52 protein-coding genes (1 of these 52 running past the window's edge) are annotated in these 57671 nt (G+C 39.8%); 51 read left to right on the top strand and 1 reads right to left on the bottom strand.

What is annotated here, in order from left to right; all coding sequences use genetic code 11:
• The 3 genes from J6O61_RS18395 to J6O61_RS18385 form a co-directional block, all read left to right on the top strand.
• Positions 1-550, top strand: the 3' portion of a protein-coding gene (locus tag J6O61_RS18395) for a hypothetical protein (RefSeq protein ID WP_292215765.1). It extends 452 nt beyond the left edge of the window; only the last 550 of its 1002 coding nucleotides appear in the window; its start codon lies beyond the left edge, outside the window; the stop codon is at positions 548-550.
• 152 nt (positions 551-702) lie between these two features.
• The gene (locus J6O61_RS18390) at positions 703-1542 is read left to right on the top strand and encodes a hypothetical protein (protein WP_292215764.1); all 840 of its coding nucleotides are present in this window, start codon (positions 703-705) and stop codon (positions 1540-1542) included.
• A 373-nt stretch (positions 1543-1915) separates the two neighbouring features.
• On the top strand, positions 1916-3604 hold the full coding sequence (locus tag J6O61_RS18385) for a CehA/McbA family metallohydrolase (RefSeq protein ID WP_292215763.1): 1689 nt from the start codon (positions 1916-1918) through the stop codon (positions 3602-3604).
• A 24-nt stretch (positions 3605-3628) separates the two neighbouring features.
• Here J6O61_RS18385 and J6O61_RS18380 read toward each other — a convergent pair whose 3' ends face one another.
• Positions 3629-4531 carry a helix-turn-helix domain-containing protein gene (locus J6O61_RS18380; protein ID WP_292146454.1) on the bottom strand — a complete coding sequence of 301 codons (903 nt, stop codon included), beginning with the start codon at positions 4529-4531 and terminating at the stop codon, positions 3629-3631.
• 35 nt (positions 4532-4566) lie between these two features.
• Here J6O61_RS18380 and bglB point away from each other — a divergent pair, with 35 nt between their 5' ends.
• The 48 genes from bglB (at position 4567) to J6O61_RS18140 (ending at position 57535) form a co-directional block, all read left to right on the top strand.
• Entirely contained in the window at positions 4567-5658 is a 1092-nt protein-coding gene (gene bglB / locus J6O61_RS18375) for a beta-galactosidase BglB (RefSeq protein WP_292215762.1), read from the top strand.
• A 512-nt stretch (positions 5659-6170) separates the two neighbouring features.
• Positions 6171-7142, top strand: a complete 972-nt coding sequence (locus tag J6O61_RS18370; RefSeq protein WP_292215761.1) for an ROK family protein — start codon at positions 6171-6173, stop codon at positions 7140-7142.
• Between the two features lie 136 nt (positions 7143-7278).
• Positions 7279-8973 (top strand): hypothetical protein, encoded by a 1695-nt coding sequence (locus J6O61_RS18365; RefSeq protein ID WP_292215760.1) that lies wholly within the window; start codon positions 7279-7281, stop codon positions 8971-8973.
• A 116-nt stretch (positions 8974-9089) separates the two neighbouring features.
• Positions 9090-10106 carry a 5-dehydro-2-deoxygluconokinase gene (iolC, locus tag J6O61_RS18360; RefSeq protein WP_292215759.1) on the top strand — a complete coding sequence of 339 codons (1017 nt, stop codon included), beginning with the start codon at positions 9090-9092 and terminating at the stop codon, positions 10104-10106.
• A 288-nt stretch (positions 10107-10394) separates the two neighbouring features.
• Complete coding sequence (locus J6O61_RS18355) at positions 10395-11663, top strand: helix-turn-helix domain-containing protein (protein WP_292215758.1); 1269 nt, start codon at positions 10395-10397, stop codon at positions 11661-11663.
• A 121-nt stretch (positions 11664-11784) separates the two neighbouring features.
• Positions 11785-12699, top strand: a complete 915-nt coding sequence (locus J6O61_RS18350; RefSeq protein WP_292193599.1) for a LysR family transcriptional regulator — start codon at positions 11785-11787, stop codon at positions 12697-12699.
• 173 nt (positions 12700-12872) lie between these two features.
• Positions 12873-14096 (top strand): ABC transporter substrate-binding protein, encoded by a 1224-nt coding sequence (locus J6O61_RS18345; protein WP_292215757.1) that lies wholly within the window; start codon positions 12873-12875, stop codon positions 14094-14096.
• A gap of 36 nt (positions 14097-14132) precedes the next feature.
• Positions 14133-14996, top strand: a complete 864-nt coding sequence (locus J6O61_RS18340; RefSeq protein WP_292193602.1) for a branched-chain amino acid ABC transporter permease — start codon at positions 14133-14135, stop codon at positions 14994-14996.
• A gap of 1 nt (position 14997) precedes the next feature.
• The gene (locus J6O61_RS18335) at positions 14998-16017 is read left to right on the top strand and encodes a branched-chain amino acid ABC transporter permease (RefSeq protein ID WP_292215756.1); all 1020 of its coding nucleotides are present in this window, start codon (positions 14998-15000) and stop codon (positions 16015-16017) included.
• Between the two features lie 3 nt (positions 16018-16020).
• A complete protein-coding gene (locus J6O61_RS18330; RefSeq protein WP_292215755.1) occupies positions 16021-16755 on the top strand; it encodes an ABC transporter ATP-binding protein in 735 nt (244 codons plus the stop codon).
• Positions 16752-18092 carry an MmgE/PrpD family protein gene (locus J6O61_RS18325; RefSeq protein WP_292215754.1) on the top strand — a complete coding sequence of 447 codons (1341 nt, stop codon included), beginning with the start codon at positions 16752-16754 and terminating at the stop codon, positions 18090-18092. The genes J6O61_RS18330 and J6O61_RS18325 overlap by 4 nt, the downstream gene beginning before the upstream one ends.
• A gap of 12 nt (positions 18093-18104) precedes the next feature.
• Positions 18105-18809, top strand: coding sequence for an ABC transporter ATP-binding protein (locus J6O61_RS18320; RefSeq protein WP_292215753.1), 705 nt, complete (start codon positions 18105-18107; stop codon positions 18807-18809).
• A 23-nt stretch (positions 18810-18832) separates the two neighbouring features.
• The gene (locus J6O61_RS18315) at positions 18833-20215 is read left to right on the top strand and encodes a dihydroorotase (RefSeq protein ID WP_292215752.1); all 1383 of its coding nucleotides are present in this window, start codon (positions 18833-18835) and stop codon (positions 20213-20215) included.
• Positions 20216-20237: 22 nt separating this feature from the next.
• Positions 20238-20942: an isochorismatase family protein gene (locus J6O61_RS18310; RefSeq protein WP_292215751.1), complete on the top strand. Its 705-nt coding sequence runs from the start codon at positions 20238-20240 to the stop codon at positions 20940-20942.
• A 13-nt stretch (positions 20943-20955) separates the two neighbouring features.
• Positions 20956-22356 carry a dihydroorotase gene (locus J6O61_RS18305; protein WP_292215750.1) on the top strand — a complete coding sequence of 467 codons (1401 nt, stop codon included), beginning with the start codon at positions 20956-20958 and terminating at the stop codon, positions 22354-22356.
• Positions 22356-23312, top strand: coding sequence for an oxidoreductase (locus J6O61_RS18300; protein WP_292215749.1), 957 nt, complete (start codon positions 22356-22358; stop codon positions 23310-23312). Before J6O61_RS18305 ends, J6O61_RS18300 begins: the two co-directional genes overlap by 1 nt.
• A 15-nt stretch (positions 23313-23327) precedes the next feature.
• Positions 23328-24245 (top strand): carbon-nitrogen hydrolase family protein, encoded by a 918-nt coding sequence (locus J6O61_RS18295; protein ID WP_292215748.1) that lies wholly within the window; start codon positions 23328-23330, stop codon positions 24243-24245.
• 3 nt (positions 24246-24248) lie between these two features.
• Positions 24249-25670: an SLC13 family permease gene (locus J6O61_RS18290; RefSeq protein ID WP_292215747.1), complete on the top strand. Its 1422-nt coding sequence runs from the start codon at positions 24249-24251 to the stop codon at positions 25668-25670.
• Between the two features lie 15 nt (positions 25671-25685).
• Positions 25686-26327 (top strand): AAA family ATPase, encoded by a 642-nt coding sequence (locus J6O61_RS18285; RefSeq protein ID WP_292215746.1) that lies wholly within the window; start codon positions 25686-25688, stop codon positions 26325-26327.
• A gap of 238 nt (positions 26328-26565) precedes the next feature.
• Complete coding sequence (locus J6O61_RS18280; protein WP_330613827.1) at positions 26566-27294, top strand: amino acid ABC transporter ATP-binding protein; 729 nt, start codon at positions 26566-26568, stop codon at positions 27292-27294.
• A gap of 64 nt (positions 27295-27358) precedes the next feature.
• Positions 27359-28300 (top strand): transporter substrate-binding domain-containing protein, encoded by a 942-nt coding sequence (locus J6O61_RS18275; RefSeq protein ID WP_292215745.1) that lies wholly within the window; start codon positions 27359-27361, stop codon positions 28298-28300.
• Positions 28301-28319: 19 nt separating this feature from the next.
• A complete protein-coding gene (locus tag J6O61_RS18270) occupies positions 28320-29036 on the top strand; it encodes an amino acid ABC transporter permease (RefSeq protein WP_292215744.1) in 717 nt (238 codons plus the stop codon).
• A gap of 1 nt (position 29037) precedes the next feature.
• Complete coding sequence (locus J6O61_RS18265; RefSeq protein WP_292215743.1) at positions 29038-29847, top strand: amino acid ABC transporter permease; 810 nt, start codon at positions 29038-29040, stop codon at positions 29845-29847.
• Between the two features lie 86 nt (positions 29848-29933).
• Positions 29934-30911, top strand: a complete 978-nt coding sequence (locus J6O61_RS18260) for an FUSC family protein (RefSeq protein ID WP_292215742.1) — start codon at positions 29934-29936, stop codon at positions 30909-30911.
• A complete protein-coding gene (locus tag J6O61_RS18255; RefSeq protein ID WP_292215741.1) occupies positions 30905-31240 on the top strand; it encodes an ATP-binding cassette domain-containing protein in 336 nt (111 codons plus the stop codon). Before J6O61_RS18260 ends, J6O61_RS18255 begins: the two co-directional genes overlap by 7 nt.
• 212 nt (positions 31241-31452) lie before the next feature.
• Entirely contained in the window at positions 31453-31857 is a 405-nt protein-coding gene (locus tag J6O61_RS18250) for a helix-turn-helix domain-containing protein (RefSeq protein ID WP_074888619.1), read from the top strand.
• A gap of 3 nt (positions 31858-31860) precedes the next feature.
• A complete protein-coding gene (locus tag J6O61_RS18245; RefSeq protein WP_292215740.1) occupies positions 31861-33051 on the top strand; it encodes a HipA domain-containing protein in 1191 nt (396 codons plus the stop codon).
• Positions 33036-33203 carry a DUF4214 domain-containing protein gene (locus tag J6O61_RS18240; protein ID WP_292215739.1) on the top strand — a complete coding sequence of 56 codons (168 nt, stop codon included), beginning with the start codon at positions 33036-33038 and terminating at the stop codon, positions 33201-33203. Before J6O61_RS18245 ends, J6O61_RS18240 begins: the two co-directional genes overlap by 16 nt.
• 542 nt (positions 33204-33745) lie before the next feature.
• Complete coding sequence (gene iolD, locus J6O61_RS18235; RefSeq protein ID WP_292215738.1) at positions 33746-35677, top strand: 3D-(3,5/4)-trihydroxycyclohexane-1,2-dione acylhydrolase (decyclizing); 1932 nt, start codon at positions 33746-33748, stop codon at positions 35675-35677.
• Positions 35678-35762: 85 nt separating this feature from the next.
• Positions 35763-36539, top strand: coding sequence for a 5-deoxy-glucuronate isomerase (locus tag J6O61_RS18230; RefSeq protein ID WP_292215737.1), 777 nt, complete (start codon positions 35763-35765; stop codon positions 36537-36539).
• A gap of 116 nt (positions 36540-36655) precedes the next feature.
• Positions 36656-37552, top strand: a complete 897-nt coding sequence (gene iolE, locus J6O61_RS18225; RefSeq protein WP_292215736.1) for a myo-inosose-2 dehydratase — start codon at positions 36656-36658, stop codon at positions 37550-37552.
• 19 nt (positions 37553-37571) lie between these two features.
• Positions 37572-38582 carry an inositol 2-dehydrogenase gene (gene iolG / locus J6O61_RS18220; protein WP_103869783.1) on the top strand — a complete coding sequence of 337 codons (1011 nt, stop codon included), beginning with the start codon at positions 37572-37574 and terminating at the stop codon, positions 38580-38582.
• A gap of 14 nt (positions 38583-38596) precedes the next feature.
• Positions 38597-39751 (top strand): iron-containing alcohol dehydrogenase, encoded by a 1155-nt coding sequence (locus J6O61_RS18215; protein WP_292215735.1) that lies wholly within the window; start codon positions 38597-38599, stop codon positions 39749-39751.
• A 144-nt stretch (positions 39752-39895) separates the two neighbouring features.
• On the top strand, positions 39896-41980 hold the full coding sequence (locus tag J6O61_RS18210; RefSeq protein ID WP_292215734.1) for an ABC transporter substrate-binding protein: 2085 nt from the start codon (positions 39896-39898) through the stop codon (positions 41978-41980).
• Positions 41981-42085: 105 nt separating this feature from the next.
• Positions 42086-43174 (top strand): ABC transporter permease, encoded by a 1089-nt coding sequence (locus J6O61_RS18205; RefSeq protein WP_292215733.1) that lies wholly within the window; start codon positions 42086-42088, stop codon positions 43172-43174.
• On the top strand, positions 43174-44292 hold the full coding sequence (locus J6O61_RS18200; RefSeq protein WP_292215732.1) for an ABC transporter permease: 1119 nt from the start codon (positions 43174-43176) through the stop codon (positions 44290-44292). Before J6O61_RS18205 ends, J6O61_RS18200 begins: the two co-directional genes overlap by 1 nt.
• 13 nt (positions 44293-44305) lie before the next feature.
• The gene (locus tag J6O61_RS18195; RefSeq protein ID WP_292145079.1) at positions 44306-45403 is read left to right on the top strand and encodes an ABC transporter ATP-binding protein; all 1098 of its coding nucleotides are present in this window, start codon (positions 44306-44308) and stop codon (positions 45401-45403) included.
• Positions 45390-46397, top strand: a complete 1008-nt coding sequence (locus J6O61_RS18190) for an ABC transporter ATP-binding protein (RefSeq protein WP_292215731.1) — start codon at positions 45390-45392, stop codon at positions 46395-46397. Before J6O61_RS18195 ends, J6O61_RS18190 begins: the two co-directional genes overlap by 14 nt.
• Before the next feature lie 226 nt (positions 46398-46623).
• On the top strand, positions 46624-47541 hold the full coding sequence (locus J6O61_RS18185) for an ABC transporter permease (protein ID WP_292215730.1): 918 nt from the start codon (positions 46624-46626) through the stop codon (positions 47539-47541).
• The gene (locus J6O61_RS18180) at positions 47541-48407 is read left to right on the top strand and encodes a carbohydrate ABC transporter permease (protein WP_292215729.1); all 867 of its coding nucleotides are present in this window, start codon (positions 47541-47543) and stop codon (positions 48405-48407) included. Before J6O61_RS18185 ends, J6O61_RS18180 begins: the two co-directional genes overlap by 1 nt.
• 141 nt (positions 48408-48548) lie before the next feature.
• Entirely contained in the window at positions 48549-50195 is a 1647-nt protein-coding gene (locus J6O61_RS18175) for an extracellular solute-binding protein (RefSeq protein WP_292215728.1), read from the top strand.
• A gap of 210 nt (positions 50196-50405) precedes the next feature.
• Positions 50406-51131, top strand: a complete 726-nt coding sequence (gene nagB / locus J6O61_RS18170) for a glucosamine-6-phosphate deaminase (RefSeq protein ID WP_292215727.1) — start codon at positions 50406-50408, stop codon at positions 51129-51131.
• Between the two features lie 15 nt (positions 51132-51146).
• Positions 51147-51995 (top strand): MurR/RpiR family transcriptional regulator, encoded by an 849-nt coding sequence (locus J6O61_RS18165; RefSeq protein ID WP_292215726.1) that lies wholly within the window; start codon positions 51147-51149, stop codon positions 51993-51995.
• A 141-nt stretch (positions 51996-52136) separates the two neighbouring features.
• The gene (locus J6O61_RS18160) at positions 52137-53597 is read left to right on the top strand and encodes an ABC transporter substrate-binding protein (RefSeq protein ID WP_292215725.1); all 1461 of its coding nucleotides are present in this window, start codon (positions 52137-52139) and stop codon (positions 53595-53597) included.
• 79 nt (positions 53598-53676) lie between these two features.
• Positions 53677-54591 carry a carbohydrate ABC transporter permease gene (locus tag J6O61_RS18155; protein ID WP_292215724.1) on the top strand — a complete coding sequence of 305 codons (915 nt, stop codon included), beginning with the start codon at positions 53677-53679 and terminating at the stop codon, positions 54589-54591.
• Between the two features lie 20 nt (positions 54592-54611).
• A complete protein-coding gene (locus tag J6O61_RS18150) occupies positions 54612-55478 on the top strand; it encodes a carbohydrate ABC transporter permease (protein WP_103869773.1) in 867 nt (288 codons plus the stop codon).
• Between the two features lie 19 nt (positions 55479-55497).
• Positions 55498-56391 carry an N-acetylmuramic acid 6-phosphate etherase gene (murQ, locus tag J6O61_RS18145; RefSeq protein WP_292215723.1) on the top strand — a complete coding sequence of 298 codons (894 nt, stop codon included), beginning with the start codon at positions 55498-55500 and terminating at the stop codon, positions 56389-56391.
• On the top strand, positions 56375-57535 hold the full coding sequence (locus tag J6O61_RS18140) for an anhydro-N-acetylmuramic acid kinase (protein WP_292215722.1): 1161 nt from the start codon (positions 56375-56377) through the stop codon (positions 57533-57535). The genes murQ and J6O61_RS18140 overlap by 17 nt, the downstream gene beginning before the upstream one ends.
• The last annotated feature ends 136 nt before the right edge of the window (positions 57536-57671 follow it).

The raw sequence follows: 57671 nt of genomic DNA, 5'->3' as shown, positions 1-57671 counted from the left end.
GCTTGTTGAGGCCCAGCTTGGCGCCGGATTTGGTCTTGATATGATAATCAAAAGAATAAATGATGAATTAGTTATCTGCTATGACCAGAGCGCTACTGAAAGATCATATGTAACAGTTAATGCAGATGGAACGATTGAGAGCGGTGGAGCATCAGCTGCCAATATTCATGATGTGGATTATGCTTATGTAGATGCAAGCGGAGAATACAAATTCTTTTATGGGGTATCAGAAACACTTTCTTTGATGGAAACATATGACATTTATAAGGGTGATTCAGTAACTTCGATTTCCACAGAAGGAATAGATGCCGAGCACATGGCTGTTCTCGAGTATTATTTTGAGCAGAATTATGAGGAAAGAAATTCTTTCTATTCTTTCTATACATTTGATGATAGTTATAGCGAAGTAGAAACTGAAGCTGGAAAAGCCGATATAGCTGAACTGGGAGTCAGATTCAAGGACGAGGGATTTTTAATATATGATTCGGACGGAATAAATGCGGTTCTTAACGAAAGAGCGCAGGAAATCGGATATCCCGGCAGTTTCTAAATAGGGTAATTGAAATACATTATCAGCAAAAAAATATTGTTTCAAAATACAAATAATATATATTCAAAAAAATGATTATTAACTATATAATGTAATCAAAGAAACGGTGAATATTAAAAACTTTTTGTGAGGTATTTTAGGGGAGAAAAAGCATGGCACTGAGTATTTCAGGGATTGTAAGTGCGGTAAATAATTATTTGTATTCTATTTCGGATGTAGCTAAGGCTACATCTGAAAGTTCTGATACCACAGATCTGAGCGGAATTTCCCTTTTTCAAAAATATCTGAATATTGCTACGCAGAATAGCAGCGATTCTTCAGGAACAGAAGCGGCAGAGAAAGTTACGGCTGTCAATACGGATTCAAACAGCGATGCTTCGGCCGATACTGTAACTGTGGCATCTGATAATGCTTCCGGTGGTGTAGATGATGATGCAGCGGTAACGCAGGATACCCTTTCTGAAGAAATCAATTCAGTATTTAGTGATCTGGATATTGAATCAACAATTCTTAATAACATATCGAATCGCAGCGTTGATATCAGGTCAGAAATAACCAATAATATAGCATCACATACTGTGGATGTTAAGGCAGAAATACTTCAAAACATGGCAGAGCACGGAGCTGAACTTAGTGAGTCCTCCATTTCGGCAGTCGGAGAGCTGGCACCGTCTTCTACTGCAACGGATGGAGATTCGACTGCTAATTCAAATGCTTACAACGGGCTTCTTTCTCAGAATGCGTTAAAAGAGCTTGCTCAGTCAACATACTTTTCTGGAAATCTGCTTCAGAATGCTCTTATAAGCGGCACATCTGAAAACAGCACAAATAGTCAGGATATTTCACTTTCAGATCTTAATTCCAATTCACTTACTGCTAATTCGTTGGGGGCAGCAGATACGACTCTTTCACAAAGCGAATATGCTGCAGCACTTTTAAATGCCTACAAGACAACTCCGATCACCAGCGTTTTCGGAGATTTTCAGTTATAAAGCCAGGGCGAAAAAAGAAATTTATAACAGCAAGAGTTGTTTCTTATGATGAAAGCTACTCATATGATTGACAACAAAAAATGCAATCTTTTTAGTTAGATAACATAAAAACCGCGTAGATAATGCACGATTATGAAAATAAAATGTATGATATGGAGATATGATTATGCTCTATGTCATACATTTTTTAATGGCAGGGGAGAAAGGACATAATACGTTCATGCTAGCATGATAAGTATTATGGCTTTGAAACCCGAAGAATATGAGGAAGAAGCACTATTGTGCGAATTCCGAATGTTCTGGAATTGCGAGAGTTGCGAGCAACGGAGCAATTCGTGCCATTATTTTGCAGTTACAAAAGAGAGGAGCAATCATGAGTAAAGAAACAAAGTTTTTATCAATAGCCATCGGGCTATTGCAGGGGAAATTAAAAGAAGACGGCAAAGAAGATGCGGTAGCATCCAGGATGGATGCAGACAGACTACTTTCATTCACAAAATATGCGCTGGAAAACTACAAACTTAAAGGAAATAAAAGAGTAAATGAAGTAGATTATCCCGGGACAAATGACAGAAACAGATTTCATAATAACGGAATTGTAGATAAAAATGGAGCTCTTGGAAGCATTTATATAGAAACGAAATGCCATGGCCAGGGAACTCCGGCCCAGGTAAAGCTCTTTAAACTACTGCCGGGCGAAACGCCGGAAACCTTCAACAGAGTGAACGGTAAGATAACTATGATCCGCGACATTACCGGTTTTGACGGATGTCTTTCAAGAAAGCTCCCTGTAGGACGATACGTAGTAGAGATTTCCAAGGGAAGTGAGTATGAGATCATCACAGACTCTTTGGAAGTAACAGAAAATAAATATGAAAAAAGACAGTACGAATTAAATCACTTCATTGATCTTTCAGATGATGGATGGATTGCCGGAGATCTGCACCACCACTGTATTTATTCAAGCCCTGTGTTTGGCGGTGATGATGATGTGGTTGAATCTCCAAAGGAAGTTGCTAATTCCATGATGGCCATGGGACTAAGGTACGGAGCGCTTTCTGATCATCATAACGTGCTCAACCATGATTATTGGAGAGCCTGCAAGAGAGATGATTTTACTCCAATAGTGTCAAAAGAAATTTCCACATCTAATGGCCATGTTATGCAGATGGGCGTTGAAAAAGATGTAATATACAAAATTCCTGATGATGAGCACAGGACAGATGAGTATTTAAGGGCTGAGTTTGTTAGGATCACAGATGAGATCAAGGCAAACGGCGGCCTTCCGCAGATAAACCACCCAAGAGATCTTCAGAGATCCATCTCCTGGAATCCGGATTTTGAGGATATGCTGGACATCTTTGAAACCATGGAAATATGGAACGGCTCAGCGCCAATGATGATGGGAAGCACAGACTATGCGGCATATGAGCTGTGGCTAAAATGTCTTAGAAAAGGTCTTTTCCTTCCGGCAACAACAGGAAGTGATACCCACAATATTGCTGCAGACGACTATCACGTGCTCTATGACAATATTCTCGATACGTACGATTTGATAAAAGAAAACAAGTCAGAACTGGAAGAAAAGTATCCTGAAGAAACCCATGTATTTGAGCTTATATGTGAAAGTCTTTTACCAATACTTGAGAAATGGGCTGAGACCTGTCTTACAAGTGGCGGCGTCAGAACTTACATTCATGCGGGAGAAGATAGGGAACAGAAAAATCTTTTGCAGACCCTAAAGAGTGGACACAGCTTCTTAACTAACGGACCGATACTTATTCCGACTGTTAATGGCAAGCTTCCCGGTGAGAAACTCTGCGGTGAAAAAGAGCTCCATATAGACCTAAAGCTTTTATCAAACAGAGAACTTACAAAGTTGGAAGTTCATTCTGAGAATGGCCTGTTACAAGAAATAGAGCTTGATGCAAAAAAAGAAAACGGCTTCTACGATTACAGCCGGAAAATAGAACAGACTATAAAAGAAGACCGTTTTGTATATTTCATTGCAAAGAGTGATTGCACAAACCTTGCTATTTCAAATCCTGTGATTTGTGGATGATTGAAATAAATGTAACACCTGCATTTATTTGTGGGTGATAGCAGTTTGCCTATACTGCCTTGGCGAAGTTCCTGCTACTTTATTGAAGATGCGGTTGAACTGAGAAAACGAAGCGAAACCGCATTCTTCAGAAATAACTGAAATCTTATCGTTTGATGAAACCAGACGATATTGGGCATTTTTAATCCTGGTTAGCTGGATGTAGTTGGATAGATTAAATCCGGTAACCTGTTTAAAAACTCTGGACAGATAACTTGGGCTTACAAAGAACTGATCTGAAAGAGTATTTAGCGAAATATCTTCATTGTAATGAGCGTGTATATAGGATGAGACTTCATACATTTTCTGTTCAATAGAGTTATAACTCTGGTCATTGGTATAAATGTTTTTATCCTTAAGACTGTAAAGAGTGTACAAAAACTCCTGAAACTTAGTATGAATGTAAAATTCATCAGCAGGATTGCCATAGTACTGATGCTCTTTTGAAAAGATAAAAAGTGAGTTGAGAATATCGATAAGTTTCTGTCGGTCTTCAAGATCAAACCTGAAAATAGGAACCTCACTTTTGAAAGGCTGAAGAATTTCAGCGTAGGCATCAGCTGTTTCCGGGCTGTTCAGCTCATACATGAAGTCAATGATGATTCTTTTGCTGGGTTCGCCCTTGTAATAAACAGATTTATGCATGACAGAAGGCGCCAAAAGAACAATGTCACCCATGTGAATATTGTAGGGAACACCTTCAATAAGATGAGTAGCATTCGGCGCAAGAAGGATCAACATCTCATAATATGGATGGAGATGCTGGAATTCCATGTTTATAGAGGCATCTCTTTTATCATAATCAATATAGTAAAAAATATTGTTAGGGATGTTGTTGATAATTATATAGTGGTTGTCTTCGTAATAAACACTGTCATTTATAAGCATGAGAATAGTATATATGAAAAAGAAAGAGGTATCAAATGAAAGTCGATAATGAAAAGATTGAAAGCACATTAAAAATTCTGGCAGACAGTTTCCAGAAATTCCTTTATGAGGATGATGAATACTTTTTGGAAAATATGAAGTCAAAGAATCTGGCAGGAGATGATGTGTCAAGATATCAGCACTGGGAGTGGACTCAGGGCGTCGGACTTTATGGCCTCTTACAGATGTACGAAGAGACAGGAAAAGAGGAGTACCTTGCATTTCTTAACCAGTTTTATGAAAAAGAGATTTCTCTTGGGCTTCCTGCAAAAAACATAAATACTACAGCTCCTCTCCTTCCCTTGTCTTTTATTCTTAAGGAAAAAGAGAACCCTACGTACAGAAATGTATGTCATGAGTGGGCAGAAGCTATAATGAAGGACTTTGTACGGACTAAAGAAGGCGGTTTTACTCACAGGACTTCAGATAGCGAAAATGATCAGGAGCTCTGGGATGATACTCTTTTCATGACAGTAATGTTTCTTGCCAGCATGGGAGAAATAGAAGATAACGACGAATACAGACAGGAGGCCAGATATCAGTTTCTTTTGCATATCAAATATCTGGTAGATCATAAGACAGGTCTTTTGTTCCACGGATGGACCTTTAAAGGAAATCACAACTTCGCAGAAGCCCTCTGGGGCCGCGGAAACTGCTGGTTTACAATGGCAGTGCCTGAGTATCTGTCAATTGCAAAGGTTGAAGGCGCAGACAGAAGATTTTTGATAGAAGCGCTTAATGCTCAGGTAGAGGCACTTGAGAAGTATCAGGATGAAAGCGGAATGTGGCATACACTTGTAGATGATGCAACATCTTATGTGGAGACCAGCGCTACATGCGGATTTGCCTATGGTATATTAAAGGCAGTGAGAATGGGACTTATTGATCCAAGGTACAAAGATGTTGCACTTAAGGCACTTGATCCAGTACTTGCAAATATCGCAGATGACGGCACTGTTAATCAGGTTTCTTACGGAACACCAATGGGACGTGAATCCAAGGATTTTTACAAGCAGATTGAAATCAAACCAATGCCTTATGGACAGGCCCTGGCAATGCTGTTCCTTTTAGAGGTCATGAAAGCCTGACAGCTATTTCAGGGCTTTGGGTAAATTAACAAAAATAGATTTAATTACCCGAATGAAGCAGAGAGCCTTGGGTAAATAATGAAATGTATAAGTTTTTACCCAATGAAAAATGAGAAGACAGGGTAAGAAAGAAAATAATCAATATTTTACCCGAGGAAAAGTAGAAAGACAGGGTAAGAAACGTAATAATCATTATCTTACCCGAGGAAAACCAGAAAGATAGGGTAAGAAATGTAATATATATTTTTTTACCCAAGTTAGATGAAAGCTCGGGCAAAAAGGTTATAAACATATTTTTTATCCTACTAAAATGGAACACTTTGGGTACATGAGAAATAAATATGTACTTGACTTACATGATGCTAAACACACATATTTATCCAAAAAGAAAATCATCTTTTGTACAAAGATAGTATTTTAAAATATTTTAACTATGGGCTAACCCAAGATAGCAACTAAAGAATCAATACAATAAAATGAAGTTGGAAATTATAAATACATAGGGAAAAGATATGTTCAGAATAGGTGTTGATGTTGGTGGAACTAATATAGCAATAGGATTGGTTGATGAGGATTACAACATCATTGTTAAGACTTCTATAAAAACATCTGAGGCAAGTGAGTCGGAGCAGATGATTAGAGCCATAGCCTCAACCATAAAAAAGATTCTGGTTGATAACAATTTATCGGAAGCTGACGTAGAGGCGATTGGTGTCGGTGTTCCCGGAACAGCGGAGCTTACCACAGGCAGGATAATGTATGCCAACAATCTTGGCTTTGAAGAGGTACCTTTTTTACCAAAGTTAAAAGAAGCATTGGGTGATAAGCTTGGAGCAAAGACATCATTTGACAATGATGCTAATGCGGCTGCAATTGGTGAGTACATTACCGGTGGATACGATGTTGATAATTTCGTTATGGTGACTCTTGGCACAGGAATCGGTGGAGGAATCATCATAAATCATAGACTGCTTCGCGGCACTAATTTTGCGGCAGCAGAGTTTGGGCACATGACAATCAACCTTGATGGAGTTGACTGCAACTGTGGAAGAAAGGGGTGCTTTGAGGATTACGCTTCTGCCACAGCACTAATGCAACAGGCAGGGGAAGCCATGGAAAAAGATGTGGATAAGACTTCTGTTTTATGGGCGCTTTGTGGAAATCCAAAAGATATGGATGGAGAAGTCTTTTTTGAAGCGGTAAGAAAGAAAGATACGCTGGCGCTTGAGGTTCTTGATGGATTTACTACCTATCTTTCTGAGGGAATCACTAATCTTATAAATATCCTGCAGCCGGATGTGTTGGTTTTAAGTGGGGGAATCACAAGGGCAGCAGATCTTTTTCTTGATGATTTGAAAAAGAAAGTTGAAAAAGGAATATATTCAAGGAATAGCGAGAAAAATACAGATATTGTTTTGGCACATGGAATCAGTGATGCCGGCGATGTAGGCATTATTGGAGCGGCGCTCATTGATAGGGGCTGACAGGAATAAACTTAGAGAGCTGACATTTCTGAGTTTTTAGATAAAAGATAAAACAAATAAACGAAACATAATTTTATATTGTGAACCTACCGGACAAATTGTTATGTCCGGCGGCTTAGGTTTGGGAGGTCATAAGATGGAAAAACACTATCAGATTATTTTAAAAGATACAGAGGAGCTGGTTTACGAATCAATGCGCCAGCAGATCATGGATGAAGGAAGTCCAAATGTAGGTGCTTTTTTGGATGATAATCATATCCTGGATGCAAAATACACAATTTACAGAACAGCATCTATGATCGCTCTTTATTGCAACAGCGACAGTTCTTTATACAGGGATGAAGCTCTTTTAAAAAGGATTAGATTAGGCCTTGGCTTTGCTAAAAAAATGCAGCATGACACAGGTCTTTATGACTATGTTACATGTAATTTCAACTCTGCACCTGATACAGCTTTTTCTATAAAGAAGCTAATGCCGTTTTTCTTTTACCTGAGAGATGTTGTTGGTGATAAGAAAACAAAAGAAGAGCAGGAAATTTTCGAAACTATTAACGGAATTATCGAGAAGGCTGCAAAGGGCATCGTGACAGGCGGCTTCCACACACCTAACCACAGATGGGCAATCGCATCAACCCTTATGGAGTGTGCAAAGATCTACAATAATGATGATATGGTAAAGCGTGCAAACGAATATCTTGCTGAGGGTATCGACTGCAACGAAGATGGCGAGTTTGCCGAGAAGTCAGCAGGTAATTACAACCGTGTAAATAATGACGCCATGATCACTCTGGCAGAGGCAACAGGCGACACAAAGTACGAGGAGTATGCTGTGAGAAACCTTCACATGATGCTTCATTATTGGGAACCGGACGGATCTGTTTATACTGCTAACTCCACAAGATTTGATAAGGACAGACTTTCATATCCAACAGATTACTACACAGAATACATGCTCATGGGACAGCGACACAACATTCCTGAGTTCTATGAGATGTGCAACACTATCATCGATATTTGTCAAAAGAAAAATATGCTTGCTCCGGACAGTCTCATTTACTTTATGTGGTACCCGGAGTGGAGAAAAATAGAGCATGAGGGACTTTATGGAAATCCTGATTATCATGTCTTTTACAAAAACTCAGGCATTTCCAGAAATAAGTCCGGAAGATACACATACACAGCTATGAGCGGCAAGTCCAACTTCCTTTATTTCCATAATGGATCAATAAAGATGGAGATGAAGGTCGCAGGAAGCTTCTGCGAGCACAGAGCTTTCAAGGCTGACACAATGGAAGAGATAGAGGGCGGTGTTCACCTGCATCAGACAATGCACGGCTGGTATTACCTTCCCTGGACAGATGATAAAAGACCTGCTACCAGCGACTGGTGGGAAATGGATAATTCCAAGAGAGACAAGAAAATGGGTCCAGACATGGACATCGATGTTTGGGTTACAGAGTCAAAAGATAAAGACGGAATTGATGTACGTGTTAAGACAAGCGGCGTAGAGGGGGCACCTTGGAGAATTGAACTTTCATTTACAGGAGCAACATTCCTTGAAAATGGCCACCTTGCAACTCATCTTACAGGAAATGAAGCACTTACTGTAAAAGACGATTACGTAGAACTTTCTAATCACATGGATACTCTTATTGTGGGACCGGCTTTTGGTGCTCACAGATTTATGGAGGGTAAAGAGGATTCTGAGCTTAGAAATGCAGGAGCATCAACAATATACTTTACAGATTACACAGGATTTGACCATACAATTACTGTAAGGAATAAGAGGAGTCAGTTCAAAAATACTTTTGGGAAAAGGTATTATAGATAGGTAACTGGGTTTTGCTGATTTTTTAGAGAAGTATAGGTTATTACAAAAACGAAGTTGAAGAATATTTCAGCATTTTAGTTCAAGAGGAAAATCTTTGTAAAAAAGAGGGTATAGAGATGAGGTATGTAGAGTTTGATCAGAATAGGAACATGGACATAGTTTTCTTGGGGAGAATAGCTATAGACTTTAATCCTGTAGATTATTTTCATCCATTAGAAGAGTGCACTACATTCAAAAAATATCTTGGTGGATCTCCTGCCAACACATCTATTGGTGTAACGAGGCATGGCCTTAAAGCTGGCTTTTTTGCCAAGGTTTCTGATGACCAGTTTGGAGATTTTGTGGTTCATTTCATGGAAAGAGAGGGAATTGATACTTCTCATATCACAAGATGTATAAATGGCGAGAAGCTCGGCCTTACCTTTACAGAGATACTTTCTCCTACAGAGAGCAGCATCCTAATGTATAGAAACGAGATTGCAGATTTGCAACTCTCCGTAGAGGATATAGATGAAGATTATATTGCGAATAGTAAAGCTATTTTGATATCAGGAACAGCACTGGCTGCAAGCCCATCAAGAGAGGCGGCTCTTAAGGCGGTGATGCTTGCGAAAAAAAATGGAACAAGAGTAATCTTCGATATAGACTACAGGGCATACAACTGGAAAAATGATGATGAAATCTCAATCTACTATGCAGCTGTAGCAAAAGAAGCAGATATCATCATGGGCTCCAGGGAAGAGTTTGACTTAACCGAGAAACTTATTGAGCCAGGAAGAAGCGATGAACAGAGCGCCAATGCATGGTTTAATGAGAACGCCAAGATTGTTCTTATTAAGCATGGCAAAGAAGGCTCAACTGCTTATACAAAGGATGGCGAGAAGTATTCAATAAAGCCATTCCCTGTAAAAGCACTGAAGGGCTTTGGGGGCGGTGATGGCTATGCATCAGCTTTCCTATACGGAATCTTCTCAGGCTGGGAAATGATTGACTGCCTTGAGTTTGGCAGTGCAGAAGCTTCAATGATGGTAAAGAGTCACTCCTGTTCCGAGGAACTACCAACAACCGATGAAGTCAGAAAGTTTATTGAGGAAGAAAAGGCTGAGTATGGTGAGATGATTGCCAGAGGATGAAAATAAAGACCTGAAAATGCAAGGAAACTTTCTAAAATAGCTATAAAATGCAAGTTTACATATTTTTTATAAAGGCGAACTACAACATTTTGTTTTGGTGATTCGAAGAACACAACTGATAGAAAGAATCCTGATATAGGCAAAACATAATGCAAGAACATTTTTTATTTTATTAAAAACGGTGACCATCGTGAGGTGGTGCTTGACTCATGAGATTGTAAGAGCTACAATTCGATTAAACGAATCCGACTAATCGAATTGTGGCTTTTTTAGCTTTATGGAGGTTCTATGCAGATAGGAAGCAAGATTTTTGAAATACTTAAGAAGCGAGGTATAACACAAAAAGAGTTTTCGATGAAAACAGGAATAGCAGAGAGCACTATCAGCGATTGGAAGAGAAAAGGCTTTAATCCATCTGCAGCGAAACTTCCGGTTATTTGCAATGTGTTGGGAGTGTCACTAGATGAATTATTGGATGATGATGCAGATTCAAGTAACTCAAAAGAGAACATAGACTATTCTTTTTCATTAAGCAATGATGAGAAGAACCTCATCGAATTGTTTAGAAACGCAGATGCGGGGCAACAGAAGAGGATTTATTCATATGTGCTGGAATTGATGAAAATAAATGGTGAAACAGTTTCGATAGAATTAGAGAGCAACCCCCACGAAAAGCAAGACGATGAATTAGCAAGCAAGAAACTTCTGTGCAAGAGGCTTCGCAGGCTCTCCAGACTGGACAGGATAACGCTTGACGAGTCGGAACACGCTTCTGGTTTTAACAAGCATCTTTTCAAGTATTTTGATTTTATCGGTGTTGATAAATTGGATTATATCAAGAAATATCTGGAACATATCCAGCCTTTTATGATAAAAGAGGTAAAGACTCAGGAGAAATTTGATAATGCAATTTGTGTGCTCGATGAGTACTATAGGATTTCTGTATATATTAAGCTTGATGCGACTAAGGGAGAAGAGGTGATTGTTTCTTTTCATGAAAACAATAAAAATGGAGTTGCAAAAAGAGAACCAATAAAGAGAACTAATCAGGAAGTTTATGTTTTTCCGGAATCCATAAGCTCGCATGTTGTAGGAACTGACAAATATACTATAAATCTTTTTATTACCAGAGGGGCAACAAGTCTTCCGATGACAGTTTCTGCCAGAAAGTGTGATGATGAAGGCTTTTGGGTAAGGATGTCTGACATTAGCAGAAATATGATAGAAACAGCGAACAGTTATTTACAGGATTTATATACAGCGGAGCTTGATTATTCAGAGATTGAGCCATTTTATTCTCTTCAGCAGATATCATTTACTTCCTATGGAACAGATGTTTTTTCCGGAATATCGCTATTGATTGACAGCCTTTTAATGCAGATGAGCCCATTAAGCAAACAAGTGGCAGATTCGGCTTTGTGTATATTCTGTAGTACGATTGAGCTGCCCGATATCACTAAAAAGGAGCTGTTAGATACACTTCGAGAAAGATACAAAGTAAATTCTGTAAAGATACTTCCTGAGATTTTGAGGAGGGTGGAATTGAATCTGTTATAAACTGAGTTGTATTATTGAAATGGCGTAGTAAGATACAATGTGATAGAATAGAGAACTATAGGCAAAGGCGCTTTTTATGAGCCCTTTGTCTTTTTTTAATGAAAAAGAAGGGGTATAAGAAATGAACTCACGTCAATTAAAGTATATAATAACGCTCTCTGAAAGGCAGAGTTTTTCTGAAGCAGCTGATGTGCTTATGATTTCACAGCCCTCGTTATCTCAGTTTGTACAAAAACTTGAAGATGAATTGGGGGTTGCATTATTTGAGAGAACAAATCCGCTGAAAATAACTGCGGCTGGAGATTTGTATGTAAATATGGCAAAAAAAATGCTGTCAGATGAGGCTGAGTTCTATGAAAGATTGGACGATCTAACTGGCACATTATCAGGAGTATTGAGGATAGGTACAGGCTATCTAAATAGTATATCAACTTTACCTGAGCTCATAATGAGATACCAACAAAAATTCCCTAATGTACAAATCGAAATAATTGAAGATACTGAGCCTGAATTAAAAGGTATTGCCGATGATGGAAAATTGGATCTGGTTATGGCAACCAGTAATTTTGCAACAGCTAAATATGAGAGAGTAGTACTGTATGAGGAGGCTTTTTTGATGGCAGTACCAAAGGCCAAAGATAATAATCATCAAAGCAATAATAAAGAAATCAAGATGATTGAAATGAAGAATTTGTCTGATATTCCTGTTATAAGGTTACAAGAAAATACATTTATAAGAGAACTGTTGGATAGCCTATATGAAATTAGTTATAAAAGACCGAAAGGAACAATAGAATGTACAACGGCGACTGCATCATACGCTATGGCTAAATTGGGAATAGGGGCTTGTATGATTCCTTACAGTATGTATAAATCAGATTATTGTGAAGATCTTAATTACTATAGTATTAAAGAACTGGCTGATAAGAGACAAATATCGCTATATTATAACAGAGGCCGATATCTTACCAATGCAGCCAGGGAATTTATTGAGCTTTCAAGGGAAATGTATATTAATGGATTTAATGGGTTATAAGTAAATGGCTATACTTAGTATAATATAATTCGTATTGGAATAATCTGATTTTCGGTGTTAATATCCTTTTTAACAACTACAGATTTTACTATGGCAGATGAACAAGGGCGTTTATACATGTGTATAGACTGCCCTTGTTTTTTTGTATCTGTTGAATGGGAGAGGAGAGCATTATGAAGAAAAGAAGATTATTATCTATTGCAATGTCAGGATTGTTAACAATTCTAGCTGTTACAGGCTGCGGTTCCACAAATTCATCCACTGCCAGTGCATTAGGCGGTGGCAGCGTAATAAAAATCGGATCAGTACATCCGCTAACAGGATCATATGCGTATGAGGCTCAGGCAATCGTAAACGCCCAACAACTTGCTATTGATGAAATAAATGCAGCAGGCGGTATTGCTTCAATGGGAGGAGCAAAACTTGAATTGGAAGTTGGTGATAGTCAGGCAGGTGCTGACACAGGCGCGTCTGAGACTGAGAGACTAATTTCTGAAGGTTGTTCTATCATTACGGGAACATTCCAGTCTGGAGTAACTCTTACATGCATGCAGAAGGCAGAACAAAATCAGGTTCCATTCCTAGTTACAGTAAGCAACAATGTAGCGATGTTTGAAAATGGATTTGAATATTGTTTCAGAATACAGCCAAATGCAGATGTCTTTGCTCATGATTTTATTGAATACATCACTGAAATCAAAACAGATGATATAAAGACTGCAGTTTTGATCCATGAAGATTCATTAACAGGAACAGATTCAGGTGACATTATTGCAGAAAATATGGGTTCAACCGGAATCGAACTTCTTGACAGGATAACATATTCAGCAAGTACAGCAACATTAAGTACAGAGGTTACAAAGATAGCAGACTTAAAACCGGATTTACTTATAACAATCGGATATTTCGCAGATACATCTCTTTTGGTCAAAGAATTAAATGAAAGAGGAGTTGAACTTAAGATGGTATGCGGCGTTGCAAATGGCGGAATATCAGATACTAAGTTCATAGAGGATTTTGGTGACACAGTAGAGAATTATTTGGATCTTAACTATAGATTTAATCCTAACAGTGAGAAGACAGAAGAATTGCTTACATCTTATAAAGAAAAATATGGTGATGATATGTCAGTTCACGCTGTATGGGGATATGAAAGCATTTATGTAATTGCTGATGCACTTGAAAGAGCAGGAAGCTCTGACTCTGAAGCATTAAAGAAAGCTCTGCATGAAACTAATATTGAAGATCATGTTCTTGCCCAGGCGGGCCCAATTACCTTTGATGAAAAGGGAGAAAATGTGAATGCAGCAGGTGTACTGGTTCAAATACAGAATGGAAAACATGTAGTTGTTTATCCTAGGGAATTCGCTGAAGCAGAGTTGATCGTTGGAGAATAAAAGGTCGGGAACTGGCTGTTGTTGGGAGGAATAATTATGAATGCATTTTTTCAAGCGTCCATAGATGGAATACTGATGGGAGGAGTATATGCACTGGCAGCACTTGGAATTTCACTAATATTTGGAGTTATGAGGATTACAAATTTTGCTCATGGTGCACTTATTACAGTTGGGATGTATGTGACCTTTGAACTGTGTATTCTAATTGGAATTACTCCTTATATTGCATTACCTATAGTCATGATAATCATGTTTATTATTGGATTCCTCATCCAGAAGATATTTTTGAATCCTCTTATGGGAGTAGCTGGATACAACCAGCTGCTCCTGACACAAGGACTGGCAATTGTTATTGAGAATTTGATTTTGGTTATTTTTAGTGCCAACTATAAATCCGTAACGATTCCTGGATTTGATTCTGCTATAAGCCTTGGGGCATTAACTATTAACAAACCCAAGCTGGTAGCATTTATATTCGTAGCTGCTATTTCAATAGGAATCTACATCCTTTTGGAAAAAACAGATTTGGGGAGAGCTATCAGAGCTACTTCGGTGCAGCCTGAAGGAGCAACACTGATGGGGATTGAAGTTCCTAAGATAAATCAGATAGCTTTTGGACTCGGAATCATATGTGCGGGCGTAGCTGGAGCACTACTTACACCGACACAGTATATTTATCCTACAAGCGGTAATTCATATTCATTAAAGTGCTTTGTGATTGCAGTATTCGGAGGACTTGGCAATATTTGGGGAGCAATTGTTGCGGGATTGATAATCGGTGTAGTTGAGTCATTTTCATCTCTTTATATGGGCGGTTCCTGGAGTGAACTTGTCGTTTATCTGATCTTTATTATGACACTGATAATTAAGCCGACTGGTTTATTAGGAAAGAAGGGATGATATGATTAGTGATTTTTTAAAAAGGGCGACAAATTCAACAAATAATGGAAGGCTAACAGTCCAACAGATTGTAATCATTTGTGTTTTGAGTTTGGCAGTACTCTTATCACCATTATACGTGAGTAATTATAGATTAAATCTTATTATAGCAATTTTAACCTCAGCATATTTTGCTCAGTGTTGGAATTTGATGAGTGGATACACAGGTCAATTTTCATTCGGGCATGCAGCTTTTTATGGATTAGGGGCATATACCTCAAGTATTTTGTTCGTGGATTTGGGAATAAATCCATGGATCGGTCTTGTGTTAGGAATGATAGTAGCAGGGCTAGTCGCTGCAGGCATCGGTTATCTTTCTTTTCACTATAATCTGAAAGGCGATTATTTTGCACTTGCTACCATGGCTTTTTGTGAAATATTGAGAGTGCTGTTTAAGAATACCAAAGCACTTCACGCATCAAGCGGTGTATCTATTCCTTATAGTAAGAGCATTGCACTAATGCAGTTTGGGAGTAAACAAGGTTTTTTGTATGCAGCATTTGTGATGCTTGCAGCAATAACCTTTGCACTATACAAAATCCGTAGAACTAAGATGGGACTTTATTTTGTAGCTATAAGAGAAAATGAAGATGCGGCAAGAGCACTGGGAATCAATGCTTTTAAGTATAAAATGATAGCACTTATCGCTAGTGCAATGCTTTCGGCAATAGGTGGAAGTTTTTATGCACAGTATTATCTGTACATTGATCCGACAATTGCTTTCTCCAATACAGTATCTGTATCAGCAATCACACCATGTATTATCGGTGGTGCAGGAACAGTGTTTGGTCCAATCATTGGAGCAATGATCCTGGAACCTATTTCGGAGATAACAAACGCAGCACTTTCAAATTATATAGGTATGAATATGGTCGTATATGGACTGATCCTTGTAATAGTAATTATGGTAATGCCTAAAGGAGTTATTGGATTGACAAAGGAATTAGTTAACAAATATGACAAGAAGAAAGCGGAGGAATAGTATATGGCAACTTTGTTAAAAGCTAGAAATGTAACAAAAAAATTTGCCGGACTAACCGCAGTGGATTCAGTAAATTTGGACATTGAAGAAGGCGAGATTGTTGGACTTATCGGACCCAATGGAGCAGGTAAGACTACATTTTTCAATTCAATCACAGGATTTTATCCGGCAACTTTTGGAAGTGTAGAATTTGACAATCATGACATAACCAAACGATCAACATTTCAAAACTGTAAAGCAGGAATGGCCAGAACTTTCCAGATTGTACAGCCTTTCGGTCAATTGACTTCTTTGGAAAATGTTATGGTAGGTGCTTTTAATAGGGAAAGCTCTTATTCTGCAGCTGAGAAAATTGCGAGAGAAATGATCCAATTTGTAGGAATGGAAGACAAGATGAATTCCATAGTAGCAGATTTGACAATAGGAGATCAGAGAAAACTGGAGATGGCCAGAGCGCTGGCAACAAAGCCCAAGCTGCTACTTTTAGATGAAGTAATGGCAGGGTTAACGCCCACTGAAATAGAGGAATGTGTTGAACTGGTTTTAAAGATACGAAATTCAGGAGTAACAATTCTGATGATTGAGCATATAATGGCGGCTCTTATGAAATTGTCTGACCGTGTAGTTGTTCTCGATCACGGTAAGTTGATAGCAGAAGGGACTCCTCAGGATATAACAAAGAATGAAAGAGTAATTGAATCATATCTCGGAAGCGCATATAAGAAGGACATAAAATGATGATTGACAAAGAACTGTTGCAGGAACAATTGGATAGACAGGCAGATTTCATAGCGGGATTAAAGTATGAAGACTTGCCGGATGAAGCAATTGATCAGGCTAAAATGATTTTGCTTGACTCTATAGCGTGCATTGCCATTGGAAATAGTGAGTATATCGAAGATGCATTTCCTGAAGGTGGCTATCCGCTCATAGGAAAAAGACGGATTAGTAAAAGTGATTCCATTTTATTAAACGCTTCTGCAATGGTAAAAAATGAACTTGATGAAGGTAATCAGTTTGCTTTTGGGCATCCTGCGTGCCATATAGTTCCTTCTTTTCTTGCAGAGTGCCAGGATATCAATCCAACTGGTAAAGACGCGATTACAGCACTTGTAGCAGCTTACGAGGTGTCATGTAGGTGGGGAGGTGCAACAAAACTAAAATCACAAATGCATGTGCATGGAACTTCTCAAACTCTTGGTGCAGCTGCAGTTTGTTGCAAACTCAAAAAAAGAGATCGGGGATCAATAGTTAAATCCATAGTATTAGCAAACTCATTGCCGCAGGCTACAACTTGGACTAGTGCATTTCATGGCGATCAGCTTAGAAATATTTATATAGGGATGTCAAATTTAGTTGGTTCTATGGCATCGAATATGATTGATGCAGGCATAGAAAGCAGTGTGGATTCACTGTTATCTGTCTGGCAGGAAGTGCTTGATGGTGAAATTGATTTTGAATTGTTGAGCAAAGACATTGGTAAAAACTATCTGATAACAAAGAACTATTTTAAACTTCATTCAGCATGTAGATATACGCATAGTTTTGTAGATATGGTGAATCAGCTGATGACGGAAGGATTGGAAGTCGGAAATATCGAAAAAATAGAGATTGAGACTTACAGTGCAGCTTCAAAATTAAAAAGCCAAGAGGCAGAAAATGCGTTTGCAGCTAAGTTTTCTATTCCGGTCACGCTCGCAACAAATATTGTAAAGGGAAGTCTTTCGGTAGGAGATATCACAGATGAAAACATAAAAGATCCACAAATAACTGAATTGGCTAAAAAGATTGAAGTAAATGAAAATAAGGATTTTACAAAATTGTTGCCAGATGTTCGAAGAAATCACATGAGAATAGTACAGAAAGATGGGAAGGTAATTGAAAAAGATTCTTCAGTTACAAAAGGAGACTATCTTGATCCATTTGATAACAAAGAGCTGGTGAAAAAGTTCAAAAGTCTCACAAAAAACATATGGGATGAGAAATCACAAGAAGTAATTATTGATTATATCAGTCATTTGGAGGAAAAAGAAAACATTCAAGATCTTATTAAGATGACTGTAAATGATAAATGAGGAGGAAACAGTATGCTGGAGATCAAGGATTTATACGTCAATTATGGAAATCTGCAGATTATTCAGGGAGTTTCAATGACGGTAAAAGATGGAGAAATGATATCACTTGTTGGTTCCAATGGAGCGGGAAAGACAACACTGTTGAAAGCAATATCCGGTCTTAAAAAAATCAATTCAGGAAGTATCGTTTTTGACGGCGTTGATTTAACAAAACTGAATCCTTCTAAAATTGCTGAGCATGGTGTAGTGCAGGTTCCCGAAGGAAGAAAGCTATTTCCAGATATGTCAGTGCAGGAAAATCTTGAACTTGGATCTTATTTGAAAGGCCCCAAGCAAAAGAGAAAAGATACTTTGGAATATGTTTATAACATGATGCCGGATTTGAAAGTTAAGGCTAAGCAGTCTGCAGGATCATTATCAGGCGGGCAGCAACAGATGGTGGCAATAGGACGTGGTCTTATGTGTTGTCCTAAGTTATTGATTTTTGATGAACCTTCAATTGGTTTGTCACCGCTACTTACAGATATCATGTTCGACATCATAGAAAAGGTAAAAAAAGATGGAGTAACCATTATGCTGGTTGAGCAGAATGTTCAAAATGCGTTGAAACTTGCAGACAGAGGTTATGTTTTGGAACAGGGGATTATATCTATGGAAGGCAAGGCTTCGGATCTGTTACAGGATGAAAACTTAAAGAAAGCATATTTGGGAATGTGATCATATTAACAGGAGGCATAGATATGGGTGAAATGCTTATAAAAAATGGGAATGTAGTATTTGAAGAAGACACATATCCTGCAGATATTTTGATAAGAGATGGTAAGATTGCTGCTTTTTTTAAACCAGGAGAGTGCAAAGAGACTGTTGATGAAATTCTGGATGTGAGTGGGCTATATGTTATGCCAGGATCGATTGATCCGCATACTCACTGGGGAATTTATAAGGACTATAAAGAGGATGTTGTTGAAGATTCAAAAAGAGCTGTAATCGGAGGATTAACAACAGTTCTTCAGTTCCATAGACACAACTATGATTACTTTGATACAGTGCCTGACTATATAAAGTTTTGTGATGAGAAATCAATGGTTGATTATACTTTTTCACTGGGGTTGGTAAAGAAGTCTCAGGTAGCTGATATAGAAAGATATATGAAAGAACTTCATGTGACTTCATTTAAGTTCTATCTGGATAAGACAAATCGCTTGGAAGAGCATTATGGACTCACTCCTGGGACAGGACTTTTGGGTAATAAACGAGAGGTAATGGATATTCTTAAAAAGCTTAAGGAATTGAACAAAGATGCAGTTCTTTGTCTTCATTGTGAGGATACAGAGATTTTCTATCCTGAACAGAGATTAACTTTTGATAATCCTGAACTTGATCAGTATAACCTTAGTTCTTATTCTAAGGCAAGGCCAGATTTTGGCGAGGCAAGCGCGGTTTTAAGTGTACTTTGGGTCAATCATGTAGTAGATGGAAATATTTATATCGTGCATAACAGCGCAGGAGATGATGTGCGACTTGCAAGGCAGTTAAAACCCATATTGAAGGGGAAAGTTGGACTTGAGACATGCCCACATTACCTGGTGCTTGATGAAAATGCTCCTGCTAAATTGAATGCGACAGTTGTACCTCCGATTAGAACAGCAGATGATAGCGAAGAACTCTGGAAAGGAATAGAGGACGGGACAATCACATCAATGGGAACAGATAATTGTCCATGTGATCTCTCGACAAAATACAAAAAGGGCAAAGATATTGAGCATGTTATTCCTGGATTTCCCGGAGCTGGAATGATATTACCCACACTCATAAATGACGGATATCATAAACGGGGAATATCCTTAAGCCAGCTATCTAAAGTAAATAGTATTAATTCGGCTCGCAAATTTGGCTTGAAGACAAAGGGTGAGATGAGAGTGGGATATGATGCAGACTTCGCCATTATGGATCTCGATTGGGAGAGAACTATCGATAAAGAGTTGTTTGGTCATTGTGATTTCTCTATATATGATGGAATGACTTTTAAGGGGTGGCCAAGATATACGATGGTAAGAGGGAAAATAGTTCAGAAAGATGGCAAGATAGTTTCTGAACCAACAGGTAAATTTATTCCAAGGTAATGATATGTCAGGAGGAGATATTATGGGAGAACAACATTGCTGGGATGATCTTCTTTCAGAAGTAGACAAAATAGTTATAGAAAAAGGTGGATATGGACAGACACGTGGATTTGGAAAAAAGCCGCTTCTATTAATTATAGATTGTCAGCCCAATTACCTTGGAGCAGACAAACCTATAGAGGAACAGCTTGATGAGTGGCCTTCAGGTGGAGGGGAAAAGGCATGGGCTTCTCTTAGAAGAATCATCTCTTTGAGAGATGTGGCAAGAGAATGCGGAATACCAATTATGTATACCAGGAATGTTCAAAAGCAGACTTTAGCGTTTGATGGTTTTTCATCAAAAACAAAGAGGGATCAGACTAAGTATTTAGATGGAAACCCGGCGAGTGAATTAGTCCCGGATTTAGCCCCGCTGCCAAATGAGCTGGTTATTCCCAAGGCCTATGCAAGTGTATTTTATGGAACGCCATTTGAAAGTTATCTGGTAAAGCTTGGTATAGATACTTTAATAATAGTAGGAAATTCTAGCAGTGGATGCTGTAGAGCAACCGCCATTGATGCGATAACACGAAGCTATAACCTTGGGTATGTAGAAGATTGTATTACAGATAGAATTGAGGCATCACACAAAGTGGCAATGCTTGATATCTGGATGAAATATGGCGATGTGATAAAGAGCGATTATGTTAAAGAATATTTTTATTCATTAAAAGAAAAAGAAGCGTAAGGAGTGAATTGCTATGGGAAAAAGAACGCTGATAAAAAATGGAATGGTTGTTTTAAGGGACGAAGTGAAAAAGGCTGACATTTTGATAGAAGCTGAGAAGATAGCATCAATCAGCGAGCCTGGGGCAATTGACGGAGCTGATTGTGAAGTAATTGATGCCAGCGGGCTGTATGTTATGCCGGGAGCAATTGATCCACACCAGCATTTAGGCCTTTATAACAGCTTTGAAGAATCATATAGATACAGCACTGAAAGAGAAGTTATAGGTGGAACAACGTCGATTGTTGAATACCATAGAGGAAAAGGAAACTATTTCGACACTGTATCCGATGAAATAAAAATAGGTGAGGAGAATTCTTACATTGATTTTGGAATTTCTCTAGGGTTATGTGCAAAGAAGCACATGGGAGAACTCGAAGACTATGTTAGAAATCTGGGAATAACATCCTTTAAATTTTTCTTTGACAAGCAGGACATAGCACATACTTTTTATGGAATACAGAAGGAAGAAGCCCTTACTTTAGATAAGGCAGATCTGTATTACATTATTAAAAAGCTTCACAGTATTGATCCAAAGCTTTTACTTTGCATACATTGTGAAGATCCGGATATGTTTAGAGCCTTTTTAAAAGAGCAACAGGAACTTCATCCCAATGCAACAGGAATCGAAGAGTGGGACGCAGGAAGACCCGATTTTGTGGAATCTAACTGTGTGGCAGGAGCTATGCTCATAAACGGAGAACTGGACGGAAATATTTATATAGTTCATACGTCTGCCAAGAAGTCGTTGGATGTGTATAAGGCGCTCTCAGAAAATATTGAATGTGGAAAAGTTACAATTGAAACCTGCCCACAGTATCTATTACTAGACAAGACGGCCGGAATGGATGCTAAGGTGAATCCTGCATTGCATACCAAAGAAGATAATGAGGCTCTTTGGGAAGGTATCAGAGAAGGGATTGTTAAAACCATAGGAACAGATAATGTTCCTGTTACAAGGGCACAGAAGTACACAAGAAATGGAGCTCATGCAGATAATTTGTGGGATGTCTGGGTTGGTTTTTCCGGACAGGGAATCGCGTTGCCTGCACTTATAAGTGAAGGACATCTGAAAAGAAAAATCCCTCTTACAACAATTGCAAAGGTACTTAGTACGAATGCGGCAGAGGTATTTAACCTGCCGGATAAAGGTTCGATTGAGGTCGGAAAAGATGCAGATCTGGCACTTGTTGATTTGGAGTGGGAGAGAACAATTACTCCGGAATTATACGGATGTTCAGATTTTTCAATCTACGATGGTATGACTTTCAAGGGCTGGCCAAGATACACATTAAGTCGAGGAGAAGTGCTTCAGAAGGACGGCGTAGTGTTAGCAAAGCCAGGTCGTGGTAGATATCTTAAGAGAACAATCTAATGATAAATGAAGTGTATGAGTATCAAAAGCTGGTAGTTCAGAATCGAATAGTCAGAGCAGCTACAAATGATTACTGTGGTGAAGAAGATGGAAGTATATCTGCGAAACAGATAGATCTTTACCGGCACCTGGCTCAAAGCGGAATTGGAATGATAATAACGGGCAATTTCTTTATAGCAGAAGATGGCAGGCTTGATTCCAATCAAAACACGATAGACGAAAGATTTGATCATGATGGAGCAAAACTATTATGTGATACAGTTCACACTTATGGAAGCAAAATTATTTTTCAGATATCTCATGCCGGAAGAAAGACTAAGGTTTCTGAGCTGCTGGCTAAACATTTTGATTCAGCCCAGGAGATAAGAGATGAAGAAATAGATACTATTATCACGGGCTTTGCAGAGGCATCAAGGCGGGCAAAAGAAAGTGGTGCAGATGGAGTACAAATCCATTTTGGACATGGATATTTACTTAGTGAACTTTTAACTGAAAGAAAAGATGGCGTGGAGATTGCTTCGAAATTATTTAAGGCAGTAAGAGAAATAGTGGATATTTATCCGGTTTTAGTAAAGGTTAATACAGATATTCCAGATTATATTAAAAAGAATTTTTACAAATGCTGCGAAAAATATGCAATTTGGGCAATTGAGTTAAGTGGTTCAGATTTTATTCAAAAGACAAAAAAAGAGCACCTTTACTATGTCAAAGATATTCAGATCTGCAAAGATAGTTGTAACGTTCCGGTAATGCTGACAGGAGGATTGCGAAATAAAGAAGATATAGAGAAAGCTTTATCTAAAGGGGCAAATCTTGTAGGAATGAGCAGACCTTTTATATGCCAGCCGGATTTATTGACGAACTTGGATACTGAAGGAAGTAGATGTGTTAGCTGCAATAGATGTTTTCATATTTATAAAGAAAGAAAACAGCACTGTGCTATGCGCAGTGAATGACAGGAGGGAATGACAATGAATGTAAAGGTATTAGGAATCCAGCCGGGGACTGTAACTAATGGTATGACAAATGAAGAATACGTAGATCGCCAGGTCGCTTTTATGGAAGAACTTGTAGAAAAGGAGAAGCCTTACCTTGTGACATTTCCTGAGATGATGACGGGTATTTATTTTGGAATGGTAAGAGAAAAGAAATGGTTTCAGTATGCAGAAGATTTTCTTACGGGACCAACTACAACAAGGATGCTCGAGGAAGCGAAGAAGCTTGATGTACACATTGCCTATTCATTATTTGAGAAGGCAATTGAAGACGGAAAAGAAGTTTATTATAACACCATGGGACTTGTATCTCCGGTAAGAGGAGTTATTGGTAAATACCGCAAGATTCATATCCCCGGAGGTGATATCAGATATAACGCAGTCTATGAAAAATACTATTTCAATTCGGGAGACACACTTCCTGTTTTTGAGCTCGACAATGGAGTTAAAATGGCAATGCTGATCTGTTATGACCGTTCTTTCCCTGAAGTATGGAGATCTTATTATCTTCAGGGCGCACAGATTATTGTAACTGCTACATGTACTATGGGACTTAGGGCAGATATGTTTATTACTGAGCTCCAGACTAGAGCTTTGGAATCGCATTCCTTTGTAATTGCACTTAATAGAGCAGGCGATGAGCAGGTAGATAATGAACCGGTTCCAAGACATCATTTTGGTAAATCATTTATAGCTGATCCGTTGGGAAATATGGTTACCGAGCCTTTGTCAGACGAAGGATGGCAGTATGTGTGTGCTGATCTTGATATGGATGATGTGATTTATGCCAGAGGAAGACTTAATTGGCAGAGAGACAGACATCCTGAAATATATGGAATGATTTCTGACTGTTATTATGCGCCAAAGGGATTAGTTTTTGAAAAGGGTTTTTGAGCTATGGTAAATACAATAAAAAAATCCATTTGCTCGAACCATATATTTAATCTAGCTTTTGCAGCAATTATAGCACTTCTCTTTATTGGAATTCCAGTTGAACTAGGAATAAGCATACAAGCGAAAGAATATATCGGTCTATTGATTGCGATGGTGTTCATGCTGATAACAGGAGTCTTTGACGAACATATCGTAATATTGCTAGTACTATCGGTATGTGTGATTTTGAATATCGCGCCATTTTCAACAGTCTTTTCGGCTTTTTCTGGAACCACTATGTGGATGGTTTTGACGATACTTCCTATAACTGTTGTAATCAAAAAGAGCGGTTTGATGAATAGAATTGCATTATACCTGTTAAAGCTATTTCCATGTTCTTATAAGTGGCAATTATTGGCGCTTTCTTTGTCATCAATGGTACTAAATCCGCTTATTCCGAGTACTACAGCAAAGTCAGGCCTTTTAGCATCATTAACTGCATCTGTAGCAGAAAAAATGTCATTGGAAAAAAAGAGCAAACCACTTACTGGACTGTTTTTGGCGGTATTTATCAATGGACCAAGCTTAGGACACATTTTTTTGAGTGGATCAGTCCAAGCATTGTTGGTAGTAGGTATGATGCCAGAAAAGATTGCGGATAATTTTTCTTGGACGGGGTGGTTTATAGCATCTTTAGTTTGGGCAATAGCGGCATTTATATTGGTATACATAGTCTTATTGATTTTGTATAGCCCTAAAGAGTCTATAGGACTTACCAAGAGTGCTTTAAACTCAATGATAAATGACCTGGGACCTATGTCTCAAACAGAGAAGATAACAGGAATTTTGATGGTGTTCACCTTGATAGGATGGATAACCAAGAATTACACAGGAATTCCTGAATGTATTTTTGCAATTATAGTGTATGCATTTCTTCATACTGTTGGGGCAATTTCTAATCAGGAATTTAGATCGGAAATTCCATGGGATATATGGATATATGTTGGAGGAATTGTGTGCATCGCCAGTCTTTTCACGGTTTTGGAGATAGATGTATGGTTAGCTGCTGTAATGGAACCAATAGTAAGACTAATTACTCATAATGCGATAATCTATCTGATTGGACTGGTTATCATAGTTTATCTGTTTAGGATATTTATTGTATCTTCGATTGCTACAGTTACCATATTTTACGTAGTTTTTGCATCCACAGCATATAATTTGCTTGGAATCAGTCCTTTTATTACCGGATTCCTTATCATTGCAGCTTCGAAGTCGTGGCCTACAGAATATACCAATACTAATTTTGTCACAGCACAGGCAATAATGGGAAAAGATGCAGTGGACTTTAAAGAGGCACAGAGAATGTCACATGTATTTATAGCAATAACAATCTTAGCGGCTATCATAAGCATACCATATTGGAAAATTATAGGACTTATGTAAGGGAGGGCGACGGATATGGATCATTATATTATTACTATAGCAAGAGGACTTGGAAGTGGAGGAAGCCATATAGCAAGAAACTTATCAAAAGAGCTGGGAATACCTTGCTATGATAGTGAGATATTAAATATGGCAGCTGATCTTAGTGGAATTAATGAGAGATTTTTTTATGAAGCAAATGAGAGGATAAAGAAAGGATCTCTGGCAATTAAAAACTCTGATGGCGTTTATAACCATGAAAGAGTTTTCAGGGTAGAAGATAAGGATTATTTTTCAAATGAAAATCTTTTTAATATTCAGGCGCAGGTGATAAAGAACCTGGCTTTTGATAAGAATGTATCATGCATAATAATAGGTAAAGCTGCAAACTATATTTTAAGAAGTCTGGTCAATGTGGTCAAAATAAACATCCAGGCACCGGAAGAAAAATGTATAAAGAATGTTATGCAAAGACTTCAGTTTAATTATGAAGAGGCAAAAAAGACCATACAGCAAACGGATAAATATAGAGCTGATTACTACAAGTATTATACAGGTAAAGAATGGCTAGACCCTAAGGAATATCATTTATCGATAAATACTGGAACTGTGACAGAAGAATATGCTGCGCAGCTCATTATTAAATTGTTAAAAGATAAGAAGTTGATCGGTGAATAGTTGGCAAATATGTCTATAATTTTAATATATTCAGACAATTATTCGTAAAAATGGTCCAATTGTCAAAAATAATACTTGTCAGTATACTTGTATACAAACAAGGGCGTTTTGATACACAAAGTGTGTCAAAGCGCTTTTTCTTTTTAACATACCCTCTAAAAGTGTGCATTGAAACAAGGGCGTTTCGGTTTTAAACCGGAGCGCCCTTTGTTGCATCACGGAAAGGCAAAAGAAGTCTATGGCAATGATAAAGCTTGAAAATGTAAATAAATATTTCGGAGATCTGCATGTTCTAAAGGATGTGAATCTTGAAGTAAATGAGGGAGAGAAGCTTGTTATCATTGGGCCTTCCGGTTCAGGAAAATCTACAACAGTAAGATGTATGAATTTCCTGGAAACTCCTTCAAGTGGAAAAGTGACCATAGACGGACAGGAATTGAATAACAAGAACAAAACAAAGGTAATACGTGATACTACTTCAATGGTGTTTCAGCAGTTTAATCTTTATCCACATATGACAGTTTTAAAAAATCTGACTTTGGCACCTATGAAGTTGCAGCACAGGTCAAAGAAAGAAGCTGAGGATTTAGCGTATCACTATCTTGATGTGGTAGGACTCAAAGACAAGGCAGATGTATATCCTACAACGCTCTCCGGTGGCCAGCAGCAGAGAATTGCAATAGCAAGAGCACTTTGTTCTCAGACCAAGATCATTTTATTTGACGAACCGACTTCAGCTCTGGACCCAGAGACCATACAGGAAGTGTTGGACGTAATGATCAAGCTGGCAAAAGAGAACATCACAATGGTAGTTGTAACGCATGAGATGGGATTTGCAAGGCAGGTAGCTGACAGGATTGTATTTATGGCAGATGGACAGATCATAGAAGAGGGAACGCCGGAACACTTTTTTGAAAATCCGGAAAGTGAGAGGGTTAAGCAGTTCCTGGGTAAGATCATCAGATAAATGCGGGTTATAGTGCATACGAATAGCACTTACCGAAATAGAAAAACTGAGGAGGAATAAAGTTATGAGAAAAAAATTGGTATCAACCATTATGGCGGGATTAATGGGAGTTATGTTGGCAGCATGTGGATCTGCAGAAGCTAAAGAGCCTGCAAGCACTGCTGAGGCATCAACAGAAGCAGCGCCAGCTTCTGCAGAGGCGACAGGCGCAACTGAAGCAACTTCAGAGAGTGACGGTGCTGAAAGTGAAGGGGTATCTGAAGATGTGCAGGCAATTATTGACAGAGGTGTTTTAAGAGTAGGAGTTAAGAACGCAGTAATAGGATTTGGTTATGAAGATCCTCTTACAGGAGAGTATTCAGGTCTTGAGATTGAGCTTGCCAAGGCACTTGCTGCAAAACTTGGTGTAGATGTTGAGTTTACAGCAGTAACTGCAGCAACCAGAACAGAGCTCCTTGATTCAGGCGATATTGATTGCGTTTTGGCTACATTCACTATTACAGATGAGAGAAAAGAGAGTTGGGATTTCACAACACCATATTACACAGATTATGTCAGCGTTTTGGTTGAAGACTCAAAGGGAATCACAACACTTGAAAAACTTGTTGATGCTACAGTAGGAGTTTCATCCGGTTCTACTTCAGCTAAATCCCTGGTTTCAGCAATGATAGAGGCAGGAGTTATAAGTGGAGATGGCTTTGATCCTGAGACATTTGACCCTGCTACTTGGACAGAAGGTATTAAGTTCCAACAGTATGATGACTATCCTACAATTTCAACTGCATTAAGCGCTGGAGAAGTAGACGCATTCTGTGTTGATAAATCAATTCTTGCAATTTATAAGACAGAAGGAAGATCTTACATCGATGCTGAGTTCTCACCACAGGAATATGGCATTGCTACGAAAAAAGCTTCCGGATTATCAGCAGTTACTGAAGAACTTGTGACAGCTCTTTTGGCAGATGGAACAATTGATTCACTTATCAAAGAGAACGGACTTGAATAAATGATTTGGAGGGCCGGAAATGTCGGGATTATTTTCTACGAGGGCATGGAACAAAATATGGCTGTATAGAGGAACATTTCTTCTCGGGCTGGCTAATACTCTAAAGACAGCAGCGATAGCCCTGATCATAGCTCTGATACTGGGAATTATATTTGGGCTTATGGCTACTTCTAACAAGAAGGTGCTAAAGACTATCAGCAGAATATATGTAGAAGTGATCCAGAATACTCCGGTCCTGTTACAGATGTGTTTTTTGTATTATGCACTGGCATTCTCAGGTCACAGTCCCGGGATCATTGTTACAGGATTTCTGGCTCTTGGAATTTACACCGGAGCATATATGGCAGAAGTTATAAGGGCCGGAATTGAGGCAGTTCCAAAGGGACAGTTTGAAGCAGCGCAGGCGCAAGGGTTCGGGTATGTCCAGATGATGTTCTATATAATCATTCCACAGAGCATTAAAGTAATCCTTCCACCTATGACCAATACCATAGTCAATATGATAAAAAACACATCTTGTCTGTATATAGTTGGTGGGGCAGATCTATTGTCTCTGACCTACAGTTTTGTTACAGGTGAGAATACCGGAGGATCTTATGCTCCTGCATATATAGTCTGTGGAGTTATATTTTTCCTGATCTGTTTCCCATTATCTACAATTGCTTCAACATGGGAGAATTCACTGAAAAAGAGGGAGCAGAAGGCTGCTATAAATCTCGAAGCCACGGAGGCGTGATATGGGTACCTTAAAAAATAGTCTGTCAATGCTAGGGAATCCGGCAATTATAAATTTTGTTTTATACGGAGTTCTTTTTACACTGATAATCTCAGTAGTTTCAGTACTTTTTAGTGTGGTCATAGGAACGGGCCTTGCACTTATGAGAAATTATTGTGGCAAGCAGAAAGCCCTGCTGCTAAAAGTGCTCTCAGTGGTTTATATAGAAATGTTCAGAAATACACCATTACTGTTTTGGATATTTATATGCGTTGTTTTTTGGCCATGTCCGGGATTCGTTGACCAGGCAATGTTTGGACTTTCATCGGTTAATAATAAATTGATGTTCAAAGCAGCAGTTGCTTTGATCCTTTATACGTCAGGTGTAATTGCAGAGATAGTAAGAGGTGGGCTTAACTCTGTGGCTCGCGGTCAGATTGAAGCCGGTTATTCACAGGGCTTCAACATGATCCAGATCATGTGGTATATAGTCCTTCCACAGACCTTTAAAGCCATAATACCTACTCTGTTAAGTCAGGTAATAACAACAATAAAAGACAGTTCATTTTTAGCAAACGTTGCAGTAATAGAACTTATGGCCAGGACAAAGCAGATTTTGTCCGCAGCCAATAGATACAACGGAACTAATGCAATAAATGTATCAGATGTTTTTGTTCTATTCGGAATGGCAGCAGCCATATATTTTATCATTAACTTCACCATTTCTATAACGGTTAGAAGATTACAGATCAAAAAGAGGACATCAAATGGAATATTACGCAGTAGCAATATGCAGGAAACATATGTATTGATTCAGGAAAATATGGGATAAAAGGAACAGCAAATATACTATGCAACATCATAAAATCCCTCATGTGGGAATGAGAATAATAAAATCGGCGTTTGGAGTGTTGCTTTGTGATCTATCTTTTGAGAGGCAGACAGGGAACACCTTTCTATTCAGCGCTGGCAGTTTTGTGGTGTATACAGAATCAAACTAAGAATACTTTTGGGAATGCGATCCAAAGGACAATAGGAACAGGAATAGGTGCAGTGTATGGACTGGCATATATTCTTTTTAAAATGAATGTTGCAAGTTATGGAGACGGGTTTGGGCACTATTTTATTATTTCACTCCTGATCATCCCAATAATCTATACGACTGTTCTTTTCAAGCAAAAAAAGGCATCATATTTTTCTTGTGTTGTTTTCTTAAGTATAGTTGTCAATCATCTGACAGATGAAAATCCATATCTTTTTGTATTAAAGCGAAGTCTTGATACTCTGATAGGAATATTGCTGGGACTTGTTATCAATTCAGTTCACATTCATGGAGCACCGGATAAAAATACCTTGTTCATTGCAAATGTAGATATGGCTATCATGAATAAGGGCGAGAAGTTATCTTCATACAGTAATGTAACAATAAATAGCATGTTGGAATCAGGAATAAATATGACGTTCTCGTCTCTTTGCACACCGGCTTCATTTTTGGAATCTATGCCGGATATAAAACCAAAGTTGCCCATAATTGCAATGGATGGAGCTGTTTTATATGACATTAGGGAGAACAGATATCCAAAGGTGTATGTTATTTCTGTCATACACTCAGGCAAAATTGAGAAATTGATCATAGAGAAAGGATTCAACGTATTTACCACAGTTATTTTGGAGGATGTTCTTTTAAGATATTACAAGAAACTGATAAATGAGGCAGAGGCTGATATTTATGATAAGCTCCACAAGTCACCTTTTAGAAATTATTTAAATAAGGAGAGGACATATGACCATCACGTGGTATATATGATGTGTATTGATAAGACAGACAGGATCCATGAGCTGGTAAAAGAAATAAAGAAAGAGGGACTGGATACAGAAGTAAAAATGCTATGCTAGTCAGCATACAATCCGAAAGTCTGTCACGAATAATTCTTGCCAGACTTCTTTTATCCGAACGGGATATGAATAAGAAGGCAAAAGACTTATCTGGTGAGGAACGAATGAAGCTTTCTTTTGCAATGTTATTTGTTTCAGACGTGAATCTTCTTATTCTTGATGAGCCGACCAATTATCTGGATATCCCATCGGTAGAGGCTTTAGAAAAGTTACTTGTTGAGTACGAAGGCACACTTATTTTTACATCTCATGACAAAACTTTTGTTGATCGTGTTGCGAATGAAATGATGTATATTGAGGGAGCAAAAATAAAAACATATTGTACATGATATGATAAGTATAAAGATGGAGCAAAGTTGGCGATCCATGCATGCGAATCTTTATATCTCAAGCATGGCTCTGAACTGTCATACTAATATGGAAAATACTTGACGGTAGTAATCACTTTGAGTACTATATAAGTGAAGGTAATCAAATTGATTATTGTAATCATATCGGTATTCAAAATGAGTATATTTATAAATATAAAGACGGAGCAAAAATGGCGATAACGATAAAAGAGCTAAGAGATAACACTGGATTAACACAGAAGGCTTTTGCCATTAAGTATGGAATACCTTTGGGCACATTAAGAAGGTGGGAACAGGGGGAATCCAGACCTGCGCCATATATTTTAGGCATGTTATCTATGCTGATTCCATCATCTGAACGATATTCAGAAATTATTCAGACGCCAGCTGGAGACAAGTATTATTACGACAAAAGTGCTAATAGCATTACTGATTCTTATGGCAACATGATACGGATAAGTACTTCAATGGAAGGGGTTAAGAGAGAAAACCTACCTCTATATGTTAAGGATATGTTTGACTCATTTTATGAAATACGAGCAAAGTTTGAAAAGGACTGCGAGTATGACAAGAAAGAGGATATTATATGGAGCTGATAAATGAAAAAGATTGCAAATGAGTATTATCTAATGCATAAGAATATACCGGTATGCCTGATGGAAATATCCGACGAAGGCATACTTGGTAACTGCAGAAAGAATGAGGCACAGATTGATCATTTCCCGTTGGGTGGAAGGATGAATGACATGAAATTCCATGAGTGGTGGAAAGATCGCGCAATTCCTAAAACCAGAAATGGAGCTAAATCAGCCTTGCAAAAACTCGGATATGAATCGACTAATAGTGCATTAGTGGATAATCTTGCGCTCAGCTTATCAGACTGCTACTGGATAAAACCTCGTGGCGAAGATCTTTCATGGGAAGATGTAAACCTTTTTACAAATGATTTCGTGGATACGTTCGGTGAATTGACCATGAATAAGGACCATGTTATAGACTTACGCATGAAGACACGATTTAAATGTGCTGCTTCACAAGGTGAACTGCAAAAGAAGTGGTGTATAGATGAATCTGGAAAAAGATATATGGTCAAGGGCAATTATGGTAGTTCTTATCAGCAGAGCCTGAATGAAATTTTTGCTACTGAGCTCCACAAGAAACAGGGGTTTAAAAATCATACGGATTATATCCTTACAACGGTCGACGTTGAGGGCGGGGAAGGCATCGGATGCATGTCTTACGATTTTTGTAGTGAAAATCTTGAGTGTATAAGTGCGTGGGAACTGTTACAGACAATTAAGATAAAACAGAATGAATCTCTCTATTATCCGCTCAAGAAAGTATGTCTGAGTCTTGGAATCAGTGATGATGACTTCACCAGATTCATGGATTACGAAATTATGACAGATTATCTTATATCTAACACGGACCGACACATGAATAATATCTCTGTTGTGCGTAATCCAGATACTCTTGAAATATTGGGATTCGCCCCAATATACGATTCTGGCAATTCAATGTTTTATAACATTCCATATACAGAGCTTGAGCATGTAAAACTTTCTTCAATCAAAACACATTCCTTTATTGCAAAGGAGAGCAAACTTCTATCGTATGTTCAAGATAGACAAATTGTGGATTTAGAGAAAGCCAATATGAATTTTGACATATATGAGAAGGATCTGTTTGAACGGCGAATAAGAATTCCATGTTTAAAAAAACTGTACGAACAGAAACTCATGAAAATTGAAGCATTCCAAAAAGGTAAGAATATATGGAAAGAAGTGTGAAGAAACGTATAATAGAGATTACGCCCCCCGATGAGGTCGGAAGAGCAAATTGGTTAAATAGACTTGCAAATGGTGCTTCCAGAGAAGATGTCATGAACGGCTTTGGTGGCTCACAAGAGTTTGCAAATATGCTTGCTGGATTTGGACTGTAAGTATAGAAATAGAGTAAAAATATAAATAAAGAGGCAGGCGCTTTGTATGATTGTACATAGTACCTGCCCATATTTTTTATTGTTCTTCAATTGAACATGGTAGATAACCAGATGGTAATAATGGACAATGATAACTTTTTTGGACTTGGAACTTATATGACAGCAGCGGATACAGCAGGAATAATTGCTAATTCATAACTAAATATTTCGACAACAAAAAATGCAATATTTTATAAGGCTATAAATAAAAACCGCGTAGATAATGCTATAAAATAAAAATAAAATGTATGATATGGAGATAAATTTTGCTCTGTATCATACATTTTTTGATAATAGGGGATAAAAGCTGTAATGCGTTCATGCTTGCATTATAAGCATTATTGCTTTGAGACCTGCAAAACATGAGGAAGTAGCACTATGGTGCGGATTCCGAATGTTTTAGAATTGCGAGAGTTACTTGTAACGGAGCAATTCGTGTTATCAATTTAGCGTTGATTAGCACAGAGCAATTGGTGGGTATAGCTTTTTATAAGGAGAAGGTTATGGAGAAAACAGTTAAGCTGACAACAGCACAGGCGCTGGTGAGATTCCTTGACCAGCAGTATGTTTCTTTTGATGGAAAAGAGACAAAGTTTGTAGAAGGTATTTTCACAATATTCGGACACGGAATAGCGGTAGGGCTTGGGGAAGCCCTTGATCAGAATCCGGGAAAGTTAAAGGTATTTCAGGGGAGAAATGAGCAGGGAATGTGTCACACAGCCTGCGCATTTGCAAAACAGCACAATCGAAGAAAGATCATCGCATGTTCTTCAAGCGTTGGTCCCGGAGCAGCAAATATGGTTACAGCCTGCGCTGATGCTACAGTTAATCATATTCCACTTCTTGTTTTTCCGGCGGACACTTTTGCGTCAAGGCAGCCTGATCCTGTTCTGCAGCAGCTGGAAGTTGATTCATCTCTCGCTGTTACAACAAATGATGCATTTAAGCCGGTGTGCAAATACTGGGATAGAATAAACAGACCTGAGCAGCTTATGACAGCTATGATAAGCGCCATGAGAGTTTTGACAGACCCGGCTCAGACCGGCGCTGTCTGCATTGCACTTCCTCAGGATATAGAGGGTGAAGCTTACGATTATCCGGAGTACTTCTTTAAAAAGAGAGTCCACAGAATAGTTCGCCAGGCAGCAGCCGTAGAGGAGATTGCCGACGTTGTTGAGAAGATAAAAAAGGCAAAGAAGCCACTCGTAGTAGTTGGCGGCGGAGCCAAGTATTCTGAAGCCGGCGAAACAATAGAGAAATTCTGCAACTCTTTTAACATTCCATTTGGAGAGACTCAGTCAGGAAAGAGTGCCTGCAAGTCATCTGATCCTATGTGTCTTGGAGGAATCGGAGTAACAGGAACTTCAGCAGCAAACCAGATTGCAAAAAAAGCTGATCTTATAATTGCGCTTGGAACAAGGTTATCTGACTTCACAACAGGATCAAAGAGACAATTCAAATCCGGAGTTGAAGTTGTGACTATAAATGTTAACCGCTTCGACGCTTACAAAATGGATGCCACAAAGGCAGTTGGTGACTTAAAAGAGACACTTCTTTTGGTAATAAAAGAACTGAATAAGAGCAAATATAAGAGTGCATACACAGACGAGATAAAATCAGCAAAAGATAAGTGGGACAAGGAGATGGAACGACTTGGCGTAATCGTTTATACAGGCGATAAGTTTAAGCCAATGATCGAAGCTCGCGATCCAAGAACACTTCCTGAGTTCCATGAACTTACAAAGGCAACTCTGACTCAGACCGCGGCGATTGCTACAGTCAGAAGATGCATAGACGAGAACGCAACAATAGTTACAGCCGGAGGGTCACTGCCAAGTGATCTTCAGAGAATGTGGACCACAGACGAAAGATGCGGATATCACGCAGAATACGGATATTCCTGCATGGGATATGAAGTTGCCGGAGCTCTCGGCGTAAGACTTGCAGATCCTAAAAAGGAAGTTTACACATTCCTTGGAGATGGAAGCTTCCTCATGCTCCACAGTGAGATTGCAACAGCGATGCAGGAAAGAGCCAAGATAAATATCCTCGTATTTGATAACTGTGGCTTTGGCTGCATCAACAACCTTGAAATGACTCATGGTATGGGCTCAATTGCAACAGAGTTCCGCTATAGAGACAAAAATGGAAAGCTCTCAGGAGACCTTATTCCTATTGATTATGCAATGATCGGAAGAGGATACGGACTTAAGACTTACACAGTAAGAACAGTGGAAGAGCTGGAAGAAGCCCTCAAGGATTCCAAGAAACAGAAAGTTTCAACACTAATAGATCTTAAGGTAATGCCTAAGACTATGACTGATGGCTATGATTCCTGGTGGGATGTAGGACTTGCTGCTGTTTCAGAGAGCAAGAGCGTAAGAGACTGCAGAAAAGAAGTCGAGGAAGGAAGACGCGAAGCAAGAAAATATTGAAGATATCAGATGAAAATAGGTAGAGCAAGTAATAAAAAAAGAAAACACTAATATGTAAAGGGATTAGAAAGAAGGGGTTACACAGATGGGAAAAGTTTTTGGTTATCCTGAGTTTGACGCAAACGGTGAGAAAATCCTGACAACCTATGACAATGATTACAAAGATATGCTTATGGACATCAGAGTTTATCGCATGTCACAGGGACAGACAAAAGAACTACTTAAACCTGAAGAGGAGATGGCAGTTCTTTTGCTCAAAGGAAAGCTCAAATACTCATGGAATGGGCAGGAAAAAGAGGTTTACAGAAAAGACGTGTTCACTGACGGGCTATATGCTCTTCATGTCTGCAAAAACACAAAGGTTGTGATCGAGGCGGAAAGCGACGCCGAGGTTCTCATTCAGTGCACTGACAATGAAAGAAAATTCGAAGCAAAGTTCTATGATCCGGAGAACACACCTTGGATCTATTCCTGCAAAGATAAGTTCGGGGGCACAGCAAAGAGAAGAGTAAGCACTGCATTTGATTATGAGACAGCGCCATATTCAAACATGGTTTTGGGAGAAGTGTTAAATGATCCGGGTAACTGGTCGGGGTACATTCCACACACTCATCCACAGCCTGAAACATACTATTTCCTGTTTGATCGTCCTGAAGGGTTCGGTGCAAGTTTCGTAGGAGATGAGGTATTTAAGAGCGTTGACGGAAGCTTTTCGGCTATTCCCGGAGGCAAGGTTCATCCTCAGTCCTGTGCACCGGGCTTTCAGATGTACACCTGTTGGATGATAAGACATCTGCCAGGCAATCCATGGACCGACAGAATAGATGATGAACGATACACATGGCTTCTACAGAGCACTTGATGAGGTATTTTCGAATCTAGTGCGAGTGATGGGTGAACACTTGGCGAGGTTATTACGAGCCTAGTGAGAATCCCAATATGACTATAAGGGGTAAAAAACTTAAAGGAGAAGGGAAAATGTTAGATAAAAATAAGGTTTCTTTGGGGATAGCACCAATTGGCTGGACCAACGACGATATGCCTGATCTGGGAAAAGAGAATACTTTTGAACAGTGCATTTCAGAAATGGCTCTTGCCGGATTCAAAGGGTGTGAGGTTGGAAGCAAGTATCCAAAGGATGCAGAAGTATTAAAGAAAGCACTGGATCTTAGGGGAATACAGGTTTGTAACCAGTGGTTTTCATCATTTCTTTTAACAAAACCATATGAAGAGGTGGAGAAGGAATTCATAGCTCAGCTTGAGTTTTTAAAGACTCTTGGAGCAAAGGTTATCGGCGCATCTGAGCAGAGCTATTCCACACAGGGCAAACTTGATCAGCCTATTTTTGTGGATAAGTATGTCATGAACGACGATGAATGGGTAAAACTTACCGACGGACTTAACCGCCTTGGCAAAGTTGCAAAAGATCATGGCATGACACTTACATATCACCATCATATGGGAACAGTAGTCCAGACTGAGGAAGAAATCGACCGATTCATGGATATGGTAGATCCGGAACTGGTATACCTCCTCTTCGACTCAGGTCACCTCTCATTTGCAGGCATCGACCCTGAGCCGATCATCAGAAAGTATATAAAGAGAATAAAACATGTTCATCTGAAGGATATTAGAAAAGAGCGTGTTGAAGAAGCCAGAAAGAATAATTGGAGTTTCTTAAAGGGAGTACGTGAGGGAGTATTTACTGTTCCTGGAGACGGCGATGTAGATTTTGCCCCTATCTTCAAAGTACTCGAAGAGTCCGATTACGAAGGCTGGGTAGTAGTAGAAGCAGAGCAGGATCCAGCGAAAGCTAATCCATTCGAATATGCAAAGAAAGCCAGAGCATACATAGCTGAAAGAACAGGATTATAAGATTGAAAGGGGAAAAATAATGGTTACAGTTGGAATTATCGGCGCAGGCCGAATTGGAAAGGTACATGTACAGAGCATTACAAATAACGTTCCGGGAGCGAAGATCAAGACACTCGCAGATCCCTTCATGAATGATGAGACGGCCGCTTGGGCTAAAGGAATGGGAATACAGAACGTTACAAAAGACTATAAGGAAATCATAAACGACCCGGAGATCCAGGCAGTACTTATCTGCTCATCAACAGATACTCACGCTCCTATCTCTATCGAGGCAATTAACGCAGGAAAACATGTATTTTGCGAAAAACCGATCGATCATGACGTAAACAAGATCCACGAAGTTATCGATGCACTTAAGGGCAAGAACCTTAAGTATCAGGTGGGCTTCAACAGAAGATTTGATCACAACTTCAAAGCCGTTCAGGCAGCAGTGGCAGCAGGCAAAGTAGGTGATCCACAGATAATCAAGATCACATCAAGAGATCCTGAACCACCGTCACCGGCGTATGTTGCAGTGTCAGGCGGAATGTTCATGGATATGACAATCCACGATTTTGACATGGCAAGATTCCTTGCCGGATGTGATGCAGAAGAAATCTACGTGCAGTCAGCAGTTTTGGTTGACCCTGAAATTGGAAAAGCAGGCGATGTAGACACAGCAGTAATCACAATCAAGATGAAAAACGGAGCTCTCGTAGTTATTGATAACTGCAGAAAGTCTGTATACGGATATGATCAGAGAGCGGAAGTATTCGGTTCAAAGGGAATGGTCGCAAATGCCAACGATTCACAGTCTAATGTAGTTCTTTCAAACGAACAGGGCGTAACAGGTGAAAAGCCATTATTCTTCTTCCTCGAGAGATACATGCAGGCTTATTCAGATGAGATCAAGGCCTTTATCGATGCTGTAGAGAATGATACGGACACTGTAGTTGGTATCGACGATGGACTTAAGCCTGTACTTATGGCAATGGCAGCTAACCTTTCAGTAAAAGAACACAGACCAGTAAAACTTTCTGAAGTAGAGTGAGGGGGACTTTTGTTATGGCAAAAGAATTTATTATACCGGGGAAAATAGTTACAGGAAAAGGTAGCCTTAAGGAAGTAGGAAAATACGTTGATAATTTTGGAGAAAAGGCGCTTATCGTCTGCGATCAGATCACAGAAAAGCTTGGAAAAGTAAAGGTTGTGACAGATGCACTTTCCAAAAAGAACATAAAATATGCAATCTTTGATAACTTCCTTGGAGAGCCTACCAACATCATGATCGATGAAGCTCTTTCTATCTATAAGAAGGAGGCCTGTGATTTTCTTATTGGAATAGGCGGCGGAAGTGCGCTTGATATCATGAAAGCTGTGGCTGCAATGGATGCTAATCCCGGCAAGATCTCCGACTACATGGGAAAAGAAATCTCGGGAATAAAGGCGAAGATGATCGCAATCCCAACAACTGCCGGCACAGGCTCTGAGGCAACTCAGTTTACTATCATTTCCGATGTGGATTCGGGTGTAAAAATGCTACTTAAAGGTGCACAGCTCATTCCCGACGTAGCGATCATTGATCCTGAACTTACATTTACACTTCCACCTAAAATGACAGCGTCTACCGGCCTTGATGCCCTCACACATGCGGTAGAAGCTTATACCTCAAAAAAGGCACAGGCTCTTACTGATACCTTAGCAATATCTGCAATAAAAAGAATATTCAACTACCTTCCACTTTCATATCACGATGGGGGAAATGACGTAGCAAGAACACAGATGTCTATTGCGGCTCTTGAAGCCGGAATGGCGTTTAACAATTCAAGTGTGACTCTGGTTCACGGAATGAGCCGCCCTATCGGAGCTCTTTTCCATGTGCCTCACGGAATATCCAACGCCATGCTCTTGGGAGTCTGTCTTGATTATGCAAAAGAGGGAGCAAAGGACAGATTTGCAGATATGGCAAGAGCAATTGGTGCAGCAACTGACGATGACTCCGATGAAAAAGCAGCTGACGCTTTCATGGTTCATATAAGAAAGATCTGCGATGTTTGCCAGATACCAACTCTTGAAGGCTATGGCATAAACAGAGAGGAATTCTATGCAAGCATCGATAAAATGGCAGAGGATGCAATGATAAGTGGAAGCCCTTCAAACACTATCAGAGAACTTGATGCAGAAGTATTAAAGGGATTGTACCGTAAGATGTATCCATGATCTTTTATTTAATAAAATATTAATAATTGTCATTATGACAAAATATGCAATGTTTTATTAAAAAAAGATAAAATTTTGGCTATATAGTGTGGGAAACCAATGATATCATAATGGTGTAGAAGGTTTTCATTTTAAGGAGGGAATATGAGAAAGAGTACAAGCAATAAAGTATTATCTGCAGTTCTTCTCGCGGCAACATCTGTAACAATGCTTGCAGGGTGCGGCGGAGCAGCTACACCAAGCACTTCAGCAGATACTACACAGAGTTCACAGGCTGAAGCTTCAGTTGCAGAAACTGCTACTACAGAAGCTACAACAGCAGAAACTGTAGAGATTTCAGGCTATTCAGAAGCACCTATGCTGGCAGAGCAGGTAACAGCAGGCACACTTCCAGCAGTAGATGAAAGAATTCCTAATGCGGACAACATTTTTGTTGAGACAGCAGATGCTACCGGTGCAAAAATTGAGATCGGTAATTATGGTGGGGTTATCAATCTTGCAGGCGCAGGCGGCGGTTGGGGATTATCAAGACCTACTCTTGAGTCTATCATCCGTTATAACACAGACGGATCTTACTATCCAAACGTTATTAAATCTTTTGAACATAATGATGACTACACAGAATGGACCTTCAAATTAAGAGAAGGCATGAAGTGGTCTGATGGAGAGCCATTCACAGCAGATGACATCACTTTCTGGTACTATATGTGCCACCTTTCAAACTTTGACAGCAAGAAGAACGGTTGGTCAGCACTTAAGGAAGAGGTTGATGGTGAGGATGCTTATGCAACCCTTACAAAGGTTGATGATTACACAGTAACATGGACATTCGTAAATCCTAAGTACCCGGCTGATTTCATTGAGAATGGTGATTTTAAATGGTGCTGGGCTCCAGCTCACTATTTAAGCGACCTTATTCCTGATTCTGAAGACTTCCCATATGTTGAGAATGAGTACTGGCAGAGCACAGGCCTTTCAGAGGAAGAAGTTCTTGCAAACGCTCAGAAAAAGAACATCGATGCAGCTACAGTTAAGGATTTAGGTAAAGCAGTTGCTTACAACTTCTGGAATACATCAGGAGTTCCTACACTTAACTCATTCGTTCTTTCAACTGTTCCTGGAAACAGCTCAAAGGATGACACACTTTGCATCATGGATCGTAACCCATACTTCTGGAAAGTTGATGCAGCCGGAAACCAGCTTCCATATGTTGATGCGCTTCACTTCAACACAACATCAGAAGACGGACAGGATCTTCTTATGTTCCGTTCAGGCGAGCTTGATATCATCACAATCGCTATGCAGGATATTGCAGCAACAAAGGCTGACCTTGGTGATGCAGCAGAGATTCGTGAATGGGGTACAACAAACTGGGGTAGCTACCAGATCACATTTAACTACACAAACACAGACAAGAATTATGCAGATCTTTTTGCTAACAAGGACTTCCGTGAGGCAATGTCAATCTGCGTAGACAGAGCACAGGTATCACAGCTTCTTACAGATGGATTCCTTGAGCCTGGTCAGGCAGCTCCTGCAGAGGGCAACCTGGGCTATGATGCAGAATGGGAGACAAAGTGGACAGAGTACGATGTAGAAAAGGCACAGAGTCTTCTTGAAGGATGCGGACTTGTAAAGGGATCTGACGGATTCTATGATTTTGCAGATGGTTCAGACCTGATGATCACATTCCTTGCATATGATGGCGGCGCTGATGAGTCTTATCCTGTATTCGAGCAGTATTACAAAGCAGTAGGTATCAACTGCGCACTTAAGAACCTTGAAGTGTCAGCATTTGATGAAGCTATCGACAATAATGACTGGGTAGCTGTAATGGGACCTCATACATCTATCGGCGGTGCTTCACTTAAGGATAGAGCAGCTCCATTCGTTCCAATTGCTCAGGCAGCTGAATGGTATGGTGAGTATGGTACATATTACGCAACAAAGGGTGCACAGGGTGTTGAGCCTACAGGTGATATGGCAAAGCTTGTTGAGCTTTATGACAAGTGGCGTCTTACATCCGATGAGGCTGAAAGAGAAGGCTATCAGGCTGAGATCTTCAATATCCACAAAGAGAACCTCTGGTCAATTGCATACCTTAAGGCAGAGAATTCTTACGAGATCATTTCTTCAAAGCTTAAGAACTATGCAGATGGTCTTGTATGGGCTGACTGCTACCAGTACGCAAACATGGCTCATTACGAAGTAATGTTTAAGGCAGAGTAATTTTGGGGACAACACAGTAGTATTATTTAAAATAGTACCGGAGGCGTGGTTGGTTTCCACGTCTCCGGATTTTTAAGGAAAGGGACATTTCTAATGGAGGAAAAAGTGGCAAAAAGGAGTTTTGGGGACAGTTTTAAGGCCTTCTTTCAGAAGGATCTTGTTCAGTACATCATCAAGCGTGTACTCATGTTCATTCCAACAATTCTTTTAATCTCAATCTTGGTTTTCTTCGTTATTCAGCTTCCTCCGGGAGACTATGTATCCGCGCATATAGCGGCGCTTGCAACCGAGGGTGAATTAGTAGATGCAGATTATGCGGCATCAATGAGAGCAGACTATGGACTTGATCTGCCTGTTTGGCAGCAGTATTTAAAGTGGGTAAAAGGTATTATCTGGACCCCTACAGATTCAGCGTATTACAGACTTTATCATTCACATCACAATTGGAAATACTCTTTTGCATACGGAAGAGATGTGTGGAGTGTAGTTAATGACAGACTGGGGCTGACAATCGGCGTAACAGCTATCATCATGTTGTTCCAGTATCTGGTTTCTATACCTATAGCGGTATATGCAAGTACTCATCAGTATTCTGTTGGCGATTACATATCGGCCATAATCGGATTCTTAGGTACTGCCATACCGAACTTTATTTTGGCAATTGTGCTTATGTATCTCTCCTATAAATGGACGGGGAATGCCAACGTAGGCCTTTTCAGTCAAGAGATGTTACAAAACGGCGTTCATTTATATAACTTTGGTGACTTCTTAAAAAGAATGATCATCCCTATTATCGTAATTGGTACAAGCGGCACCTGCGGAATCATCCGTTCAGTGAGAGCCCAGATGCTTGATGAGGTTGCGCAGCAGTACACACTTACAGCAAGAGCTAAGGGTGTTCCTGAAGGAAAGATCATCATGAAGTATTGCTTTAGAGCAGCTATAAACCCTACTGTATCAGGCCTTGGCGGAGTTCTTTCAAGCCTGTTCTCAGGATCTACAGTAACAGCTCTTGTACTTAATATGCAGATCCAGGGACCTGTACTTTATAAGGCTCTTCAGTCTCAGGATATGTACCTTGCAGGTGCAATCGTTATGATCCAGGCAGTCCTGGTCGTTATCGGAGTTCTTTTGTCTGATATAGCCCTCGCCTTCCTTGATCCAAGAATCAGATATTCAGGAGGTAACAGATAATGGCAAAACGTACTAAGTCAAAAGAAGATTATTATCTTGCCTCCCAGTGGACTCTGATGGCAAGAAAGCTTAAAAAGCATAAACTTGCTCAGGTTTCATTTATTATTTTGGCAGTTCTTTACATTGGAGCACTGTTTGCAGATTTCCTTGCACCATATTCACTTGATGAGTTCGACGGATTGTACAGGAATTCAGCTCCAACGGAGATTTACACTATTTTCAATGACGAGCATGTAGGCCCCCATGTTTACAAGCTTGCAAAGACTATTGATAAAAAGACATTTGAAGTAAAACTTGAACCTGATCTTTCTGAATACTACAAGATTGAGTGGTTTGTTCACGGAACTGAATATAAGATATTAGGTCTTTTCCCGTGTGACCTTCATCTCTTTGGTGTGGGCGAAGGCTCAAATGGAGGAACAGGAGCAAAAATATTCCTCTTCGGAGCAGATTCACTTGGACGAGATATCTTCTCCAGAGTGCTATTGGGAGCAAGAATTTCCCTTTCAATCCCATTTGCCAGCGCATTCATAAGCTTTTTTCTGGGCGTTGCTATTGGTTCGATTTCAGGATATTTTGGTGGCGTTATAGATATCATAATTCAGAGAATAATAGAGGTTATAGGAGCTGTGCCTCAAATCCCACTTTGGATGGCGCTTTCAGCAGCAATCCCTGCAGGAATCTCTACAGTTAAGATGTATTTCTACATGACGATCATTCTTTCCTTCATTAACTGGACAGGAATGGCCAGAGTAGTAAGGGGTAAGTTCCTTTCACTTAAGAATGAAGATTACGTTATGGCTGCAAGAATCTCAGGCGTATCAACATGGAAGATAATCTGGAAGCATCTTGTTCCGGGCTTTATGAGCTACCTTATCGTATCTCTGACCCTTGGAATTCCAGGATCTATCGTAGGTGAGACATCAATGTCATATCTTGGCCTTGGTATCAAGTCACCTGCAACGAGCTGGGGCGTTCTTCTTCAGGAAGCCAGCTCAGTAACAGATGTGGCAGCAAACCCACACAAGCTTATTCCAATTATTTTCGTTACTATCACAGTTTTGGCATTTAACTTCCTTGGCGATGGAATGAGAGATGCAGCTGATCCATACAAGTAATCGGGAGGAACCTATGGAAAAAGATAACATTATAGAAGTTAAGGACCTCCATGTAGACATAAAGATGATGGAAGGTACTCTTACACCTGTAAGAGGCGTAAACTTCGAAATAAAGCGCGGCGAGACCCTTGGTCTTGTAGGCGAGTCAGGCTGCGGTAAATCAATCACATGCAAATCAATTCTTGCGATCAATGACAGAAAGTGTACACCTCACGGCGAGATCATGTTCAGAAATGAGGATGACACTGAAGTGGATATTCTTAAGATGGACCCAAAGGGAAAAGAAATAAGAAATATCCGTGGAAAGCAGATCTCAATGATATTCCAGGAGCCAATGGTGGCTTTTTCACCTATGTACACTATTGGAAACCAGATCACTGAGGCAACTCTTTTGCATATAACTAAGGATAAAAAGAAGGCAAAAGAGATTTCCCTTGAAGTCATGAGAAAAGTCGGAATCGCAAATGTGGAAAAGAGATACAATCAGTATCCACACGAGTTCTCCGGCGGTATGCTTCAGAGAGCCCTCATAGCAATGGCGCTTGTATGTAATCCAAAGCTTTTGATCGCCGATGAACCTACAACAGCTCTGGATGTTACAATTCAGGCTCAGATCCTTGAGCTGATGAAGGAGCTTCAAAAAGAGTTCAATATGGCCATTTTGTTCATCACACACGACCTGGGCGTAGTTGCAAGAATGTGCGACAGAGTGGCAGTTATGTACCTTGGAAAGGTTGTAGAAACAGGCGATTCCAAGACAATATATGCAAATCCTCAGCATCCATACACTCGCGGACTTATGGGGTCTGTTCATAAGATCGGCGGAAGAAAAGATGAGAGATTATTCTCAATTGAAGGAACAGTTCCTCTTGCCATGAACCTTCCGAAACAATGCGGATTCTATGACAGATGCGACTGCAGGATTGAGGGACTTTGCGATAAGGCAGAGCCTGAACTTGTTGAGATAGAGCCAGGACATAAGATTGCATGCTTTAACTGCTCTAATCCTGCTTGCCAGGCACACAGAGCTGAAGTTGAAAAGAGACTTGCAGAAGAGGCAGCAAATCCTGTTGAGCCAGATGAGGGAGGAAAAAAGCGTGGAAAAAGATAATATTTTAGAAGTAAAGCATCTCCACAAGCGCTTTACCTCCAAGAATGTCACTGTTAAGGCAGTGACAGATGTTTCTTTTAGCGTAAGAGAAGGAGAGACAATAGGAATTGTTGGAGAGTCCGGCTGTGGAAAGACAACTCTTGGAAGATGCATTGTCAGAGCATACGATGCCTCAGAGGGAGAGGTCTTTTACCGGACAGAATCAGGAGAAGAAGTAGATTTCCTGAAAGTTGATAAAAAGAAGATGAAGGGAATCCGCAAGGAAATTCAGATGATCTTCCAGGATCCGTATTCATCTCTTGACCCAAGAATGACCGTACTTGATATCATAAAGGAGCCTCTAAAGGCCAACTATCCCAAGATGCCTGACAGCCAGATGGATCAGATGGCAAAAGAAATGGCAGAGAAGGTAGGACTTAATCCTGCTTATCTTATGAGATATCCACATGCATTTTCGGGTGGTCAGAGACAACGTATCGGTATTGCAAGAGCGCTGGTAATAAAGCCCAAGATCATTGTTTGTGATGAGGCGGTTTCAGCTCTTGACGTTTCAATCCAGGCACAGGTAATAAACCTTCTTAAGGATTTACAGAAAGAAATGAAGCTCACTTATATCTTCATTTCTCATGACCTGTCTGTAGTTGAGCATATATCTGACAGAGTTGGTGTTATGTACCTTGGCAAAATGGTTGAATATGGCGAGACAGAGCAGATCTTCACACATCCAAAGCACCCATATACAGAGGCTTTGATGTCAGCTGTTCCTGTTGCTGATCCAAACTTTATCCAGGAGAGAATACCTCTTAAGGGAGAGATTCCTAACCCGGCTAACCCACCAAGTGGTTGCTATTTCCATACACGTTGCAGATATTGCACTGAAAAGTGTAAGGAGTGTACTCCTGAGTATTTTGAGATTGAAAAGGGACACTTTGTAGCCTGCAGTCTTGCAAATGAATTAAGCCTTCGCGGTTTTAGTTATGAGGAAACAAAATAATTAGTATCATAGTTTTGGGGCAGATGAACAAAAGTTTATCTGCCCTTTTTGTGCATATTTTTGCTCAAAACAAAAAATGCAATGTTTTAGAGTAATAATAGCAAATTATCTATAGTTTCTTATTCATGACATGGGTAAAATATTATTATAAAATGATAAAGTAATAAAGAGTTATCATTTTATCGGCAACAAGCGTTTTAAAAACAGGGGTTAGGAAAGAGAGACTATGAAAAAAGATAAGAAGGGTAAAGTAAAAGTCTATTTAAGAAATAACTGGCAGCTGTATCTCATGCTGATAATTCCGGTTATCTATATGATTCTTTTCAAGTACAAACCAATGCTCGGAGTAGTTGTAGCATTTAAGAAGTTCAACGTATTTAAAGGTATCTGGAACAGCCCATGGATTGGACTCGCGAACTTCCAAGAGGCCTTTACATCAAAGGATTTCTGGAGTGCACTGAAGAATACTTTGGTATTGAACATTGGTGATCTTATTATTGGATTCCCATTCCCGATTTTCTTGGCAATCTTTTTAAATGAGCTGAGAAGTGAAGGTGTAAGAAAGACAACACAGACACTTTTGTATCTGCCTAACTTCCTTTCATGGGTTATCATCTCAGGTATCGTTACACAGCTCTTTTCAAATTCAGGACTTGTTAACAACCTTATCGTAGCACTTGGCGGTGAGAGCGTATCATTCCTTAGTAACTCATTTATCTGGAGATTTGTATACTGGATCATGGGTGTATGGCAGGGAGCAGGATACTCACTTATTGTTTATCTTGCAGCGCTGATGGCGGCAGATGCTTCACTTGGTGAAGCTGCTTATATCGACGGAGCTACAAGACTTCAGAGAATATGGCATGTTACACTTCCTCAGATTTCATCTACAATAACAGTTCTTCTTATCATGCAGATCGGAAGACTTGTAAACATCAGTTTTGACAGACCATACATGATGGGAAACACCCTGGTAAGAGACGCTTCTGATGTTATCAGTACCTACGTTTATTCAGTTGGTCTTGCGGCAGGAAGATTCGATTTCGCTACAGCTGTAGGTCTTTTCCAGACAGTTGTCGGAATAGTTCTTGTCTTTGCAGCTAACGCTGTTATCAAAAAAATGGGACAGGAGGGAATCATGTAATGAGCGCCATCAATAGTAAAAACGAGAGAATATTTCAGTTCTGCTGGACAGCATTTTTCATAATAATCACATGTATAGCAATGGTTCCTATTCTGCGAGTACTTGCTGTATCACTCAGTGGAAAGAACGCAATCCTTGCAGGTAAAGTATTTATCCTACCTGTTGACCTTACTACAGAAGCTTATACAAGAGCGCTTCAGAGCGGAAGCTTTGTAAACGCATTCTGGTATTCAATCGTACTTATGCTTGCATCTACTGTAATCAATCTTCTTATGACAGTGCTTGCTGCGTACCCGCTTTCAAAGAAAGGGTTGGTTGGTGGAAAAGTAATAATGACACTGTTCGTTCTCACGATGTATTTACACCCCGGTGTAATTCCTGAGTACTTGAACGTAAGAGATTTTAAGATGGTCGATACAGTCTGGGCACTTATTATTCCAGGTGCGCTCAGTGCTTATAACATGATCATCATGTGCAACGCATTTAAAGGTATTGATGAAGCTATCTATGATGCAGCCAAGATTGATGGTTGCAGTGAGGCAAGATGCCTTATAAGCGTTATCCTTCCACTTGTTTATCCTACACTTGCAACACTTGGTCTTTTCTACGCAGTAGGAAGATGGAACGGAATCAGTGATGTTCTCTACTACATAAACTCATCCAAGTACTTCACAGTACAGATGGTTCTTAAGCAGTTTGTTGAGTCCATCAATGTATCTGTAGAAGAGGGACTTCAGACTAACCTTGTAGCAGAAAATATCAAGGCAGCCAGCATTGTAATTTCAATGCTCCCTATGCTTATCGTATATCCATTCGTACAGAAATTCTTTACAAAAGGAATTATGGTTGGTGCGGTAAAGGGCTGAGCTGTGAGAACCTGCTGAGGTTTTATCGAAGCTGGTTCGAACGTGTTAAACCGAACGTAGTGAGGTTTAACTTCCTTATAAATCATGAATCTAACCTGTAAAAGGGTTGAGTATATAAAGTGGTAAAAAAGGAGGATTCAAATGAAAAAGAAACTATTGGCAACACTTCTTAGCGCAGCAATGGTCGTTGGAGCAATGACAGGTTGCGGTAGCTCATCAGGCACAACAACAGATACAACAACTCAGACAGACACAGCTACTCAGACAGACACAGCTACTCAGACAACTGATGCAACTGCTACTACAGAGACAGCAGCAGAGGATCTTAAGGGCGATGAAGTAGATATCACAGTTATGGTATGGGACAGAGGAAATGCTGCACCTAACACAACAACTGAAGATAACGCACTTACACAGTGGATCCAGCAGCAGATGAAGGATCTTTACAACATTAACGTTTCTTACGTTTCTGTTCCAAGATCAGAATCAGATGACAAAGTTAACATTATGATGTCAGGTGGAACAGCTCCTAATATCGTAATGACATATTCTCAGGATCTGTTCTACAATTACGCATCAAGCGGAGCATTGACGGATCTTTCAGAACTCTATAAGCAGTATGGCTCAAACATAGAGCAGTACTGTGGAGAGGCTCAGACAGGAATTGCTGATCTTGGTGATCAGAAGTTCGCTGTTATGAAACAGAGAGGAACAGAAAATGCCCGTCACACAGCTTATATCCGTAAGGATTGGCTTGACCAGCTTGGAATGGAAGTTCCTAAGACAAAAGAAGAACTTGGCAAGTACCTCTATGCTGTAAAGGATGCAGGACTTGGCACACCTTGGGGCATGAGCGGACGTGCTGATACAGAGAAGATGTATCTTAACTTCCTTGGATCTTATGTAGATATTCCAGATGACAAGTTTGCTTACACATATGCTGAAGCATATATGGCAGTTGCTCCTGGAGCAAAGGATGGTCTCAAGCAGCTCAACACATGGTACAATGATGGTCTTATCACTCAGGACTTCCCAACAGATACAGATGAGTCTGTATTCCTTGCAGATGTAGCAAACGGCAAGATTGGATTTGTTCTTGATGATACAACACATATTTGGGATTCAACAGCAGTTCTCAACACAACACTTGGCGCTGAAGATGCTTCATTCATCCCTGTACAGTGCTTCGATCTTCCAGATGGATCATACAGAACACCTTACGAGTACAGATATGCTATGTTCGTAATGATTCCTCAGGAGACAACATCTGATGAGCAGGCTGTTGCTTGTATGAAGTACCTCAACTGGCTTGCAGATCCAGCAAACGCAGTTCAGGTTCGTTACACACCAGACCTCACATACAACGAGCTTGGCGTAGCTGTAGAGCCTTCAACAGCTGACAAGGAAGCTAAGGGATATCCGGGAACATGTGATGACCTTTGCATCATGAACCTTAACTTTGACTGGGTAAACAACTACGACACAATGGCAGAGTCTAACTACCAGACACAGGAGCAGGATTGGGCTTCAGTTGACTGGTACAAGAACTACTACACAGTTTGCCAGACTGGTAAGTATCGTTTCCCTGTATACGGATATGTTTCTGATGAGCAGGCTACATACGGAACAGATATAAAGAACAAGATGCTTTCATTTGTTTACACATGTATCTGTGCTCCTGCAGATCAGTTTGAAACTGTTTACGAGAGCGGATATCAGGAACTTGTTAATTCAGGACTTCAGAAGATCCTTGATTCAAGAGCTGCATACTACGACTCAATCAACTGATATATAAATACTTAGAGAAGGTATATATATATAAGAGGGGCTGTCTGAAGGCAGCCCCTTTACAATGCAAAAATTAAAATGATTATCGGATATGCGATGATATAGATATGATATATAATATTATCAGGATGTGAAAAATTGTGGCTTTGTAGTAATTCATTTATTAAATTGCATTGAAAATAAGCTTATATAAATGTGTGGGAGGAAGGCATGGAGATAGTAAGAGCAAAAGATTATGGCGAATTAAGTAGAAAAGCAGCAAACATACTGGCATCACAGATTGTTTTAAAACCTGACAGTGTTCTTGGTCTTGCTACAGGTTCTTCACCTATAGGGCTCTACGAGAGACTTGTGGAAATGTATAAGAGCGGAGACTTGGATTTTTCCAAAATAAAGACAGCAAATCTTGATGAATATGTAGGACTTGATCCTGAAAATGACCAAAGCTACAAATACTTTATGAACGCAAACCTTTTTTCTAAGGTTAATATAGATTTAAACAACGTCAATATTCCTGATGGAACAAACAAAGATGCAGAAGGCGAGTGCGACCGATATGAGACAGCAATCGAGTCTCTTGGCGGAATTGACCTGCAACTGCTTGGAATAGGTAATAACGGCCACATAGGATTTAATGAGCCGGCAGATTTTTTCCCGGCTAAAACACATATCGTTGATCTTACAGAGAGCACAATAGAGGCAAACAAGAGATTTTTTGCAGATGTATCATTAGTGCCGAGACAGGCTTACACCATGGGTATTGGCACCATTATGAAGGCTAAAAAGATTGTCATGGTTGCAAATGGTGAAAAAAAGGCTCCGATTATCAAAGAGGCTTTCTTTGGCAAGATAACACCTCAGGTTCCTGCTTCAATACTTCAACTTCATCCAGACTTTACGCTTGTAGCTGATGAAGCAGCGCTGTCGCTGATCTGAAAGCTGGTGACAGACGTGAAAAATCCTTTACTGAGACTTAGAGAAATGCAGGGGTATATCGGAAGTGCAGAGAAAATGGCAGCAGAGCACATCCTTAGTGACCCCAACATTGTAATTGAAAATGGAATAAGGGAGCTGGCAAAAGAGGTATATGTTTCACCTGCAACTATCGTGAGGCTTACAAAGCATCTTGGCTTTGATGGTTATAAAGAGTTCAGACAGGCTGTTCTTTACGAGCTTGCGCAGTACAACGGTAAGCAGCGGGATAATGGAGACAGTATAAGAAAAGATGACAGTATAAAAACCATTATCGATAAGACAACAAGCAGAAACATTATGACTCTGCAGGAGACTCAGCAGCTTTTGGATGTTGGCCGAGTTGAAGAGTGTACAAAGCTTATAGCTGATGCCAGGTGCCTTAGAATGTTCGGAATGGGAGCTTCTTTATGTGTAGCAGAAGATGCTTACCTCAAATTTTTGCGAGTTAATAAGCTGTGTCTGATAGCCCAGGACTGGCATTCTCAATATCTTATTGCCAAAAATTCCCAGCCTGAGGACGTAGCTATTTTTATTTCTTATTCCGGTGAGACATCAGAAATGATCAAATGCATGGAAGCCATAGGGATAAATCACACTCCCAGCATTCTTATCACACGATTTGCCCCTTCAACTATGTCAAAAATGGCGGATCATGTGCTCTACACTCCTGCAAGCGAGTCTCTTTTCAGAAGTGGGGCAACTTCTTCCCGAATGGCACAACTTAATATCGTAGATATTCTCTTTACCGCCTATGCTACGGCAAATTATGACTATTGCATAAGTCAGATAAATTCCACCCATATAGAAAAGAATTCTGAAAACTGACGCGGCAACCGAAAAGTTACAGAATATGAAACAATGTTTCGTAATGATATAACATTATTGAAAAAGTGTTATCAAAGGTCTAACATTTAGTTAAGGTATTTGTTTCGGGATTCAAGTTATATCCATATAAGGAGGGAATGTATGAAAGTAAAAAAGGTATTGGCATCGGTTTTGTCTGTAGCAATGATTTCCAGCCTTGTGGCATGTGGAAATGCTGCTACAGAGACTCAGACAGCTGGAAGTAGTGATACCCAGCAGGCAGTAACAAAAACCGAAGAGGCAAAGACTGAGGAGACAGCAGCTTCTTCAGATGTTACAGACACGATCACAATTATGGTTCCACCGATTACTGGAGACTATGTTGATCTTTTAGGGGGATGGATAAGCGAATTTAATAAGGAATATCCCAACATCACAATTGATGTTATATCAACAAGCTGGGATGATCACACAGAAAAACTCACAACAATGGCACTCGCCGGCGAAGCTCCCGATATTGCAGAAGTAAGCTATGCAGCTATAGGTTCTTATGTAGAGAACGGAACAGCAATTGATATCTCTAAGTACATAGATCCTGAAAGGCTTTCTGACTATGATCAGAATGCGCTGGATTATATGACTCTTGAGGGAACTCTCTATGGACTTCCACTTTATATCACAATTCAGGCCCTGGGCGGAAACAGAGAGATGCTCGAAGCAGCAGGCGCTGATGTTACAAAGATTCAGACCAGTGGCTGGACATATGACCAGTTCCTGGATGTTATCAAAAATGGAACAACAAGTGACCGCTTTGGTTTTGTATTTGCCAACGCAGGCGCAACAACACAGGACTTCATCAACATCTTTGGTGTAGCAGCAGGAATTACTTCAAGCTTCACACAGGATCTTAAATATTCTTATACATCAGATAACATGCTCTCACTTCTTGAAGCTGTTGAGACCATGACATCATCAGGCTACATGCCTAATTACGCTGTAGAAGCAGGTCAGAGACTTGTAATGCTTCAGACAGGCCAGACAATGCTTACAGGTAAGGCAATGCCTCTTTTTGAAAACAATATCAAGAGAAATATTGAGAAGATGCAGGCAAAAGACCCTGAGGCAGTTGAGGGAACAATTGAGATGGAATATGTATTCCTTCCTGTTCCAACAATGGACAATGCAACAGCATCAGTATTTGGTACAGTTGATGGAATGATCGCACTCAGAAACAACAACACAACTGATGAGCATCTTCAGAATGTTCTTAAATTCATGGATTTCCTTTGCTCAGGTGAAAGAGCTGCAACTGTAGATAACGCTGTATATCTTACAGGTGTTTGCGAATCAGCAAGAAAGGCACAGGAAAGCTTCGAGCTTGATCAGTCCGATGAGAACGCAGCAGCTGTAGCATATGCTATTTCTAAGGTTGTTGCACCTCCAACAGGTATTTCTGCAGAGCAGAGCGCTAACGCAAAGACAATGATGGATGAGACAATTGTTCCTAAGTTCCAGGCACTTCTTGCAGGTGAGACAACTGCTAAGGATGTGTATGATGCAATCTGCACAGAAGCATATAAGCTCTTTGGCGAAGAGAACTGTGCATCCGGCTGGATCAAATAAATAAATCAATACCACATGAAAATGTGAAAAGCCCCTCCCGCCGAGAGCAGGTGGGGCTTTCTTAAAAGGAGTACAACCCTTGAAAAAGCAGGAAATACATAATAAGAATCTTTCAAAGACAAGATATCACATGGCAGACAACATAAGCGGATGGGGATTTATAGGTGTTGCAGTAGCGGTATTCGTGATCTTTACTCTATATCCTGTAATATCCGCGGTGATAACCAGCTTTCAGGAATATAAGCCATTCGGTTCTGAATTTGTTGGATTTGAAAACTACATAACAGCATTGGGAAATGACCTATTTTGGAAGTCGATCAAGAACACTCTTGTTTATACAGTGGTAGTCATTCCGCTGTCTCTGATACTTTCATTTTCAATAGCGATCATGATAGTTCCTTTCACAAAGAATGTGCAGTCAGTGTTCAAAGGAATCTATTATCTGCCGGGAATAGCTTCAGGTGTGGCGATATCAGTTGTTTGGCTCTGGCTCTATGATGCCTCTCCAAATGGAATATTCAACAGAGTACTGGCTCTTTTTGGAACAACATCTCAGAACTGGCTCTCATCAAGTAAGACTGCCATGCTCTCGCTTATCATCATGGCTCTTTTATCTAGTCATGGTGCCAACATCATTATATACATTGCAGCACTTCATGGTATTGATAATACATATTATGAAGCAGCTGAAATGGATGGAGCGAAGTTTTTCCAAAAGATCAGATATATCGTGCTTCCTATGTGCAGACCTACCACATTATTTCTTTTGGTAACGGGCGTGATCGGATCTTTTCAGGTGTTCATGAATGCCTACATGATGACTGGTGGGGGGCCGGATAATAATACAACCATGATCGGACTGCTGATATTTAATAATGCATTTACCTATGGAAAATATGGACTTGCATGCGCCCAGGCTATCTTGCTGGCAATTGTTATAACAGCACTTACAACACTCCAGTTTAAGTTAATGGGAGAAGATATTGAGTATTGACATATTAGGGGAAAGCAAAAATGGCAACTGGACTTTATTCTCAACATCTACATAATAGAAGTATTTTTTACATAAGAAATTCTCTTATCGCAGTCTTTTTGATCGCGTTCGCAGCGGTATCACTGTTTCCGATTGTATATATGTTTGCGTGGTCGTTTGGACCTGCTATCGAATCTGCATCCACGTCCTACAACATTTTTCCGGGAAGGTGGTCGTTTGATTCCTATAAGGCATTTATAAGCTTTAGCAATTATTCGCTGAAGTGGATCTGGAACAGTATTATTGTGGCAACCTTTACTGTACTTGGAAATGTTATCTTTGCCGGAATGGCAGGTTATGCATTTTCAAAAATTAAATTCAGAGGCAGGAGTTTTCTGTTCTTTGTAATACTGCTTTCAATGATGATACCTTATCAGGTTACGCAGGTTCCGCTTTATATTCTCATAGTAAAAAACTTCCATATGACAAATACATATCCCGCACTGATACTTCCGGGGATGTGCACAGCCTATAACATTTTTATGGCTAAACAGTTTTTTCAGGGAATTCCAACCGCGCTTATTGAGAGTGCAAAAATTGAAGGATGCAGTCAGCTTATGATCTTTAACAAAATAATCCTTCCTTTATCAAAGACAATTCTGTCAGTAATGGCAATAAACACATTTCTGAATTCGTGGAACACATTCTTTTGGCCATTTCTGGTTACGTCAAAAGAAGAAATGTACACGATCCAGGTTGGACTTAAGACCTTTAAGTTTGCCAACGGCTCTCTTTTGTCACCTATGATGGCAGGAGCCTGCATTTCAGTAATACCGATGTTTGTATTGTTTTTCTCTTTACAAAAATACTTTTTGGAAGGCGTCACAGTTGGCGCAGTAAAAGGCTGATATAAGGAGCAGGTTATAAATGGATCTTTCTAATATAGCAACAGAGCAAAGAAATGAGAGAACGGAGCATATCGACAGACTTGATACATTGGAGATGGTAAAGCTCATAAACAGTGAAGATAAGCAGGTAGCATATGCAGTTGAAAAAGTATTGCCACAGGTTGCAGAGGCAATTGAAAGTGCTGCGGAGCGGTTGAAAGTTGGCGGAAGGCTAATATATGTTGGGTGCGGCACTTCCGGAAGACTTGGAATTTTGGATGCGGTTGAGTGCCCTCCGACTTTCTCAACGGACCCATCAATGGTGCTTGGGCTGATTGCCGGTGGAACTACTGCTATCTTTTCAGCTGTGGAAGGGGCAGAGGACTCCTATGAACTCGGGGCAAAAGACCTGGAGGAGAAAAAATTATCTGACAGAGACCTGGTAGTTGGGCTTGCCGCTTCAGGCAGAACTCCTTATGTTATCGGCGCTATGAAGTATGCGCGGAGCATTGGCTGCAAAGTGGTAGGCGTGACTAGCTGTCCCGGCTCTGAAATAGATGTACTTGCAGATATAGGCATTGCGCCTGAGACAGGGCCTGAAGTAATAACAGGCTCCACAAGGCTTAAAAGCGGTACTGCAGAGAAAATGATACTTAACATGATATCTACCGGAACCATGATAAAGCTTGGAAAAGTATATGGAAATCTTATGGTTGATGTTAAAGCTTCCAATGAAAAACTGGTGAACAGATGTGAGACTATAGTTCAAATGGCAACAGGAGTAACAAGGCAGGAAGCTACGGCGGTTCTTGAAAAATGTGATTACAAACCAAAGGTAGCTATTGTCATGATAAAGAAGGGCGTTGAAGCTGATAAAGCACAGAGCATATTGGCTGATGCGGGAGGAATAATATCGGATGCACTGTCAGAGTGAACTTGCAATTGGCTTAATGAGCGGCACATCCATGGATGGGATTGATGCTGCGCTTGTTAAGATATGGCAGGATAATAATTCATTAGAAGCTAAGCTTCTGGAGTTTGAATGTTATTCCTATTCGGAAGAGGTAAAAGAAACATTGTTATCTCTTTCGAAAGGAATTAATGGCGGAACCAGAGAAATATGCCTTATGCAGGAGCTTCTTGGAAAACTCTATGCAGATGCATGTGTCAGTTTATGCCAGAAAGCAAATGTGAATAAGCACGATATTTCTTTTGTCGGGTGCCATGGTCAGACCCTGTGGCATCAGCCAAAAGCCATAGCTTATCTGGGTAATACAATAAGAGGAACACTTCAGATTGGAGATCCAAGTTTTATCTGCGAAAAAATGGGATGTCCTGTGGTCAGTGATTTTAGACCAAGGGATATGGCAGCAGGTGGACAAGGGGCTCCAATTGTGCCATATACAGAATTTCTTTTGTATAGAGAAGATAAAGATGTGGCGCTGCTAAATATTGGAGGGATATCCAATATTACCATTCTTCCGGCAAAGGGCAGGATTGATGATGTTGTAGCATTCGATACCGGACCTGGGAACTTACTTATAGATCAGATGGTAAGAGACTACACTCGTGGCGAAAAAGCCTATGACGAGGGCGGTAAAATAGCACTTTCAGGGGAAGCTTCGAAAGCTCTTTTGGACCATATGATGCAGGATGATTACCTTAAGATTGCTCCGCCGAAATCAACGGGAAGAGAGCATTACAACGCTGATTTTCTGAAGGATATATATGATTTTTGCGCCTTAAATAATATCAGTGAAATTGACATGATAGCGACAGTGAGCAGATACACAGCGGAATGTGTATATCATTCAGTCAGAGAGTTTTCTTCTGTTTATCCATCAAAGCTCATTGTAAGCGGAGGTGGCGCCCATAATGAAGCAATCATGAGCGGCTTAAAAGAGCTGTTTTTGGATTGCAGGGTGATGAAGGCTAAAGAGGCAGGAATAAATCCTGATGCCAAAGAAGCGGTAGCCATGGCGGTGCTTGCTCATGAAACAATGCATAGGAAATGCAATAATGTGCCATCTGTCACAGGGGCAGATCACCCCGTTATTATGGGAAGGATTACTTACTAGTGTAGCTGTTTTATATTAACTCGACTATATGCTTGCTATAATTTGAATCTACTGCGTTGTCATCAGTCGTCGATGGACGCCCATCGACTCCATCTTCCGCCTTGTAGATTGCAAATTATATCTAAGCAATATAGTC

This window comes from Butyrivibrio sp., from assembly GCF_017635265.1.
Taxonomy (GTDB): Bacteria; Bacillota; Clostridia; order Lachnospirales; family Lachnospiraceae; genus Butyrivibrio.
This window is presented reverse-complemented; position numbering and strand designations above follow the sequence as displayed.

Coding starts and splice junctions, on each gene's coding strand:
- J6O61_RS18390 (WP_292215764.1), top strand. CDS start 703: ATGGCACTGAGTATTTCAGGGATTGTAAGTGCGGTAAATAATTATTTG.
- J6O61_RS18385 (WP_292215763.1), top strand. CDS start 1,916: ATGAGTAAAGAAACAAAGTTTTTATCAATAGCCATCGGGCTATTGCAG.
- J6O61_RS18380 (WP_292146454.1), bottom strand. CDS start 4,531: ATGCTTATAAATGACAGTGTTTATTACGAAGACAACCACTATATAATT.
- bglB (WP_292215762.1), top strand. CDS start 4,567: ATGAAAGTCGATAATGAAAAGATTGAAAGCACATTAAAAATTCTGGCA.
- J6O61_RS18370 (WP_292215761.1), top strand. CDS start 6,171: ATGTTCAGAATAGGTGTTGATGTTGGTGGAACTAATATAGCAATAGGA.
- J6O61_RS18365 (WP_292215760.1), top strand. CDS start 7,279: ATGGAAAAACACTATCAGATTATTTTAAAAGATACAGAGGAGCTGGTT.
- iolC (WP_292215759.1), top strand. CDS start 9,090: ATGAGGTATGTAGAGTTTGATCAGAATAGGAACATGGACATAGTTTTC.
- J6O61_RS18355 (WP_292215758.1), top strand. CDS start 10,395: ATGCAGATAGGAAGCAAGATTTTTGAAATACTTAAGAAGCGAGGTATA.
- J6O61_RS18350 (WP_292193599.1), top strand. CDS start 11,785: ATGAACTCACGTCAATTAAAGTATATAATAACGCTCTCTGAAAGGCAG.
- J6O61_RS18345 (WP_292215757.1), top strand. CDS start 12,873: ATGAAGAAAAGAAGATTATTATCTATTGCAATGTCAGGATTGTTAACA.
- J6O61_RS18340 (WP_292193602.1), top strand. CDS start 14,133: ATGAATGCATTTTTTCAAGCGTCCATAGATGGAATACTGATGGGAGGA.
- J6O61_RS18335 (WP_292215756.1), top strand. CDS start 14,998: ATGATTAGTGATTTTTTAAAAAGGGCGACAAATTCAACAAATAATGGA.
- J6O61_RS18330 (WP_292215755.1), top strand. CDS start 16,021: ATGGCAACTTTGTTAAAAGCTAGAAATGTAACAAAAAAATTTGCCGGA.
- J6O61_RS18325 (WP_292215754.1), top strand. CDS start 16,752: ATGATGATTGACAAAGAACTGTTGCAGGAACAATTGGATAGACAGGCA.
- J6O61_RS18320 (WP_292215753.1), top strand. CDS start 18,105: ATGCTGGAGATCAAGGATTTATACGTCAATTATGGAAATCTGCAGATT.
- J6O61_RS18315 (WP_292215752.1), top strand. CDS start 18,833: ATGGGTGAAATGCTTATAAAAAATGGGAATGTAGTATTTGAAGAAGAC.
- J6O61_RS18310 (WP_292215751.1), top strand. CDS start 20,238: ATGGGAGAACAACATTGCTGGGATGATCTTCTTTCAGAAGTAGACAAA.
- J6O61_RS18305 (WP_292215750.1), top strand. CDS start 20,956: ATGGGAAAAAGAACGCTGATAAAAAATGGAATGGTTGTTTTAAGGGAC.
- J6O61_RS18300 (WP_292215749.1), top strand. CDS start 22,356: ATGATAAATGAAGTGTATGAGTATCAAAAGCTGGTAGTTCAGAATCGA.
- J6O61_RS18295 (WP_292215748.1), top strand. CDS start 23,328: ATGAATGTAAAGGTATTAGGAATCCAGCCGGGGACTGTAACTAATGGT.
- J6O61_RS18290 (WP_292215747.1), top strand. CDS start 24,249: ATGGTAAATACAATAAAAAAATCCATTTGCTCGAACCATATATTTAAT.
- J6O61_RS18285 (WP_292215746.1), top strand. CDS start 25,686: ATGGATCATTATATTATTACTATAGCAAGAGGACTTGGAAGTGGAGGA.
- J6O61_RS18280 (WP_330613827.1), top strand. CDS start 26,566: ATGGCAATGATAAAGCTTGAAAATGTAAATAAATATTTCGGAGATCTG.
- J6O61_RS18275 (WP_292215745.1), top strand. CDS start 27,359: ATGAGAAAAAAATTGGTATCAACCATTATGGCGGGATTAATGGGAGTT.
- J6O61_RS18270 (WP_292215744.1), top strand. CDS start 28,320: ATGTCGGGATTATTTTCTACGAGGGCATGGAACAAAATATGGCTGTAT.
- J6O61_RS18265 (WP_292215743.1), top strand. CDS start 29,038: ATGGGTACCTTAAAAAATAGTCTGTCAATGCTAGGGAATCCGGCAATT.
- J6O61_RS18255 (WP_292215741.1), top strand. CDS start 30,905: ATGCTAGTCAGCATACAATCCGAAAGTCTGTCACGAATAATTCTTGCC.
- J6O61_RS18250 (WP_074888619.1), top strand. CDS start 31,453: ATGGCGATAACGATAAAAGAGCTAAGAGATAACACTGGATTAACACAG.
- J6O61_RS18245 (WP_292215740.1), top strand. CDS start 31,861: ATGAAAAAGATTGCAAATGAGTATTATCTAATGCATAAGAATATACCG.
- J6O61_RS18240 (WP_292215739.1), top strand. CDS start 33,036: ATGGAAAGAAGTGTGAAGAAACGTATAATAGAGATTACGCCCCCCGAT.
- iolD (WP_292215738.1), top strand. CDS start 33,746: ATGGAGAAAACAGTTAAGCTGACAACAGCACAGGCGCTGGTGAGATTC.
- J6O61_RS18230 (WP_292215737.1), top strand. CDS start 35,763: ATGGGAAAAGTTTTTGGTTATCCTGAGTTTGACGCAAACGGTGAGAAA.
- iolE (WP_292215736.1), top strand. CDS start 36,656: ATGTTAGATAAAAATAAGGTTTCTTTGGGGATAGCACCAATTGGCTGG.
- iolG (WP_103869783.1), top strand. CDS start 37,572: ATGGTTACAGTTGGAATTATCGGCGCAGGCCGAATTGGAAAGGTACAT.
- J6O61_RS18215 (WP_292215735.1), top strand. CDS start 38,597: ATGGCAAAAGAATTTATTATACCGGGGAAAATAGTTACAGGAAAAGGT.
- J6O61_RS18210 (WP_292215734.1), top strand. CDS start 39,896: ATGAGAAAGAGTACAAGCAATAAAGTATTATCTGCAGTTCTTCTCGCG.
- J6O61_RS18200 (WP_292215732.1), top strand. CDS start 43,174: ATGGCAAAACGTACTAAGTCAAAAGAAGATTATTATCTTGCCTCCCAG.
- J6O61_RS18195 (WP_292145079.1), top strand. CDS start 44,306: ATGGAAAAAGATAACATTATAGAAGTTAAGGACCTCCATGTAGACATA.
- J6O61_RS18185 (WP_292215730.1), top strand. CDS start 46,624: ATGAAAAAAGATAAGAAGGGTAAAGTAAAAGTCTATTTAAGAAATAAC.
- J6O61_RS18180 (WP_292215729.1), top strand. CDS start 47,541: ATGAGCGCCATCAATAGTAAAAACGAGAGAATATTTCAGTTCTGCTGG.
- J6O61_RS18175 (WP_292215728.1), top strand. CDS start 48,549: ATGAAAAAGAAACTATTGGCAACACTTCTTAGCGCAGCAATGGTCGTT.
- nagB (WP_292215727.1), top strand. CDS start 50,406: ATGGAGATAGTAAGAGCAAAAGATTATGGCGAATTAAGTAGAAAAGCA.
- J6O61_RS18160 (WP_292215725.1), top strand. CDS start 52,137: ATGAAAGTAAAAAAGGTATTGGCATCGGTTTTGTCTGTAGCAATGATT.
- J6O61_RS18150 (WP_103869773.1), top strand. CDS start 54,612: ATGGCAACTGGACTTTATTCTCAACATCTACATAATAGAAGTATTTTT.
- murQ (WP_292215723.1), top strand. CDS start 55,498: ATGGATCTTTCTAATATAGCAACAGAGCAAAGAAATGAGAGAACGGAG.
- J6O61_RS18140 (WP_292215722.1), top strand. CDS start 56,375: ATGCACTGTCAGAGTGAACTTGCAATTGGCTTAATGAGCGGCACATCC.